This window comes from Enterococcus sp. DA9 (assembly GCF_008000875.1).
Taxonomy (GTDB): Bacteria; Bacillota; Bacilli; order Lactobacillales; family Enterococcaceae; genus Enterococcus_B; species Enterococcus_B lactis.
This window is the reverse complement of record NZ_CP042839.1, coordinates 1,033,357-1,091,027: the sequence shown is the minus strand read 5'-3', so window position 1 is coordinate 1,091,027 and position 57,671 is coordinate 1,033,357. Positions and strand designations below refer to the sequence as shown.

General features: G+C 37.8%; 48 protein-coding genes and 8 pseudogenes (1 of these 56 running past the window's edge). 17 read left to right on the top strand and 39 right to left on the bottom strand.

The window, feature by feature from the left end:
• Both FTX43_RS06140 and FTX43_RS06135 read right to left on the bottom strand, forming a co-directional pair.
• A protein-coding gene (locus tag FTX43_RS06140) for a 6-pyruvoyl-tetrahydropterin synthase-related protein (RefSeq protein WP_002319875.1) crosses the window boundary here: on the bottom strand, positions 1–1,043 show its 5' portion. The gene continues 592 nt to the left of window position 1, outside the view; 1,043 of the gene's 1,635 nt are visible here — the first part of the coding sequence; its start codon is at positions 1,041–1,043; the stop codon falls past the left edge of the window.
• Positions 1,030–2,718 carry a membrane protein gene (locus tag FTX43_RS06135; protein WP_002294724.1) on the bottom strand — a complete coding sequence of 563 codons (1,689 nt, stop codon included), beginning with the start codon at positions 2,716–2,718 and terminating at the stop codon, positions 1,030–1,032. Before FTX43_RS06135 ends, FTX43_RS06140 begins: the two co-directional genes overlap by 14 nt.
• A gap of 145 nt (positions 2,719–2,863) precedes the next feature.
• Here FTX43_RS06135 and FTX43_RS06130 point away from each other — a divergent pair, with 145 nt between their 5' ends.
• On the top strand, positions 2,864–4,501 hold the full coding sequence (locus FTX43_RS06130; RefSeq protein WP_002297448.1) for a membrane protein: 1,638 nt from the start codon (positions 2,864–2,866) through the stop codon (positions 4,499–4,501).
• A gap of 144 nt (positions 4,502–4,645) precedes the next feature.
• On the opposite strand, the gene truA is transcribed toward FTX43_RS06130, so the two are convergent.
• The 7 genes and pseudogenes from truA to FTX43_RS06095 all read right to left on the bottom strand — a co-directional run bounded on the left by truA (position 4,646) and on the right by FTX43_RS06095 (position 11,352).
• Positions 4,646–5,386, bottom strand: a complete 741-nt coding sequence (truA, locus tag FTX43_RS06125; RefSeq protein WP_002294728.1) for a tRNA pseudouridine(38-40) synthase TruA — start codon at positions 5,384–5,386, stop codon at positions 4,646–4,648.
• A 189-nt stretch (positions 5,387–5,575) separates the two neighbouring features.
• Positions 5,576–6,211, bottom strand: a complete 636-nt coding sequence (locus FTX43_RS06120; protein WP_047929418.1) for a DUF998 domain-containing protein — start codon at positions 6,209–6,211, stop codon at positions 5,576–5,578.
• 151 nt (positions 6,212–6,362) lie between these two features.
• Positions 6,363–7,583, bottom strand: a complete 1,221-nt coding sequence (sstT, locus tag FTX43_RS06115) for a serine/threonine transporter SstT (RefSeq protein ID WP_261801560.1) — start codon at positions 7,581–7,583, stop codon at positions 6,363–6,365.
• A 335-nt stretch (positions 7,584–7,918) separates the two neighbouring features.
• Positions 7,919–8,295, bottom strand: a pseudogene (locus FTX43_RS15505) (DUF4767 domain-containing protein).
• 562 nt (positions 8,296–8,857) lie between these two features.
• Positions 8,858–9,400, bottom strand: a complete 543-nt coding sequence (locus FTX43_RS06105) for a ferritin-like domain-containing protein (protein ID WP_147606858.1) — start codon at positions 9,398–9,400, stop codon at positions 8,858–8,860.
• Positions 9,401–9,404: 4 nt separating this feature from the next.
• Positions 9,405–9,632: a heavy-metal-associated domain-containing protein gene (locus FTX43_RS06100; RefSeq protein WP_002310613.1), complete on the bottom strand. Its 228-nt coding sequence runs from the start codon at positions 9,630–9,632 to the stop codon at positions 9,405–9,407.
• Between the two features lie 71 nt (positions 9,633–9,703).
• Positions 9,704–11,352, bottom strand: a pseudogene (locus FTX43_RS06095) (heavy metal translocating P-type ATPase).
• A 440-nt stretch (positions 11,353–11,792) separates the two neighbouring features.
• Here FTX43_RS06095 and FTX43_RS06090 point away from each other — a divergent pair.
• Positions 11,793–12,209 (top strand): PRD domain-containing protein, encoded by a 417-nt coding sequence (locus FTX43_RS06090; protein WP_002310610.1) that lies wholly within the window; start codon positions 11,793–11,795, stop codon positions 12,207–12,209.
• 195 nt (positions 12,210–12,404) lie between these two features.
• Here the strand turns inward: FTX43_RS06090 and FTX43_RS15165 are convergent.
• Positions 12,405–13,880, bottom strand: a pseudogene (locus FTX43_RS15165) (alpha-glucosidase).
• Positions 13,870–15,825, bottom strand: a complete 1,956-nt coding sequence (locus FTX43_RS06080) for a sucrose-specific PTS transporter subunit IIBC (protein ID WP_002335153.1) — start codon at positions 15,823–15,825, stop codon at positions 13,870–13,872. The pseudogene FTX43_RS15165 and the gene FTX43_RS06080 overlap by 11 nt, the downstream one beginning before the upstream one ends.
• Positions 15,826–16,052: 227 nt before the next feature.
• On the opposite strand from FTX43_RS06080, the gene FTX43_RS06075 reads away from it, so the two are divergent.
• From FTX43_RS06075 to FTX43_RS06065, 3 genes are read left to right on the top strand one after another with little or no spacing between them, the layout of a single operon-like run.
• Positions 16,053–17,531: a sucrose-6-phosphate hydrolase gene (locus tag FTX43_RS06075; protein WP_002344646.1), complete on the top strand. Its 1,479-nt coding sequence runs from the start codon at positions 16,053–16,055 to the stop codon at positions 17,529–17,531.
• Positions 17,532–17,543: 12 nt separating this feature from the next.
• Positions 17,544–18,527, top strand: a complete 984-nt coding sequence (locus FTX43_RS06070) for a LacI family DNA-binding transcriptional regulator (RefSeq protein ID WP_002310605.1) — start codon at positions 17,544–17,546, stop codon at positions 18,525–18,527.
• Positions 18,528–18,548: 21 nt separating this feature from the next.
• Complete coding sequence (locus FTX43_RS06065) at positions 18,549–19,430, top strand: ROK family protein (RefSeq protein ID WP_147606857.1); 882 nt, start codon at positions 18,549–18,551, stop codon at positions 19,428–19,430.
• A gap of 751 nt (positions 19,431–20,181) precedes the next feature.
• On the opposite strand, the gene FTX43_RS06060 is transcribed toward FTX43_RS06065, so the two are convergent.
• The 5 genes and pseudogenes from FTX43_RS06060 to FTX43_RS06040 form a co-directional block, all read right to left on the bottom strand.
• Positions 20,182–20,745, bottom strand: coding sequence for a restriction endonuclease subunit S (locus tag FTX43_RS06060; protein WP_002308020.1), 564 nt, complete (start codon positions 20,743–20,745; stop codon positions 20,182–20,184).
• Between the two features lie 14 nt (positions 20,746–20,759).
• The gene (locus FTX43_RS06055) at positions 20,760–21,803 is read right to left on the bottom strand and encodes a hypothetical protein (protein WP_002292292.1); all 1,044 of its coding nucleotides are present in this window, start codon (positions 21,801–21,803) and stop codon (positions 20,760–20,762) included.
• 147 nt (positions 21,804–21,950) lie between these two features.
• Positions 21,951–22,355 (bottom strand): organic hydroperoxide resistance protein, encoded by a 405-nt coding sequence (locus FTX43_RS06050; protein ID WP_002292291.1) that lies wholly within the window; start codon positions 22,353–22,355, stop codon positions 21,951–21,953.
• Positions 22,356–22,554: 199 nt separating this feature from the next.
• On the bottom strand, positions 22,555–22,803 hold the full coding sequence (locus tag FTX43_RS06045; RefSeq protein WP_002292290.1) for a GlsB/YeaQ/YmgE family stress response membrane protein: 249 nt from the start codon (positions 22,801–22,803) through the stop codon (positions 22,555–22,557).
• A 633-nt stretch (positions 22,804–23,436) separates the two neighbouring features.
• Positions 23,437–24,383 (bottom strand): annotated as a pseudogene (locus tag FTX43_RS06040) (magnesium transporter CorA family protein).
• 191 nt (positions 24,384–24,574) lie between these two features.
• Here FTX43_RS06040 and FTX43_RS06035 point away from each other — a divergent pair.
• Both FTX43_RS06035 and FTX43_RS06030 read left to right on the top strand, forming a co-directional pair.
• Positions 24,575–25,402, top strand: coding sequence for a manganese catalase family protein (locus FTX43_RS06035; protein WP_002316032.1), 828 nt, complete (start codon positions 24,575–24,577; stop codon positions 25,400–25,402).
• Positions 25,403–25,543: 141 nt separating this feature from the next.
• Positions 25,544–26,383, top strand: coding sequence for an aldo/keto reductase (locus tag FTX43_RS06030; RefSeq protein WP_002301441.1), 840 nt, complete (start codon positions 25,544–25,546; stop codon positions 26,381–26,383).
• A gap of 251 nt (positions 26,384–26,634) precedes the next feature.
• Here the strand turns inward: FTX43_RS06030 and FTX43_RS06020 are convergent.
• From FTX43_RS06020 to FTX43_RS06000, 5 genes and pseudogenes are all read right to left on the bottom strand, one after another.
• Positions 26,635–27,372 (bottom strand): annotated as a pseudogene (locus FTX43_RS06020) (sugar isomerase domain-containing protein).
• A 1-nt stretch (position 27,373) separates the two neighbouring features.
• Positions 27,374–28,623: pseudogene (locus FTX43_RS06015) on the bottom strand (PTS ascorbate transporter subunit IIC).
• A 2-nt stretch (positions 28,624–28,625) separates the two neighbouring features.
• On the bottom strand, positions 28,626–28,907 hold the full coding sequence (locus FTX43_RS06010) for a PTS sugar transporter subunit IIB (RefSeq protein WP_002308010.1): 282 nt from the start codon (positions 28,905–28,907) through the stop codon (positions 28,626–28,628).
• A 12-nt stretch (positions 28,908–28,919) separates the two neighbouring features.
• A complete protein-coding gene (locus tag FTX43_RS06005; RefSeq protein ID WP_002336738.1) occupies positions 28,920–29,351 on the bottom strand; it encodes a PTS sugar transporter subunit IIA in 432 nt (143 codons plus the stop codon).
• Positions 29,348–30,985, bottom strand: a pseudogene (locus FTX43_RS06000) (BglG family transcription antiterminator). Before FTX43_RS06000 ends, FTX43_RS06005 begins: the two are co-directional and overlap by 4 nt.
• A gap of 213 nt (positions 30,986–31,198) precedes the next feature.
• Between FTX43_RS06000 and FTX43_RS05990 the strand changes: the two are divergent.
• Both FTX43_RS05990 and FTX43_RS05985 read left to right on the top strand, forming a co-directional pair.
• Positions 31,199–32,092 (top strand): neutral zinc metallopeptidase, encoded by an 894-nt coding sequence (locus FTX43_RS05990; protein WP_002310930.1) that lies wholly within the window; start codon positions 31,199–31,201, stop codon positions 32,090–32,092.
• Between the two features lie 301 nt (positions 32,093–32,393).
• Positions 32,394–32,843: a DIP1984 family protein gene (locus FTX43_RS05985; protein WP_002331389.1), complete on the top strand. Its 450-nt coding sequence runs from the start codon at positions 32,394–32,396 to the stop codon at positions 32,841–32,843.
• A gap of 296 nt (positions 32,844–33,139) precedes the next feature.
• Here the strand turns inward: FTX43_RS05985 and FTX43_RS05980 are convergent, their stop codons facing one another.
• Positions 33,140–34,489: a Spy0128 family protein gene (locus tag FTX43_RS05980; RefSeq protein ID WP_261801559.1), complete on the bottom strand. Its 1,350-nt coding sequence runs from the start codon at positions 34,487–34,489 to the stop codon at positions 33,140–33,142.
• Between the two features lie 5 nt (positions 34,490–34,494).
• Positions 34,495–35,175 carry an IS6-like element ISS1N family transposase gene (locus tag FTX43_RS05975; protein ID WP_002319817.1) on the bottom strand — a complete coding sequence of 227 codons (681 nt, stop codon included), beginning with the start codon at positions 35,173–35,175 and terminating at the stop codon, positions 34,495–34,497.
• 72 nt (positions 35,176–35,247) lie between these two features.
• On the opposite strand from FTX43_RS05975, the pseudogene FTX43_RS05965 reads away from it, so the two are divergent.
• Positions 35,248–35,868 (top strand): annotated as a pseudogene (locus FTX43_RS05965) (hypothetical protein); the annotation flags it as partial.
• Between the two features lie 36 nt (positions 35,869–35,904).
• Here FTX43_RS05965 and FTX43_RS05960 read toward each other — a convergent pair.
• The 9 genes from FTX43_RS05960 to rlmH form a co-directional block, all read right to left on the bottom strand.
• Positions 35,905–36,402, bottom strand: coding sequence for a GNAT family N-acetyltransferase (locus FTX43_RS05960; RefSeq protein ID WP_002314489.1), 498 nt, complete (start codon positions 36,400–36,402; stop codon positions 35,905–35,907).
• A 55-nt stretch (positions 36,403–36,457) separates the two neighbouring features.
• Entirely contained in the window at positions 36,458–37,366 is a 909-nt protein-coding gene (locus tag FTX43_RS05955) for an IS982-like element ISEfm1 family transposase (RefSeq protein WP_002343056.1), read from the bottom strand.
• A 719-nt stretch (positions 37,367–38,085) separates the two neighbouring features.
• Entirely contained in the window at positions 38,086–38,877 is a 792-nt protein-coding gene (gene msrA, locus FTX43_RS05950; RefSeq protein ID WP_002296391.1) for a peptide-methionine (S)-S-oxide reductase MsrA, read from the bottom strand.
• 190 nt (positions 38,878–39,067) lie between these two features.
• Positions 39,068–39,694, bottom strand: a complete 627-nt coding sequence (locus tag FTX43_RS05945) for a DUF998 domain-containing protein (protein ID WP_147606851.1) — start codon at positions 39,692–39,694, stop codon at positions 39,068–39,070.
• Positions 39,695–39,969: 275 nt separating this feature from the next.
• A complete protein-coding gene (locus FTX43_RS05940) occupies positions 39,970–41,022 on the bottom strand; it encodes a PTS sugar transporter subunit IIC (protein WP_002291912.1) in 1,053 nt (350 codons plus the stop codon).
• A 12-nt stretch (positions 41,023–41,034) separates the two neighbouring features.
• On the bottom strand, positions 41,035–41,973 hold the full coding sequence (locus FTX43_RS05935; RefSeq protein ID WP_002291914.1) for a 2-dehydropantoate 2-reductase: 939 nt from the start codon (positions 41,971–41,973) through the stop codon (positions 41,035–41,037).
• A 450-nt stretch (positions 41,974–42,423) separates the two neighbouring features.
• Positions 42,424–43,074, bottom strand: a complete 651-nt coding sequence (locus FTX43_RS05930) for a hypothetical protein (RefSeq protein WP_002311759.1) — start codon at positions 43,072–43,074, stop codon at positions 42,424–42,426.
• Between the two features lie 99 nt (positions 43,075–43,173).
• On the bottom strand, positions 43,174–43,683 hold the full coding sequence (locus FTX43_RS05925) for a DUF1456 family protein (protein WP_002294762.1): 510 nt from the start codon (positions 43,681–43,683) through the stop codon (positions 43,174–43,176).
• An 84-nt stretch (positions 43,684–43,767) separates the two neighbouring features.
• Positions 43,768–44,247 carry a 23S rRNA (pseudouridine(1915)-N(3))-methyltransferase RlmH gene (gene rlmH / locus FTX43_RS05920; protein ID WP_002287841.1) on the bottom strand — a complete coding sequence of 160 codons (480 nt, stop codon included), beginning with the start codon at positions 44,245–44,247 and terminating at the stop codon, positions 43,768–43,770.
• A 427-nt stretch (positions 44,248–44,674) separates the two neighbouring features.
• On the opposite strand from rlmH, the gene FTX43_RS05915 reads away from it, so the two are divergent.
• Positions 44,675–45,964, top strand: coding sequence for a S1C family serine protease (locus FTX43_RS05915; RefSeq protein WP_002290101.1), 1,290 nt, complete (start codon positions 44,675–44,677; stop codon positions 45,962–45,964).
• Between the two features lie 38 nt (positions 45,965–46,002).
• Here the strand turns inward: FTX43_RS05915 and ytpR are convergent, their stop codons facing one another.
• The 4 genes from ytpR to pepA form a co-directional block, all read right to left on the bottom strand.
• The gene (ytpR, locus tag FTX43_RS05910; protein WP_002313997.1) at positions 46,003–46,608 is read right to left on the bottom strand and encodes a YtpR family tRNA-binding protein; all 606 of its coding nucleotides are present in this window, start codon (positions 46,606–46,608) and stop codon (positions 46,003–46,005) included.
• Between the two features lie 195 nt (positions 46,609–46,803).
• Entirely contained in the window at positions 46,804–47,268 is a 465-nt protein-coding gene (locus FTX43_RS05900) for a universal stress protein (protein WP_002292633.1), read from the bottom strand.
• Positions 47,269–47,289: 21 nt separating this feature from the next.
• Complete coding sequence (locus FTX43_RS05895) at positions 47,290–47,610, bottom strand: thioredoxin family protein (RefSeq protein WP_002292632.1); 321 nt, start codon at positions 47,608–47,610, stop codon at positions 47,290–47,292.
• A gap of 142 nt (positions 47,611–47,752) precedes the next feature.
• Positions 47,753–48,832, bottom strand: coding sequence for a glutamyl aminopeptidase (gene pepA / locus FTX43_RS05890; protein WP_002294156.1), 1,080 nt, complete (start codon positions 48,830–48,832; stop codon positions 47,753–47,755).
• A gap of 199 nt (positions 48,833–49,031) precedes the next feature.
• Between pepA and FTX43_RS05885 the strand changes: the two genes are divergently transcribed.
• Together FTX43_RS05885 and FTX43_RS05880 are read left to right on the top strand one after the other, a co-directional pair.
• A complete protein-coding gene (locus tag FTX43_RS05885) occupies positions 49,032–49,382 on the top strand; it encodes a PepSY domain-containing protein (RefSeq protein WP_002309710.1) in 351 nt (116 codons plus the stop codon).
• Between the two features lie 222 nt (positions 49,383–49,604).
• Positions 49,605–50,552 carry a glycosyltransferase family 2 protein gene (locus FTX43_RS05880; protein WP_002289860.1) on the top strand — a complete coding sequence of 316 codons (948 nt, stop codon included), beginning with the start codon at positions 49,605–49,607 and terminating at the stop codon, positions 50,550–50,552.
• A 56-nt stretch (positions 50,553–50,608) separates the two neighbouring features.
• Here the strand turns inward: FTX43_RS05880 and pepV are convergent, their stop codons facing one another.
• On the bottom strand, positions 50,609–52,027 hold the full coding sequence (pepV, locus tag FTX43_RS05875; protein WP_002294157.1) for a dipeptidase PepV: 1,419 nt from the start codon (positions 52,025–52,027) through the stop codon (positions 50,609–50,611).
• A gap of 148 nt (positions 52,028–52,175) precedes the next feature.
• Here pepV and FTX43_RS05870 point away from each other — a divergent pair, with 148 nt between their 5' ends.
• The 4 genes from FTX43_RS05870 (at position 52,176) to FTX43_RS05860 (ending at position 54,529) form a co-directional block, all read left to right on the top strand.
• Positions 52,176–53,021, top strand: coding sequence for an NAD(P)H-hydrate dehydratase (locus tag FTX43_RS05870; protein WP_002319484.1), 846 nt, complete (start codon positions 52,176–52,178; stop codon positions 53,019–53,021).
• Between the two features lie 3 nt (positions 53,022–53,024).
• A complete protein-coding gene (locus tag FTX43_RS05865) occupies positions 53,025–53,465 on the top strand; it encodes a thioesterase family protein (protein ID WP_002344702.1) in 441 nt (146 codons plus the stop codon).
• 76 nt (positions 53,466–53,541) lie between these two features.
• Positions 53,542–53,709, top strand: a complete 168-nt coding sequence (locus tag FTX43_RS14870) for a hypothetical protein (RefSeq protein ID WP_002292624.1) — start codon at positions 53,542–53,544, stop codon at positions 53,707–53,709.
• Between the two features lie 133 nt (positions 53,710–53,842).
• Positions 53,843–54,529, top strand: a complete 687-nt coding sequence (locus FTX43_RS05860; RefSeq protein WP_002344703.1) for a GntR family transcriptional regulator — start codon at positions 53,843–53,845, stop codon at positions 54,527–54,529.
• A gap of 335 nt (positions 54,530–54,864) precedes the next feature.
• Here the strand turns inward: FTX43_RS05860 and FTX43_RS05855 are convergent, their stop codons facing one another.
• Positions 54,865–55,554: a hypothetical protein gene (locus FTX43_RS05855; RefSeq protein ID WP_002344704.1), complete on the bottom strand. Its 690-nt coding sequence runs from the start codon at positions 55,552–55,554 to the stop codon at positions 54,865–54,867.
• A complete protein-coding gene (locus FTX43_RS05850) occupies positions 55,529–57,658 on the bottom strand; it encodes a hydantoinase/oxoprolinase family protein (protein WP_147606849.1) in 2,130 nt (709 codons plus the stop codon). The genes FTX43_RS05855 and FTX43_RS05850 overlap by 26 nt, the downstream gene beginning before the upstream one ends.
• Positions 57,659–57,671: the final 13 nt, after the last annotated feature.

The following is a 57,671-nucleotide window of genomic DNA, read 5'->3' as shown; positions in this document are numbered from 1 at the left end:
ATTATTTGCAAACTTAAGATCCGCCAAGGAAATTGTAACAATTTGGCTGGCGTATTTTGCAGAAGATACCATGGCACCAAACTAGTTGTAGCTAGCCAAGTCAAACACGTACCATAATAAATCTTTTTTTCTATGTTTGTTAATTTTTTAAATAAAATCAGGGGAATACATAAAGATAACAGACCAACTAGTCCCATTGAGTAAGTAGTTAAGTCGTTGTTCATAGCTTCAGTCAGACTATCGAACACATTAGATGCATGAGCATATAAATTTGTCACGCTAGGTTTGTTGATTTTTTGGTAGAGCATTTGTTCAAACATCGGATACCAAAAAGCACTCGTCAGAACCAATGTCATTCCTGCCGCACTAAATAATTTTTTAAATATAGCAATAAAATCTGCATTCTTGAAACCTTTAGAAACCAAACGAATAAAAATAAAAATGATAATTAATGCTGTACTCATTAATGTTGATAGTACATGGCTGTACACTAGCAAACTCATACTCAATGCTAGCTTTACAGACGGATACTTTTCTTCTTTTCCAGAGATGATTTGATAAGCATAAAATAATACAGGGATAACAAGTGTTATTGCGATAGCTTCGGCAATTGCGGAACGATAGTAGATGTCTACTGTCCGATAAGCAGAGAAAATATAGAGACAACTAAATAAAAATGCCGCTTTTTTTTGTTTTAAAAACCGCTCGCCATAATGATAAGCTACGAGTGTTGTGCACAAGTTCAATAACCAAACGTAAATAATATAGCTTACAATCAAATTTTTTGTCATCCAATATAACATTACAGCTGGAAAAAAAGTCAGAAAGGGATAAAAATAATTTACACCATATCCAGTATAATTGAATGTCTCATAATTAATCGGACTGGTAAAAATAGTCGATAGCCCCTTGATTCGAGATAAGTGAAAAGAAAGATCTCCAGTGGTATAAATACTCTGTGTATTTTTGAAAAAGATGAAAGAATATATACTACTAACTATAATTAATCCACTCAATATTACTACTTTTTTATTTATTTTCATTCTTCTTGTTTATCTCCTTTTTAGTCACATATCGAGAATCTTTCAACTTATTAGGTGCAAATCGTTTAAAACTTGAATACACCACTAAACAATAAGTCAGAATACTAATCCATAAAGCCATGAGAGCAGTTGGAGTATATTTTGTTGTAATTTCTATCTTATTTTCTCCAGCATTTACATCCACATTCACTAAGCCATGTTTTTTATAAGAGTCATTTACGACTTTACCGTTTACTTTTACCTGTGTACCTAAATAAGCATATACTGGTACTGTCACTTTTTGCTTTTTGTTGCTTGCCACTGTGTAAGTAATGTTATTATCTGCAGCTTTATACTTCCCTTTTTCCCACGATTCTCCTACTTTTACTTCATGTTTTTCTAAGTGAGGCCTTTCTTTTATCGCTTCTGTTGGGGCGTAATCGTATAATCCTCCCATATCTGATGTTGTATAACGTGGGAGTGTTTCTTCATTGATAACAATATGACCGTGTTTTGATTGGATAACTTTTGCGTAATTTTCTTTTGCTGCTATAGACGTGACGAGTAGAAACACCACAGTAGCGCCAATGATTAACCATGAATATTTTTTATTCATAGTCTTTTTCATAAAAACAAGCGTTATGATCATTGAAGAAAAAAAGATTTGGATACCTAAGATACGCCAAGGAAACTGGAGCAAGCTTATCGGTGTTTTTTGAAACAAAAACCATGGAAATAAATTAGTTACGCATACCCATGTAGAAACTACGCCAACATAGATGATTTTTTCTTTTTTCTCCATTTCTTTCAGTATGAATAAAGGAAAAATCAACGCAACCAATCCTAATAACCCCATAGTGTATGTTGTAATATCGTTATTTAACGCTTGAATGATACTATCTGAAATAGAAAGTGCTTCTAGCTGCAAATCTGTTTTGAAGGGACTGTGTATTTCTTGATAATTCATCTGCTGCAACATAGGATACCAAAAATAGCTAGTTAATGCACAAGTCAAAAAAACAGCCTTTACTAAATTCACGACCACAAATTTTATATCGTTTTTTATTTGCTTGCTTAAAAACAAACGAACTATAATCATACAAGCAATCAATGCACTACACAATAGTGTAGTTAAGACATGAGTATACACAAGTAGACTTATACTGACAGATAAAGCGATGACTTTTTTTTCTCTATTGAATATCAATCCATAAGCATAATATAAAACAGCTGGGATAATCGTAAGAGCGATTGCTTCTGCAATTGCGGATCGATAATAGATATCAACTGTTCGATAAGTTGCAAAAGTATATAAACAACTAAATAAAAAAGCAGCATCTATCTTTTTAAAAAACTTTTCTCCATAATAAAAACTAATCAGAATCGTACAAATATTTAATAACCAAATATATAGAACATAACTTAATATTAAGTTATTTGAAATTCCATAAAAAACGACTGCAGGAATTATTGTAAGAAAAGGATAAAAATAGTTCAGTCCATCTCCATAATTGTTAAATGTTGTATAGTTGATTGGCCCTTCAAAAATAGAAGATAACCCTTTGATTCGTGAAAGATGAAAAGATAAATCACCTGTTGTATAAATTTCTTGGGCATTTCTCATAAAATTTACTGAATATAAAGTACTAAGTAAGATAAGAACTACTAAAAGAAATGCTTTTTTACTTATTTTCATAGATTTGTTGTTCTCCTTTTTTAATTCTATTTTCAGTATACTAGAATTGTCTTTTTTTAATAAGCTTTGCGTTAAATTTTTCATAGCACTAGTATGATATACTAGAAAAGAATCAATTTTTATTACTTTTAAATAGGAGAAAAAAATGAAAAAAAACAAAAACCAAATAATAGATATCATTTTTATGTTATTTCTAAGTTTTGCTTACGTCATCCCTCTATTCATGTCTAAGGGAATCTATCATAGTGTCAATCAGGATACTTACTTTCATTTATCTCGAATCATAGGACTAGATAATGTATGGAGTTCTCCAGTAAACTTCAATAACTTCGATCATCATGGAACAATGATGAATATTTTTTATCCATGGCTTACTCTTTATCCAGCTTTTTTATTTTATAAAATGATGGGAAATCTTGTTTTAGGTTATAATATCTACTATTTTTTTATCACTTTTTTAACAATGGTCGTTTCTTATTTTTCTATGAAACAAATAAAAAACAATCGTTATATTTCGCTGTTATTTTCGATTATTTATACATTTTCCGCCTATCGTGCCATTGACATATTCCATCGTGCTTCATTGGGAGAAGCTGTCGCTTTAACATTTTTGCCTTTGATACTAATGGGGTGTTACGAAATTTATATTAGAGATTACCAAAAATGGTACTGGTTGTCTATTGGCATGACGCTAGTAGTGTATACTCATTTACTTTCTGTCGCTATGGTTTCTGTATTTATTGGAGGAACGTTGTTTCTTTCTTTTTATTTTTGGGACCAAAAAATCGCTAGACTCTTAAGTCTTTTAAAAGCTACCGCCCTCACCTTTTTTTTAAGTGCGGGATTCTTAATTCCTTTTATTCAACAATCTAGAGCACAAGAATTGAAAGTCCCACTGGGAAAAGAATTAAGTGGTATGGCTCCTAGTGATATGCTGACACATATTTTAAATAATAACTATAACAACTATACTATTGGATTATTCTTATTTCTCGGATTGATTGGTGCTTTTATTTTTATAAAAAAATTAACTGCTGATGATTTATTTATTTTCTTTCTTGGTGTATTTGTTCTTTTTTGTTCAACCAATTTATTTCCTTGGCAACTTTTTAACCATACACCAGTTAAGAGTCTACAATTTGTCTGGCGGTTAAATGGTTTTTCTTCTTTATTTATAGCCTATACGATGAGTATAGTGATCTATTATATTTTTTCTACTAAAAATAATTCATGGAAAATAATGGTCTTTACGTTTCTTGCACTAATATTGCATCTCTCAGGAGTAAGCAATTCTATCCATGCTAACAAAGATTCATTAACACTTATAGCACCTGAAGACGCTGTTGCTATAGCTGAAAATTACAATCATACTGATTATGCAAACAAAGAGTCAATCTATCATCCTGATATGATTAATAATGATCAATATTTACTAGGTAACCAGGAAATAAATCCAACAACTCATTTTATGAGTAACAAACTTACAATTGAATTAGATAATTCGAATAATAAAAATACTGTCTTGACGACACCTATTTATCGTTATAAAGGGCAAGTGGCTTCTATTAATGGCAAACTAGTACAAACAAAATTATCTAAGTTTGGCACAACTGAATTAACTATTCCTCCAGGTATAAATAAAGTCGTTATTACTTATCAGTACACAAAACTAGCAATTGCTTCAAGATATTTATCTATCGTTACTTTGATTTTATTTTTACTTTATCGATTTACTTTTTCTAAACAAAAACAACCGAGAAGAGAAGTACAACATTCTCACTAGATTTTTATTTAAGAAAGACTTTTTAGCTGTACACATAAACAGGCTAAAAAGTCTTTTTTTATATTTCTTTAATTTGCTTCATACATTATTTAACATCGATATTTATACTGTGAAACATGCGTTTCATCCATTATCAAAGTATTTTTATCGATAATAAACTTCATCCAAAAACAGACCTTGTGCAGGGACGGTTTCTCCTGCATGTTGCCGCACTTTGCTTTCAAATATTTCATCGATTGTTTCTATCGGCATGGCACCTGTGCCGATTTCTAGTAATGTCCCCATGATAATCCGCACCATTTTATATAAGAATCCGTCTCCGACAAAAGTAAAATGAAGCATTTCTCCCTTTCGTTCGATAGATAATTCATCAATCGTACGCACTGTGGATTTTTTTGATTTTTTCAATGCAGAAAAACCAATGAAATCATGTGTACCCACTAATTTTTCGCAAGCTGCATTCAGCTTGTCCATATCCAACTCTTGAGGGAAATAAAAGCTGTGGTTTCGCTCAAATGCTGAAGGAATCACGTTGTTCCAAACATAATAGCTGTATTTTTTGCCCACCGCATTATATCTTGAATGGAAGCGCTCAGGCATTTCTTCGATTCTTTTGATGACAATATCCCGCGGAAGGTAACGATTCATAAAGTCGATCATTTCTGCCAGTCCAATTTCTGTGTTTGTTTTGAAATTTGCTACTTGTCCTCGCGCATGGGTGCCAGCATCTGTTCTTCCTGATCCAATAATTTCTATCTCTTCATTTGTCATCTGATGCAATACTTTTTCAATTTTTCCTTGAATGGTTTTATCGTCATCTCCAAGTCTTTGCCATCCTGAATATCTTTTTCCGTCATATTCGATTGTCAACTTGATGTTTCTCATATTTTAGTGGCTCCTCTGTCTTCCATTTGGTCTTCTCTCTACCTTTTTAAGATTGTAGCACAAAATATAGCTCCTTGCTTCTCTAAGACAGAAGCTCTACAAGAAAATTATGGAACTATATTTCAGAAAAACAAAAAAACAGCCAACGGACGAAATGTCCGCTGACTGTTCAATTTGACGACTCAAGTTTTACTGTTTGAGATGCAAGATACTCAACCAGGCAATGGGCACATAATTAAAGAAAAAACTGATTCTTTGGCAAAATCCTATTTTATTCAGTAATGGCCAAGAATTTATAGAAGGGATTCTTGCCAGACCATAAATCGCCGCAAAAAGCAAACTGATCACAGACAGTCCAAGGTATAAGTGGCTTACGTCCAGTTGCTCATTTTTTCGATAGATCAAGAAAAGAAGAACTGGAAACAATAAAAAACCACTATAACCTAAACCTGATCCGATATTATGAACCCATGTCGAGACATTCCACGAAGATTCATGAGTATTGATACTGAACAAACCTGTAAAAATACAATCACCTATACCATAGAAACCGATAGATGCTGTAACTAAGGTAGCTAACACACGAGATATACTTGCAAATGCAGCATACAACGCAGGCAATGACAGGATGAAAAAAATCCCTGAAACCACTGACCAAATAAGAAACGCCTTTCTTACAGGACTGGAAACCTCTCCAAATACACTGATCACACTCTTCATTTGATCTAATTCAGGATAATACAATCCTAATACGTACGGAGTCAAAAAATCACTCAACACGCCTAATAGTAAAAAGAAAAAACCAAATTTACGTAAAAAATCCATGATGCGCCTCCAATAACAATTACCTATGCTTTTAATTGTTATTATAAACGACTTTATCTCGATTTAACAGGAACCTCTATTCTACAGGAACATCTATATAACTCATTAAAAATTTGAATCGTCTTAAGGTTCATCCCTAAATATCTAATGTTCAATGTTCATTTAATCCGTCTAATCGATCTTTCAATTTGATTTTTTCTCCACTTCTTTTACGCGCGCCTAATTCTCCTATTGCAGTAAACAACAGATCACTTGACGAATTTAAGGCAGTTTCCATTGAATCTTGGATAACACCGATAATAAATCCGATACCGACGATTTGCATCGCAACATCATTAGAGATACCAAACAAACTACTTGCTAGTGGAATCAATAACAGTGAACCGCCCGCAACACCTGAAGCCCCACAAGCAGCTAAAGCAGACAAAATACATAAAAGGACTTTCAAAACAAACGGTGCTTCAATCCCTAAGGAATGTACAGCCGTCAATGACATCACGGAAATGGTAATCGCAGCACCGCCCATATTGATCGTAGCACCTAATGGGATTGATATGGAATAAGACTCTTTCGTCAATTTCAATTTTTCAGCCAGCATCATGTTTATCGGAATATTTGCGGCAGAACTTCGGGTAAAGAAAGCTGGAAGCGCGCTTTCTTTCAAACAAAAGAGAATCAATGGATAGGGGTTTTCTTTAATAAACAAAAACGTGAGGAACGGGTACACAACTAATGCGACAAACAGCATCGTGCCGATCAACACAAGTAAAAGCTGCAGATACTCTGCCAATCCAGCGATTCCAGTCGTGGCAATCGATTGATAAACCAATCCTAAAATCCCTATCGGAGCGAATGCAATAATCACTTGTACGACTTGTGATAATGCTACAGATATTTGGTCCACCAATTCTTTTGTCGATTCTGAACGTGATCGAAAAGCTAGACCTAACAACACAGCCCAGAATAAGACACCAAGATAATTCGCATCAATAAGCGATTGAACAGGATTTTGTGTGACATTTGTCAACATCGTAGATAAAACACTTTCCAAATTTTGCGGTGCTTGTTCAGATACTGTTTCTTGTAAAGTAATAGGAACAGTAAAAATTGAACTTATAATCGCTGCTACAAGTGCCGAAAGCAATGTTCCTACTAAATATAAGACTAAAATAGGCTTCACAAATGTCTTATTTCCTATTTTATGTTTGGCAATTGAAGCCATCGTCAAGAAAAAAACTAAAAGAGGCGCAATTGCTTTCAAGCAACTGACAAACAACGTCCCCAATATTGAAATAAATGTCCATGTGGGGAAAAAGATACCCAACAATATTCCGACTAAAATACCAACAACAATACGTTGAACTAACGACATATCCAAAAACTTCTCTAACAAATGACCACCCTTTCACAATTTTAACAATCATTGTATCATTTTATCTAAAGAAACTAAAGGTGTAATTTTCTAAAAATTCTAACAATACAATTGGCAATTCATGCTCTTGCAACATTCAGTTTTAGTATTGGAGGGTTTATTCAATCTCTAAAGAAGTCGAGAGAAAACTATTTATCGTTATTATTAAAGTTATCCAAGTAAAACGTAATTAAGATGAAGGATGAAACTGGAAGTTTCATCCTTCATCTTAATTCTTAGACATAGCAATCAATTAATATTTTCCACTGAGTCTCTTCTTTCTCTCACTAATTTACTTACCCATAAACGATTTGATTAAAGCCATTTTTCAATTCATTATTCGCTGTCTCGTTGAAGTAAAGATAATTATCGGGATTCCCCTGATTTTGTTGTGTCACCAATACTTTGGCTGATTTTGCTGAAATCCAAATAGATAGACGTGCTTTTTCAGATATGGTTCTGTCTCTGCATCGGAATAGACGGCTGTAATTTGATAATCTGCTTGACCTGTCCCACTTTCTGACCATTCTGCAGAAGCAGGCACTCCACCAATAGCCATCTTCCACTCCCCATTCAAAATAGCTTGAGGGACTTTAAGACCATATAAGTCCACACTCATTTGATTCGTATAACTTTTGTATTGTTGCCCCATTGTTTGGCCCCATGTGGTCATAAATGCCTCTAATTGTGCGGCTTTGTCTGCATTCCACAGTGTTTGTTCAACTTGTTCGCTGCTTTCTGAAGAGGAAGATGAAGCCTCTAAAGAAGAACTTGAAGTAAATGTTTGAGTCGTTTCAGTCGTTTTGGAAGACTCTGACGAAGTAGAGGTATCTGCTGTTTCTGTACTTGTTGCAGTTGACTTGCTCTCTGTGCTAGTTGTTGTAATAGTTGCAATTGTTTCTTTTGTTGATTCTTTTCTTGGTTCATTCCCGTTGGTACAACCAGCTAACAAAAAAGCTAGGCCCATTGTTAATAAAATCCTCTTTTTCAATTAAAAAAACTCCTTTCGATTACTCCCCCACTTCTTTATTCTATCAAATAAGCAATGTGATTTTATTGATTTTTTGTATTTTCTCATCCATCTTTTAAACCATTTAAAAACTAAGAAGCACCCGCTGATGTCTTATAGACAACATCAGCGGGTGCTTCTTTTTATTTTATTTTTAAGACAAAACGTTGTGTTTTTTTCCTGTTTTTCTCACACTTTATATTTGTATTTGAAGAAACATAGACTTTTAGTCATCATCGTCTTCTTCATCCAAATCTTGTCGGAGAGTTTTTCCTTGGAGTCTTTGTACTTGGTAGATGATTTCTTTATGGAAACTTAAAAGTTCAACAAGCAATTGTTGCAAGCCATACTTTTCTTCTTTTTCAGCTAACTTGATTGCCCGTGTGATAAAGACATTTTGGAAATCGAAATCTTTTGCAAAGTTTTCTAACATTGTTGAGGCTGGTAAATATTTGTTTTGACCATGTTCGTAAATTTTTCCATAACGCATGACTTCTTCTAAAGTAGACGGAACGATTTCATTCTCAATCACTAACTCATGAGAGATTTTATTGAACCATCTCGCTTCTTGATCAGCATATTCCGAAAAAAGGGTACTTAATTCTTGCGAAGATGTACCCAAAACATACAATTGTGCTTGGATCAATTTCATTTCTTCTAATTTAAAATTTGCTAATACATGTCCCACCATGGCGCCAGCAGTTGGTTTATGATGGTCGATATCTGCTTGTTTTGTTTCTTGAGCAAATTTTTCTTCCACTATATTCATTGATTTACGCCTCTTTTACTTTTGTTGATTGGACTTCATAACCTAATTTTTCCACAACTGCAGCTAATTGTTCAGGGTGGACTTCATCTGGATCAAAGTTTGCTTTGATTTTGCTCGCATTAAACAAAACTTTCGTATTGCTTACCCCAGGCTGTTGAGAAACCGCATGTTCGATTTTTTGCATACAGCTTGGACAAGTTAGTGTATCTAATTGCATAATCATTTTTTTCATCGTAGTTCTTCCTTCCTTTTTCTTGATAGTCTTATTCTAGATTACAGCTTCCATAAAAAAATTGATTCTTATCAAGTTTTACGATTTTTTTCTTTGCTTTCGTGTCCAAAATACAATAAACGCATTGCGTTAAAGATAACGATCAAGATACTAGCTTCGTGAACGAACATCCCACTAGCCATGTAAATAAATCCGGCAAATAAGCCGATGAGTAAAAATGAGACGACACCAATGGCAATCACTACATTTTCACGGGTATTCAAAACAGTTTTCTTAGCCAAACGGTAGGCATGAACCAACGATCCAAAACTAGATTGCATCAAGACAACGTCACTCGTTTCGATAGCGACATCCGTTCCTGATCCCATAGCAATCCCGATATCAGCCGCAGCCAAAGAGGGAGAATCATTGATTCCATCTCCAATGAAAGCAACGCGCAATCCTTCTTCTTGGTATTTTTCACAAATTGAACCTTTTCATCTGGTAATAATTCAGCATGGACTTCATCAATGCCTAACATATCAGCAACATAATCGGCAGTCATCTGATTATCACCTGTCAGCATCACTAACTGTTTTGCTCCTGCTTGTTTCAACTTAGCTAATTGTTCAGCGACTTCTGGTCGAATCACATCTGACACACCAATGATTTGAGTGATTTTTTTGTCGATTGCTACAATAATGACTGAGCTGCCTGTTTGTTGTAATTGATGTAAATCTTGTACTTGCTTTGGTGTAAGAGAAAGTTTGTGAGCGGCAATCAATTTGGTGTTGCCCGCACAAACTGCATGACCATCAATCTCAGCTGTGATTCCTTGTCCCTTGATCGTCTGATTATCTTTGACTGCTAATTGTTGAAAATCAAGGACTTTCTCCTGAGCATAATGGATCACGGCGCGCCCCAGAGGATGATCGGATAACGTTTCTAATCGAGCCACTAAAGCTAAGCTGTCCCCTTCATCCTTTGTATAGTTCTTGATAGTGGATACAGCAGTAGTTCCTTTGGTCAATGTACCGGTTTTATCAAAGACAAAAGTATCGATTTTGGAAAAAGTATCCATTGCTTCACCGCCTTTGACTAAGATGCCCCGTTTCGCTCCATTACCGATTCCTGCTACATTCGAAACAGGCGCACCAATGACTAAAGCGCCAGGACAACCAAGAACCAAAACAGTGATGGCTAAACGAAAATCACGACTGATCAGACCAACAAGCAATGCCATAAGTAAAACGGTTGGAGTATAATACTGAGAAAATCGATCAATGAATTTTTCCGCATGTGATTTGGTATCTTGTGCTTCTTCTACTAATTCGATAATTTTGGCAAAGGTCGTATCATCTCCGACCTTAGTTGCTTCAATCGTCACGTAGCCATCTGCTAAAATCGTTCCAGAAAATACGTCATCTCCACTGATTTTGACGACTTGTCGTGATTCACCCGTCACTGCGGCTTCATCCGCATACCCTTTCCCGTCAATGACTCGGCCGTCCACAGGAATAGCTCCACCAGTTTTTACTAAGACGATATCGCCTTCTTCCACGTCATCGATTTCCACTTCTTCAGTCGTTCCATCTTCTTGGACAACGCTGGCAGTCGATGGGGCCATCTCGGTCAAATCCTTGATTGATTCCCGCGTTTTGGTCAATGTTTTTTGTTCCAGATAACTACCAAACAAAAACAAGAATGTAACGATAGCTGACTCCTTGTATTCTCCGATCATAAAGGCACCAAGCACAGCAATAGTAACGAGTAAATCAATTGAGATAACTTTGACTTTTACTGCCTGATACGCATAGATCATAATAGGTATGACCGCAATAATAGAAGCTATGGCTAGAGCAATGTTATAGAACAAGACAAATCCAGTAAATTTTCCGATAAAACCAAAAATAATCAACACAGCTGATAAGGCGGTGATATGATTTCGATGCTCTTGGATCCACTTTTGAAATTTCATCTTTCTCCCTCTTTTCCTTTTCGTTCTTACGAGACTAAGTATAGATACTTATCCATCATAAAAAATTGACCACTATCAAGTTTAGTCAAAAAGGTGGTTTTCTTTTGGTATACTGAATTCCTACAGTCGTTAAACGATCATATAGAAAAAGGAAGCGCCGAGACGCTTCCTTAGGTAGTTCTATTTTTTTATTCAAAGATAAGATGCTTTGTCATCTTACGACTGAAGAACAACAATCAAAAAAGGGCAGCAGCCACTCATTCACAAGAAATATCGTTTTTGATATGGGAATTGAAGCAGTGGACAAATATCTCTACTTATTAGCTGGGAATAAGATCCAAAAAAGCTTAATGGATTTCATCCAAGAATTGGAATGTACTTTCCACAAAAAATTCACTCATTCCATTCTTTTAAAACTTTTGATTCATACAGCGTGTTTAATTGAGCGTACATTGATAAACGGTCATGAACTTAAAATTATATCAGAAGATGACACAAGACCTTCTCATGAAACAATTTTTCATGTAAAAAAGGCCTTCAAAAATATTGAAACAGAATTTGGGATCACTGTTTCTTATGATGAATGTTTCTTTATCTATGATATTATCGCATCTAAATAATCTTTTTTTATGTAAATGAGTATTTTTTTAACTTATTGTTTAAGAGTGATAATATTCCATCCTAACAATTAAAGGGAGACAATTAAAAGTTTGTCCCCCTTTTTGCTGACTAAATTGTTTTCTATAAACAAATCGAATAACTGTTTCATTGAACTATCTACCTCATAACAAAGATTCATCTATAGAAAAAAACACTTAATAGATCAGCGCGCTAAAAGCTTCATATGGGAGTAAATTGTTAGTAATTTTCTTTTTGTAATTTTGGATCAAGAATTGTTTGACACGATACTTACCGATTGGAAAAGTAGTCTTTTGATCAGAAAAATTAACTACAACTAGTATTTTTTGGTTTTTTAAACTGCGTAGATATGCTAAAACATTCGGTTCCTCTGTCTCAATGACTTGATATTTTCCATAGACAATCACAGGTAATTCTTTGCGCAATTCGATCAGTTTTTGATACGTATAAAACAAGGAATTTTGAGCAGCTAATGCTGCTTCTACATTGATCTCTTCTGTATTCCCCACTGGCAACCAAGGAGTTCCTTCTGTAAATCCACCATTTTTGTGATTGTTCCATTGCATCGGAGGGCGAGCATTATCTCGCCCCTTCGAGTTGATTGATTGGATCAACTCTTCCTTCGAATAGCCTTTTTTTTATACGTTCTGCATACATTCTTTGGCTTTCAATATCATCTACCTCATCAATATTCTTTACTGGATAATTGATCATGCCGATCTCTTCTCCTTGATAGATATAAGGTGTACCTTGCATAAAATGGAGGTATATCGCTAGCATTTTTCCACTGATTGTTCGATATTCTTGATCGTCCCCCCAGCGAGAAATGATTCGTGGGAGATCATGATTATTCCAAAATAAAGAATTCCAATCACAACCATCTAATTCAATCTGCCATTTAGAAAAAGTCCGATGTAATTCCTGTGGATCTAAATCCTTTAGATCCCATTTTCGTTTGCCATTCTGTTTGTCTAGATTAATATGCTCGAATTGAAAGACCATTGATAATTCTTTGCGTTCTTCTTTTGAATACAGCTGCGCAATCTTGGGCGTTGCCCCCCAAGTCTCTCCCACTGTCACTACATCATAATGACCAAATGTTTTTTGGTACATTTCTTGCAATAAATCATGTAAAAGAGGACCATTTTTAGTAATAGATTGTTCCGGCTGCTTTTTCGAATGCAAGTGCAGATAATATTGATTCACTTCGGGCACATAGGTCCATGCTGAACCGCCGAAGTTCGACTCTAATCCATTCGGTTCTTTACGCCAAACATAATAGTCGTGATAGGGACTGGTAACACTTTTTTTGCCGATTGAAACCATGGATGTCTGTCTGACGTATGATTGATAACAAGATCCATGATGACTCTTATTCCCCTTTGTCGTGCTTCTTTTATCAGTAAATCCATATCTGCCATCGTTCCATATTCTGCGCCTATTTTTCTGTAGTCACTGATATCATAGCCATTATCATCATTAGGTGATTCATAAACCGGGCTTAACCATATCGCATTGATTCCCAGTTTTTATAGATAATCTAACCTTGAAAGAATACCAGGAATATCTCCAATGCCATCTCCATTTGTATCTTGAAAACTTCGAGGATAGATTTGATAGATTACTGCATTTTTCCACCATTTATTTTTCATCTGTTTCACTCACTATCAGAATATCTTCACCACTTTTGACCGTGTTTTTTTCAAGAATTTTTACATTAGCATATGCAGAGGAATTAGTGACAATTTCCATAATTGTATCGTCGTACCCTTCTTCTTTAAGCAATTTACGATCAAATGTACCGAGAATATCCCCTTTTTTCACTAATTCACCATATTGTCGCTGTGTCGTGAATCCGGCCCCTTTTAGATTCACTGTATCAATACCGATATGGATCAGTACTTCCGCTCCTTTCTCTGTTTTCAAGCCATATGCATGTTTAGATTCGTGGACAACTGTCAATATACCATCTGCTGGAGCATGGACTACCCCGTCATCTGGTTTGACTGCTATACCTCTTCCCATCATTTCAGTGGAAAAAACTGGATCTTTTACCTTCGTTAAAGGGAGAATCTTCCCGCTGACTGATGCAGCTAAAACTTCATCTTGCGGTTTCCTAGTCGTTTTAGGAGCTGAACTGATTGACTCAGCTGCTTCTGTTCCTTTTGATTCACCATCTGCTAGAAGTTCCATATGTTTTTTTCCATAGAAGTAAGTGCTTAAAAAACCGATCATTATACTGATAACAATTCCGATCATGAATGAAGGAATCGAACGAGGTGCAATGGAAATAAAACCAATGATGCTTGCCGGTCCCATCGCAACTGCTAATACGTGGAACAAGCCGATAAAGAATGAAGCAATTCCTGCAGCAATCATTCCACAAATAAACGGAAATTTCAGTTTCAAATTCACACCGAATATCGCTGGCTCAGTAATCCCCAACATAGCGGAAACACCTGCAGTGGTAGCTAGACTCTTTTGCTTTTTATTTTTTGTCAGCAGCATAATCGCCAAAGCAGCCGCTCCTTGCGCTACATTTGCCATTGAGGCAACTGGAAAGATAAAAGAGCCACCCGTTCTGGCAACATCTGCTAGTAAAGTAGTCTCGATTGCTGGAAAGCTTTGATGTAATCCGGTAATGACTATCGGCGAATAGAAGAGACCAAAGACACCTAAGCCGAAAGCTCCAGTAGTACTGTATAACCAGCTTAATCCATCAGCTAAGCCGTCTCCGACAGTACGCATCACCGGCCCTACTACTGTAAAAGTTAAAAAACCAGTAATAATAATAGCTAGCATTGGAGTAAATGTGTAGTCGAAAGCATTAGCCAACCGTTTATGGAAGAATTTTTCTAAAGTAGCTAAAATCCAAGAAACTGCAAGGACTGGAAGAACAGATCCTTGATAACCGGCTTGTGCCACATTCATTCCAAAAATATTCCAATAAGGCATCGATCCTTCTGCAATAGCATTCGTCACACTGTATCCATTCACTAAATCCGGCATGACCATCGCCATCCCCATTGCTGCTCCAAGATACGGATTGCCTCCAAAACGTCGAGTTGCTGAAAAACCTACCAAAATCGGCAAAAAAGCAAACGGCGCTGAAGCAAGTAAATTAATGATGCCAGCAAAATCTTTCACTGATGGATACAACTCAACCACTGACTGAGGACCAAACAAATCCTGTGCCGTCAAAACATTATTCAGAGCCATCAACAGTCCACCCGCAACCAATGCAGGGACAATCGGAACGAAGATATCTGACAACACCTTGATAAAGGACATGACAGGATTATTCTTCTTATTCGATGCTACCGCTTTCAAAACGTCAGTTGAAGCTTCCTTTACGCCGGTGATCTTAACGAATTCATCATATACGTTATTCACATCACCTGCTCCGATAATGATCTGAAATTGATCATTTGCTTCAAAAGTTCCTTTCACACTTTCATTATCATCCAGAGCCTTCTGGTCTACTTTGTCTGAATCTTTTAAGACAAGCCGTAAACGTGTTGCACAATGAGCAGCTGCTTGTACATTGTCTTCTCCAAGCGCTTTGCTGATTTCTTCAGCTACTTTTTTGTAATCCATTTCATTTCCTCCTAATCCAAAATTATTGAAGCAGTAACTATAAATTTTTCTTAAGCACAATATGCCATGATTTAAAACAATTGTCAATCGATTATCAAATCTTAAATAAAATAATTTTTTATATATAAAAAATAGCATTTATAAGCTACTTTATTTTGATATTCGTTTGACATTTCATCAGGAAAAATATATTATAACGTCAAGAATACGTTTACAAGGAGTTTGTCATGAAACTTAAAGAAAATTGGTCACGAACGGATCGTTATCGTCCATATAAAGAATGGTCTGAAGAACATTTGCATTCCTTAGAGAAAAAAATCAATTCTTCCCATTGGCGCTTAGGCTACCATATACAACCAGTTACTGGTTTATTGAACGATCCGAATGGTTTTTCCTATTTCGACGGGAAATGGCAGCTATTTTATCAAGCATATCCGATGGGGTCTGTTCATGGTCTGAAATCTTGGTACCATCTCTCCTCAGTTAATCTGATAGATTGGAAAAACGATGGCCTCAAACTGATTCCGGATAATTCATTTGACAGTCACGGTGTGTACTCAGGTTCAGCTTTGCCGATTGATAATCAACTGTTCCTTGCATATACCGGAAATGTGCGTGATTCGAATTGGGGACGTCATTCCTTCCAGTTAGGGGCATGGATGGACAAAAATGGTAATATCACTAAGATACCGACTCCTTTGATCAGCTCCCCACCTCCGGGATATACACAAGAAATCCGTGATCCTCAGCTGATTGCTTATGATGACGGTTACTTGCTCATTGTCGGAGCACAAACTGAACAAAAACAAGGAAGTATCCTAACTTATTACAGTAAAGATCTTCAAAATTGGCAGTTTTTAGGAACTTTGGGTTTTACAGAGGAAGAAATGGGTTTTATGATCGAGTGTCCAAATCTATTATTTGTGAACGGCAAAGCACTACTGGTCTTCTGCCCACAAGGTTTATCTCACGAGATCCACTCATACAGTAATATTTACCCGAATACTTACGTGATCGGTCAAACATTTGATTTTGAAAAAAATGAGCTTTCCGACCCTACTCACATAAAAAATATAGATGAAGGATTTGACATTTACGCGACGCATTGTTTCAGTGATGAAAATGGACGAACCTTGGCAATCAGTTGGATTGGGTTGCCTGAAATCAGCTATCCAACTGACGAAGAAGGATGGGCACACTGCTTGAGCATCGTAAAAGAACTTACTATTGAAAAAGAGCAGCTCTATCAACGACCGGTGAAAGAAACAGCGCAGTTGCGAAAAGGAAAACCTTATCACTTTAGCGGTTTGGAAACCACTATTGACGCGGAAATAAATCAATATGAACTCCAGTTAGAATTCGATTACTCACAGAAAGGTACTATTTTATTGTTTGCAGATGAACAACAAAAACACGGTTTAACACTATCCTTTGATACGATACATGGTAAAATGAGTATGGATCGCAGCCATGCCGGCAAATCTTTCGCTGAAAATTTTGGAACTGTACGTGAATTCTCAATTGAAAAGAAACCGCTGAAATTACAAATATTTGTTGATTGTTCCGTTGTAGAGGTGTTTGTAAATGATGGACAGCAAACAGCGACTGCCCGTGTCTTTCCGACAGATGATCAAACGGGCTTGTATATAAAAAGTGACAGGGAATTTAAAGGGAAATTATGGCATCTGCGGAATATGAACAAATAAAGGATGAAGAAAATGGCTGTTAAATTGACAGATGTGGCAAAAAAAGCAGGAGTCTCTCCTACTACTGTCTCGAGAGTGATAAATAATTATGGTTCTTTAAGTCAAAAAACAATCGATAAAGTGAATCAAGCAATGAAAGAACTCAATTATCAGCCGAATTCGTTAGCCCGTTCACTTCAAGGAAAAAACACTCAATTGATCGGCTTGATTTTCCCAACAGTTGCTAATCCGTTTTTTGGCGAATTAGTCGAACAGTTGGAAAGTAAATTATTTGATTTAGGCTATCGTTCGATCTTATGTGACAGTGCTAATAATAAAGAAAAAGAACGAAATTATCTCAACATGTTAGCAGCAAATAAAGTGGACGGCATCATCGCCGGCGCTCATAATCTCGGGATACAGGAGTACGAAAATATTGAGTTGCCAATCGTCTCTTTTGACCGCTATCTGGCAGACGGAACACCAATCGTCAGCAGTGATAATTTCCGAGGCGGTTATCTCGCGACAGAAAATCTCTATCTAAAAGGAGCTCGTAAAATCGCTATTTTGACGGGCTCGCAAGAATCCAACTCCCCCACAAATGACCGAATGAACGGCTATTTGAAATTTATGGATGAGCAGCAGCTAGAACCACAGATTTTTCAATTCCATTCAACTGCTCGTTCCACTGCTTTAAAAAATTTAGAAATTAAACGGATTTTGCAAAATGAAGAGATTGACAGTATTTTTTGCACAGATGATCTTACAGCTGTATTGGCATACAATCTGTGTCAAGAGCTCGATATCCGCATCCCTGAGCAATTGAAAATCATTGGATATGACGGAACAAAATTTATCCAGAATTATTTTCCGCATCTGTCTACTATCGCTCAACCAATAACGGATATTGCCGACATCCTTGTAGACTTGCTACTGCAAAGAATCCAAGATGCTGAAAAACCACTGGAATCACATTACGTTTTACCAGTAAAGCTGATTCAAGGTAAAACGACTTAACTGCAAAGGAGCAAATGTTTTATGTTATATGGAGCAATTGAAGCTGGCGGAACAAAATTTGTCTGCGCAGTAGGTACGAAAGATTTAGAAGTAATTGAAAGAATACAAATCCCTACAACCACGCCGATAGAAACGATGAATAACGTTATTGATTTCTTCAAAAAACACCAAGAACAACTGGCAGCGATTGGAATAGGTTCTTTTGGACCGATTGATATTCATCCCAATTCAGCAACATACGGATATATCACCTCTACGCCAAAAAAAGCTTGGCAGAATTTTGATTTTATCGGTTATTTAAATAAAAATTTAAAAGAACTACCGATTGTCTTTACCACCGATGTCAATGCAGCTGCTTACGGAGAATATGTCGCGGGGAATGGAAAAGGGCGTTCCACTATTGTTTACTACACGATTGGAACAGGTATTGGTGGCGGTGCCTTGCAAAATGGCATTTTTGTAGAAGGTTTCAGCCACCCTGAAATGGGACATATGCTTGTGCGCCGACACCCTGTGGATACCTTTAAAGGTGTTTGTCCTTATCATAGCGATTGCCTGGAAGGAATGGCTTCTGGACCTGCAATCGAACAAAGAACAGGCATGAAAGGTCAAGAGTTGTCTGCCGCTGATCCTTCTTGGGAATTAGAAGCTTATTACATCGCTCAATGTGTCTATAACACAACTCTTCTATTTTCACCTGATGTCATCATCTTTGGCGGAGGTGTAATGAAACAAGCACATCTGAGAGAACGAGTCCAAGAAGCTTTGGTTGGTTTGATGAATCACTATGTAGACTACCCAGCATTCGAAAACTATGTATTACCTCCAAAATTAGGAGATGATGCTGGAATCATTGGGTGTTTAGCTTTAGCATTAGAAAAATCAGAAAAAGATATCTTCTAATAAAATAAGCACGTTGTCACAACAATCTCATCAATAAAAAGACGAAGAATCCACTTGACGCGATTTCTTCGTCTTTTTATTTACTATTAACTTATGTTCTCCAATCGGCCTTTCAACCCGGTATCCTCACCTATTTTTCTTGCCCTTAACTCTCTGTTTCCTGTACTTAACAGAGTAGAGGTGTCGTGGAATTCTTTTGTTAACTTCAAATTATGATCTTCTACAAGTTCCTACAATCTAATCTTGGTTGTTTTTTTATTCAACTTGCAACGCTAGCAAGTTCCAGTTGTTTATCTTTTCCAATTAATTTTTGTGATATTTAAACTTCGCCCTGACAGCTTTTCAAAATATAGAAAAGAACACATCCTTATGTCTATTATGCAACAGCTCAATTTATTTAATGTATGTTAATGATTTTGTGGAATGTCTCCTTGGACATGCTATTTCTACTATTTAATGATCAATCACTTGACCTACTAGTAAGTAGAGAGCATGTCCGAACACATTACAAAAATATCATCACTTATGATACGGAGCTGCGTATCATGAGTGAATGATATTAGGAAAACTTCATAAAATAAATCTTTTATACATTTCCACTTCTAGATGGTCATTCATGTTAGAAGAATCAAACTATTTTTTTACTGTCGTAATAATATTAAAACACTAGAACAAATCAATTAAATTCCATAAAATATAAATAATAGACCTAGCATCATCTGGTATAAAATGGATGCTAGGTCCGTTATATTTACTCAAAATTGATTCTACGAATAGATCTTCTTATCATTTCTATTTTAGTAGTCATGCGTTGTTGTTCTTCTAAAGGTGGTAATGGTATAAGTAGTTTAGATAAATTTGTACCATTTACATTTGGTTGCCCAGTTCCGTAAGAAATTTTTTCTAATAACTTCCAATATAATGGCGAGTCTAAGAAGCAGTCTACGTATTCTGATAATAATTTCTCAACTAACCTAATTCGAATCAAGTAAGAAGCAAAAACAGATTCCTCACTTATTTCCTTAACCAAGAAACTTTTTCCCATAGTTCCTCCTGTCCTTGCTATCAAAATGTCATTTTCTTCCAATCTTAAATCAACTAGTTTAGAATTACTAATATCACAGTAAGGCACACTGGACCAATTTACACGTCCCTCTTGTATATCTGTGATTCTCAAAAACTTAACATTGCCTTGTTTTTTCGCCGAATCTGTATAGCCATATTGAATCTTAGTAGAAATACTTCCTAAATAAACCCATAGTCGAACATCGCTAGATGATTTTTCTTGTCGTTCTTCATGAACAACAGTGATCATCTTGAGTTGTCCGACTATTTTTTAGTTGCAGCAATCTTTTTGGGACGCTTATTTGCATGAAGCAACGTTGCTAAGTCTAGTAATAAAACATTGGCTAACACAGGATTGGCTTTCTCGCGATACGCTGCGGCGCCACTTTCAAACAATACTGCTAGACGATCTTCTACAACAACGATTTGTTCCAAATACGGTGGAAATTTGATTCGTTTTAGGATCCGGCTAGGAGAGTCCCGCTCGGACACTAAGAGTTCCGAGGTATAAGGACCATAAGAACGACTGGCTAAGAGATAATGGCCATAAAAAGCCACACCTTGAATCTTATCAGATGTTTTTCTGCTCATTGTCACGGTTGGTTGGATTTTGTCTTTGCGGCGAATTGCTGTTTTCATTTCAGCTATCGTCGGCAATAGATAGAAAGTCAACTGTCCTTCACCTTTTAGTGTGAAGTTGCCAGATACCAGTTGATCATTGTTTTGAGTCAAATACGATGCTTGTGGAATCTCTGAGAGATCAGTTGTCAGCCAATAAGCGATTGGCTGTCCCGTCTCTTCAGATGTATCTGCTAAGATATCGATCAAACGTAAAGCGGCTACTCGTCCAGTAGCAGATCCTGTGATTGTCAACCATAAAAGTTCCCGTTTTGTATCATATACTAAGCCCCCTACATGTGGCCGTTTAGGTAAAATCAGCAGTTTGATCGGCTGTCCTGTTTCTCTATCCAGTACATGAATAATAGAATGATGCTGATGGTCATAGCAGTAGGCAGAAATAAACACAAAATCTTGAGAAAAAGCCAACCCTTGCGGCGTCATCCATTGACAAACCTCATTTTCGCCGGTTTCCGGCACCACCATTCTTGTTTCTGTTAATCCAGGAATGTTATATTGTTTTGCTTCAGCCTTTTCCCAAGCTGCTTGAACAATAGGATACCGTTTTAACTTTTTTTCAATATCCTGATGTATCCGTTGCTGCTTCCAATGCTTAAACTTTAGGACATAGTAAACAAGGAGGCCAATGACCAGCAACACTAAAATCATTATTGCTACCCGCTGTGTCATTTTTTTGCCTCCTTGTTCTATTCGATCAATCGTACATATACCGCTATTAATTACCGTAACTACATGTTTCTTTTACTAGCGTTTCTTTTACTAGCGTTTCTTTATAGGATCTTTCATAATCTCATTTATAGTAACATTAAGAATCCCTTATTCTACTATAGTCACTTCCACATCAATATTGCCTCTTGTTGCTTTAGAGTATGGGCAAAATGCGTGGGCTTCTTCTGCGATTTTCTCTGCTTGGTCCTTCTCAAGTCCTGGCAAAGAAACTTCTAAAACAACCCCGATTTGGTAGCCCCCATCTTCTAATTGAAATAAAGATACCCGTGCTTTGACTTCAGAATCAGACTCAAGATTATTTTCTTCCAGCATGTGTTGAACCGCGCCGTTGAAGCAAGATGCGTATCCAGCCGCAAAAAGTTGTTCCGGATTTGTCCCTTCACTATGGATTCCTGGGCGGTCGATCTTCATGTGCATACTTCCGTTTGGTGCCTCAACCTCGCCATCACGGCCTCCACGATTGATCATTGCTGTTTCGTACATTTTTTTCATTGAGATCATCCTTTCTTTCGTCGTTCTATATTAAGTGTAACGAGTATTTTTTAATCTGACAAAGGTAATGCTTGCATTCGGCGACATCAGTTAGACAACATCGATGATCAGTGATAGAAGCAGTTTATCTATACAAAAAAAGAAGCAGCGAAAAGCTGCTCCTTAAGATAATAGGTAAAATTGCTGATATATTTGACGATTAACCTCTTGAACGTCCCAAGAAAAATGATACTACAGCAACAACGATGATCGCACCAATGATAGAAGGAATCAAAGCCATTCCTGCTAATTGAGGACCCCAGCTACCTAACAATGCTTGTCCAATTGCTGAACCAACTAAACCTGCAACGATGTTAGCTATCCATCCCATTGATCCACCTTTATTTGTAATTGCTCCGGCAATCAAACCGATAATAGCTCCTACGATTAATACCCATAACCAATGCATAATTTTCTCTTTCTTTCTGTGAAATATTTATTACACATATTATGTTACGCTTCTTCTTAAAAATACACAAAAATTTTGCTCTTAAAAAAACAAAAAAATTTAAAACGTTGTTATATTAAGGATAAGTCAACTTTTTTAGAATCGTTAACACTCACTGCAAGAGGTCAAAAAAACTGCCGCAGCTCTTTGAAAGCGTTTCGATCAGCAAAAAGTTATTTTCTGATAAAGGGTACCTAGACTATGTACGATTTTCTTTCATTGTCTGCTTTCAACCGTCATCTTCCCTATGAATAAAAGCAATCAAAGAAACCTGATTGTCGTACACACCTCATTCACTACATCCTTCTGATGAAACATCAAAACAATTGGCATTCCTTTGATTCTGCCTTTTGTATTTGAAACCTGCTTCCCCTCACTATGTAAAAGGATTATGAGAAAAAGCAACGATAGAAGTGAGCGTATGCAATAGCGAGTAAAGTAAAATATAAATTGTTCGGATTGTACCCCGGCCTTTCTTCTTAATATTTTTCATTTCTCGCTTCTCCCCTCTGCTTATTGGACAGTCTTCGCGATTGTGAAGTCACGAAAAAAAGCAACTTTGCCCAGCGTTCAATGCTAGACAAAGTTGCTTTTTTATTTTGTTTTTGAAAAGTCTTTCTTTGAAAGATAGACAGCAGTAAGGATGCCTACTAAGACAGCTAACCCAAAAACTAGAATCGTTCCTATCGTGTTATCCTTCCCAGGCAGTCCGCCAGTGTTGATCCCCCAAAGTCCAGCAATCAATGATGGCACTGCAACCACTAATGCTGCTGAATCTAAATATTTCATCAAATGGTTCAAATTATTGTCCATCATATCCGAGAATAGACCACCGATGGTTTCCAATAAATCGCGATAGATCGTGACAAGCTTGTTGGCAAATTTCTGTCGCAGTTTAATGTCGTAAACTAACGATTCATTATCTAATTTGTCTAAAAACTCTTTTCGTTCCATCAAGTGATTCACTGTAAGATTCTGATCTTTCAACGTGTGATCCAAATAAACCATATCTCGTTCTGTGTCTGCCAGATTAAATAGTTCATTATTTTCGGTTGTTTTACGGGCAGCCGCATCCAATTGGTCGATTTGCTTTTTAATCTCTTTCAACCCATTGATATAGTGGGTATAGATCATTAATGTGGCAAAAGCAATGATATCCTCAAAATGTCGAAGCTCACTTCCATGTTTCTCGATCAATCGCTCAACGAGATTCGATTCTCTAGAGACATAGGTGATCATCAATCCTTTGGAAAGAATAAATGTGACAGGTTCAAGGCGTTTTTCAATGCGTTCTTGATGATTTGAAGAAAGATCGATCAATGTATAAAGAAACGGATTGTTTAATTTAGTGTCTCGTAAATGTTCTAATCGAGAAACTTCCTCTGGTTCATCGGAGCCAATAAAAATATCTTCCGGTAAATCAAAAAGTGTCAGCAGCTCTTTTTTTCTTCTTCATTTCCATGTTTGACTACCAACCAATTATAGTCTTCTTCGGATGATTCTCTGATTTGGTTCTTTTCGATTTTATAGTACGAATACATTTTGCCTCTCTCCTTTAACTCCTTCACTTCTCTTCAACTATCTAATGGTGACTGCTTTTTGTCAAGAAAAAGCGCTATTTCAACGGTTTTTATTAATACGGAAATAAAGCAAGCGTTTGATCAGACCATTCTAAATAAACGTGAGAGAATATTTTTGGGCCCAATAAAAATCATTTTAGAGGAGGACAACTATGTTTCTACATCAGAAAGAACTACAGTTCGAAGCAAAACCAGACAAACCAAATCCATTAATTGCGAAGTATCTTCAAGAATTGATCGGTGGCCAGTATGGCGAAATGAGTGTAGCAATGCAGTATCTCTTCCAAGGTTGGAGCTGCCGTGGAGAAGAAAAGTACAAAGATATGTTGATGGACATTGCGACAGAAGAAATTGTACACGTTGAAATGCTTGCTACAATGGTTGCTCGTTTATTAGAAGGTGCACCGGTAGAAGATCAAGAAGCCGCAATGAAAAAAGACCCAGCAATTGGCGCAATTATCTCTGGAATGAATCCACAACATGCGATCGTTGCTGGCTTAGGACCACGTCCAGCTGACAGTGTCGGTAATCCATGGAGTGGCGCTTATATCATTGCCAGCGGTAATTTACTGGCAGACTTCCGTGCCAATTTAAATGCAGAATCACAAGGACGATTACAAGTCGCTCGAATCTATGAAATGATTAATGACCGTGGAGTTAAAGACCTCTTATCCGTGCTATTAGCTCGGGACAGCTATCACCAAAACCTTTGGGCACAAGCTGTCAAAGAACTTGAAGAAAAAGAGGGTACAATCTTAGTACCGAGCACTTTCCCTCGTAATGAAGAACGGTTAGACATCGCCTATGACTTTTACAATTTCTCTGAAGGAGATCAAAGTAAAGAAGGCTCTTGGGCAAAAGGAAAAGCACTTGATGGTGAAGGTGAATACCAATGGCTTTCTACACCTAAAGTTGAAGGCAAAGCGCCAAAACTAGATCCTGTCACACCAAAAATGTATGGCACGCCACCTGAAAAATAAATTGATCGAAACGAATAAAAAGAGCAATGATTCCATTCACAAGAAATCATTGCTCTTTTCTTGTCTTATTGAGCAAGTTGGTTACCTTAAAGCTAAAAAAGCGTTAGAGTAGAATGTATAAGAAAAAGGAGGAATCATTATATGAAAGCACCTTTACTTACACTAAATGACGGCAATATGCGCCCAGCCGTGGGCATCGGTACCTATCAAATTCGCGGTGGCGAAGGCTTAAGCCAGTTGCAAGCAGCGATTGCAGATGGCTATCGTTTGATTGATTCGTCAACGAACTATGACAATGAAGGAATCGTCGGTAAAGCGATTCGCCGATCCGGTGTCCCTCGTTCTGAGTTTTATATCACCTCAAAATTACCAGGAAAATATCATGGATATGATGATGCACTGACCAGTATTCAAGAATCGCTGGCGCGCATGGGATTAGATTACTTTGACGCCTTTTTGATCCACTGGCCACTGCCTAAACGCGGCAAGTACATTGAAGCGTGGCAGGCGTTAGTGACTGCGCAAAAATTAGGTTTGATTCGTTCTATTGGTGTATCTAACTTTGAACCTGAACATTTAGATGCCATTATTGAGGCAACTGGTGTCACACCAGCCATCAATCAAATCGAGATCCATCCTTACTGGGTCCAAGAACAAATGGTAGCAGAAAACAGAAAACGTGGGATCATTACTGAAGCATGGAGTCCATTAGGTCGCGGCAGCGCGGCGCTCAAAGAATCCATCATCACTGATCTAGCAAATAAATATCAAAAATCTGCGGGTCAAGTCATCTTACGCTGGCACGTCGATCGCGGGATTCTACCACTACCAAAATCCCGAAACCTGAGCCATCAGCGAGAAAACTTAGCTATTTTTGACTTTGAATTGACTGAAGAAGAAATCAATGCAATCAATCGCTTGAACAAAGAAGATGGACGTATTGAAGGTCAAGATCCGAATGAATATGAAGAATTTGAGTAAAGTGAGACAGCATAAAGCTCCTGAGGGATTTCATAGGCTCACATCAATTATAGGAATTGGAGTGGTCACAAAAAAAGAACTGCGAGATGACTTGCCCCAATTGAATTCCTTAGATCTACTAGCAGCAAGGCTCTACTGAAGTCTTGCTGCTATTTTATGAGAAGTAAAAACTTCTGACACGATCAGTTTTCATTTGGATTATGCTTTTTTCACAGTTCTTTTTCTGAGTTAAAACTTCTGTACAATCATCGTTACAACTGATAATGAATGGCTTCTTTGTATTGTTCAAACAATGATTGGTTCAATTCATCGCCGCCATCCATATTTGCGAAATAAAAGATGGGCGGATAATCGATTCCTGCTTGTTTCAATTGTTGGCAAACTTCGACGATAATGGTATTAAGAATCGTAGCGCCAATCACCGTTGAAGTAGGCCCCACTTTTTGATCCATCCCCTTAATCTGACAACCTGCATCACCAATTTCCCCATGATTATCGATTACAAGATCAGCGACTTCAAACAGACGAAGACCCGAAGAATGCCGGCTAGTGACTGATTGCGAATACGTTTTGTTTGTTAAAGCGATAATTTTGACGCCTTTTTCTTTTGCCGCTAGTGCTAAATCGATTATGACGGGATTACGACCTGAAACTGAGTGTAAAATCAGCACGTCTCCTTCTTTGAACAGTTGGATTTCCGCTAATGCGGTGCCGTAGCCTTCTAGTCGTTCCATTTTGCTAGTAAAGGTGATGGGACTGCGATCCGACATCAGTTCTCGCCCAAAGATCGCATTGATCGTCATCATCCCTCCCGCGCGATAATACATTTCTTCTGCCAAGATCCCCGCATGACTAACCCCAAAAATATAAATCGAATGCTTTTCTAGATTTGCTGTAGTCAAGAGACGAATTGCCTCATCGATTGCATGCTGTTCCTTTTTTTCAACGGTTTATAGTAATGCATGAATTTTATCAACATATTGATACATATTAAATTCCCCAAAATAGACTGCCGAGACCACGACCAATGATTCCCCAAAGTGATAAGTCATTGCCACCAAAGATCAGAATCCAGTTTTGAATCGTTGTGCTGAATAGAACGGCAGATACACCAACTAACAAGTCCATCACAAATGATGCGGCAATGGTACCAATGACTGCGCCACGCAAGCCGCCTTGTCCTTCTCCAATAACTGCTGCGCCGCCACATTCAAAGAAACTGGTGATAACTAATGGTACGATCAAGATTCCAAAAACATTCGTCGTATTGACAATGATCACAAGGATCGTTGAGGTGATCATAGCTACGATAAAGCCAATAATCACGGCATTCGGACGATAATTGAATAGGATCGGTACATCAAAAGCTGGTTTGGCTCCAGGGACGACTTTTTCGGCAATCCCTTGGAAAGCTGGAATAATTTGGTTGATCAATAGGCGGACCTCATAAAGCATGATCAAGAGTCCTGCGCCAAAGTTCAAGCCTGCTTGAACAGCAAACATGACCAGATTCCCACCTTCTGGGACAAGAACTGGTGCGATAATTCCTACAACAATATTCATCAAAAACATCACCAAGGCACCTGTAATGGAAATCTCACGGAAAAAGGACAGGTTTTCTGGCACTTTTAAATCTTCTGTCGATTTTTCTTTGTTTCCTACTCGTTTTGCCACGAAGCCGGACACCATCGATAAGATCCCTGTAGGATGTCCAATCAAGAACGAATCATCGCCAGTGGCATCCCACACATATTTCCGCATGATCCAAGGCATAAATGACCAATAACAAGCAGATAAAACAGCTCCTAAAATCAATAATGGAATCCCCGACATTCCACCTTCAACCCCACCAGCAACGATCACAAATGGGAACCACCATAACATATGACCCGTCAAGAAAATCGTCTTAACTGGTGTAAAACGAGCAATCAATAAGTGCAATATCAATCCAAAAACATGGCTAACCCAACAGTTCCCCCGTATTCTGCTGTGAAGGTCACATCAGAAAGGCCATCGGCTACTTGAACCCCCAACTGTGTCTGAACCGCTGTGTTGATTGGTGCGATCGTTCCCGTCAGCATATTGACCCCTGCGGTCAATGCTACCATCCCAAAGACTGCTGTCAACGAGCCTTTCACCACTTCGGCAAAAGTTTTTCGTTGCACGATCAACCCGATCATTGCAATCAGTCCGAGCAATACTGGCGGATTCTTTAAAATATGATCTGTGACAAAACTCATGATTATCCCTCTCTTTCAGCTAAAAACTTTTCCATTTGCATTTTGACTTCAGCGACATCCATATATTTTTTGATGGGATAGACAGGTGCTTTGACGGAAGCTTGCAAATCATTCAATAATTCGTGGCTTGTAAAATAAACATCTGCAGGAGTGGCTTTTGCAGTAGACAAATCCATATTCTCAGCAGTCGCCTTCAGCCCCAGCTCCTTAATCACCTTATCGATCGTCATCTTTAACACCATTGAACTTCCAACACCAAATCCACACACAGCTAAAATTTTCATCTTCTTTTCCTCCTATTGGAATAATTGGCAAATCTGTTCTTTGTCACCATTCAGAATAAGTTGGTACTTTTCCTGATCCATAAACACTTCCATGATTTCCTGTAAACTTTCCAAATGACTTTGACTGTCTTTTGCAGCTAAAACAAGGAAAATACGGACCGGCTTGCCAGCTAAATCGATTTCGTTTTTAGTCACTAGCAAACTCATCCCTTGATGAAAGACACCTTCCCCCGGACGAGCATGCATCAATGCAAAGTAATCAGCCAATACCATATACGGGCCGTTCTCCTCAACGCTATGGATCATATTAGTGACATATTGTTGATCGATGGCTTTTTCATTTAATAGCGGCTGACTCGCCAATTGAACTGCTTCTTGCCAAGTGAGGATTTGATTCGTGGTCTCGATATGATCCTCAGGCAGTAATTTTTTTAAATTGATCATGATTTTACCTCCAACATTTTTGAAATGAACCATTCTTTGTCTTCGATCCCTTGCATGATCAACTTCATGACAGGTTCTACTTCTTGGGCCTCATCTTCTCGTATCATTAGTAACACGATGATATCGACTTTTTGGTTGTCCCAATCAACAGGACGATCCAAAATCAATACAGAAAAGGTCGTTTTTGAAACAAACTCAGGATTGCCATGAGGTATGGCAAAACCGTTATCTAAATAGGTCGACTGCAATGCTTCTCGTTCTAAAACGGAACGCTGAAAGTCCGTACGCTGATTTTCCGACGAAAAGTCATTTTGACTGATCAGAAAATCCAGTGCTTGTTCTTTGGTCTCAAATCGTTCAAAATAAATCTTCGGTGCAATCAACATCCGTGTATCTTGCAGGATTTTCACCTTATCCGCAATCGGTTCATTATCAATAATCAAATCGATATAGTGATTCATGATCCGCTTCATGTCTCGATTGGTCACCATCGGCGAGATGCGGACGACTGGTTTGGAAACATCAGGTAAATCGATCGTGGAAATAATGAAATCGATGGCAGAAATATCCATCTCTTTGAACTTAGCGACAGAAGCGGTTTCAATACTATCGACATTAGGCAATATTCGACGAATCTTGGTAGAAATAAATGAACTGGTGCCAACACCGTTCGGACAAACAAAGACGATTTTATTCAATTGCCGCATCCGTTCTACTGCAGCTTGAAAGTGAATCGAAACAAACCCGATTTCATCCTCAGATATTCCAATATGGTAGGCCTTTAGAAAGTCGTTCAAAGAGAACCAAACGACCCCATACAACGCCGGATAATGCTGTTTGATCTCATCTAGCAATGGATTGACTACAGTAGTTTGGGCCTCAATGCGTAAAAACAGCTGGTACAAATGAATCGTCAAATCTTCTTCTAAGCGACTATCCTGTGTCAAATCGATCTGGATGCCTTCACTGACTTTCTGAATCAGATTTCTGACTTTCCCTCGAAAAGAGAACGGAATCGATTCGTTCTTCATAAAAAAACGTAAGCCACTACCTACAATGAGATAGGTTAGGTACTGAACTTCTTTCGATGAAAAATGGTAGATTTCTTGTTCTTCAATTTCTTTCAACAATTCATAAATCAACGGATACTTGTCAAATTCCAAAAACAATTTTCCAAATTGGCGCTCCTCTTCTATATCCAACTGATTTGCCTGATTCGAGCGCTCGACAATCAGCAAGATCGAAACAACGATGCTTTGGATGTAGCTTTCTGGGATCTCCATTTGCTTTTCGGTGATCGAATGGCGAAAAGCCGCATTTATCTTTTCAAATAATGACACATTTGTCAGTACAGAAAGGTTCTCCCCATGCTCCATAGTAAGGAGAATGAATCGCTTCAACATTCGTTAGATTTGTGACTCGCTTCCTTGAAAATAAGTGCCTGAATTATCAAAACGCAACAGTAAATTTTCTTTGACAAACAGTGTTTTTAGATAAGCGATATCCTTGGCGATACTGCTCCTAGAAACATAATACTCATCAGAAAGTTGCTGGTAACTCAAGTGCTCCTCATTGATCAGCCGCTTAAAAATTTGCATGCGTCGGTCTTCGATCAAAGAATAATTGTTTTTCATTTGCTCACCCTCTACCTTTATTCTAGTGATACCTTAACAAATATGAAGACCAATTGTTAGATTAAAAAATGATTAAAAGGTGTGCACACCCTTTCCCTTGATAGCAATATCGGTCGTTTGTTCCGCAAAATCGCTTCAAGCAAGCCAAACTTTTCTCATCTTCCTCGTTTTCTCTTATAATAAATGTAAACAGTCAAATGAGGAGGAAACAAAATGAAATGGCGTGGGGGTAGACAAAGTTCCAATGTGGAAGACCGCTCTGGTCGTTCCGCAGGTTCAGGAGGAAAAATAATGGCCGGCGGTGGTATCGGTACGATTGTTATCGCAGTCCTCTTTTTTCTATTCAGTGGAGGTGATTTAAACTCCGTCACAGATATTTTGGGAGGCGGACAAGCCGCTAATTATCAAACAGAAAATGTGGCTTCAGACGAGTATACAGAGGAAAAAGAATTCTCCGCTGTCGTCTTCGGCCATTTGGAAGATTATTGGAATGGTGTTTTTGAAGCAGAACAGACTACGTATCAAGTTCCTAAACTGGTTTTATTTACAGGAAGTGTTCAATCGGCTTGTGGGAATGCAACTTCTCAAGTTGGTCCCTTTTATTGCCCTGCCGATCAAAATGTTTATCTGGATGTCAGCTTTGCAACAGAACTTTCTCAAAAGTATGGGGCCAGCGGAGATTTTGCTATGGCCTATGTCATTGCTCATGAAGTTGGTCATCACGTACAAAACGAACTTGGTATTACACAGCAACTCGATAAGATCCGCCAACAGGTTTCTGAAAAAGAATACAATCAATATAGTGTTCGTTTGGAACTACAAGCGGATTATTTAGCCGGTACATTTGCCAAGTATCTACAAGGAAAAACTTATAACGGCCAACCGATTTTAGAAGCTGATGATATCGAAGAGGCTATCACAGCTGCTAATGCCATCGGTGATGATACGTTACAAAAGGAATACCAAGGATATGTCGTACCAGATAGTTTTACTCATGGGACTTCAAAACAACGAGTTGAATGGTTCAACCGGGGGTTCAAATATGGTGATTTGGAGCATGGAGACACCTTCAATGAAAAAAACCTTGATTTGGTCTACGGATCATAACAAAAACGTTCCTTTTTAGTCACTCTTTTTTCACATTTGGGCGGTATAGTTTATTCATACCAACAAACCCTAACTTTTTCATTTTACTCCTTGCCTGCCAGTCCCCGCTGGCAGGCCCTTTTTTTTCATGGTGCTATTTTAGTTTTTTTTAACCTTTCCTCGTTTTTCAAGTCAAACAGTTTTTAGAATTTTCAATCTTTTCAATAATGGCTTCGAGACTTTTTGGAGGGCAAATACTTGCCAGCTTAGTGTTTTTTTTCTAAGATAAAGAAAAGAAACCTTGCTCGAAAGGATGAAATCAATGAAACTTGCTGAAGCATTATTACTACGAAGAGATCTTGAATCCAAACTCACTCTGTTACGAGAAGAGATTGCCAGTAGTGCCGTGATCCAAGAAGGCGATACGTTAGACCGCAGCATCGACGACTTACTGCTGGATTATGAAACAACAAACCAAGAATTTGCCCAGTTGGTCATTGCAATCAATCAGCGAAATGCGGTCGCCAAAATCGGTGAACAAGAAACGATTGCTGCTGCATTAGAGAAACGGGAAGCTTTAAGGCGTTCGCATGCGATGCTAACGGCAACATTGGAAGCAGCCAAGGTTGCTCCACGGATGGGACGTAATGAGATTCGTATGATCCGAACGATCGATACCAAGCAAATCACCGACCGTTTGAATCAAACCGCAAAAGCCTTACGTGAATTAGACGGGCAGATTCAACAAACAAATTGGCTTGTTGATTTATAAAACAGCTGGGTGGGAGTCAAAAGTGAGCACAAAGCAGGTACAGGCTTATATGTACACCAATGGGGTCTGGCAGGGACCAGTTTAATGACTGCTGTTCAGTTACAAGCGTACAACTTATATTTTTCAATTAACGACCACGTGCTGGTTTGACAAGGTGGGTGCCTCTGTTTATCTTTTGTTACTCAAAAGGTAAACAGAGGTTTTTTTTCAACAAGACCTCTTTCAAAAGCAAAAGACCCCCTGATCCGTTTCCAACATAGGAAACCAGATCAAGGAATCTTTGATCGTTTAGCTAGTTACTTTCTTTTCTGTCTGCGATATACCACTACCACAATGCCTACTAGTAACAAGCCTACTAACATCCAGCTGACTTGATACGTTTCACCGGTTTTTGGCAGTTCGTTTTTCTTCGTCGGTGTTTTTGTATTCTGATTTTTTGTTGGATCAGGAGCTTTTTCTGGCGTGTAGCGGTTAGTAAAGGTTGGCTCGCTACCATAATCTGCTTTCGCTTCCAATGTTCCGTTTTGATCTTCGACATTTACGGTCACTGGAATCTCTGCGTCATCATAAGTGATTGTACTGTCTTGTCCGGCTTTTTCCCGGATCGTATAGTTGTACTCACCGGCTTTGTCGTACGGAATCGCATCAAAGTAAATTTTTCCGCTACCATCGTTGGTTTGACTTTGAATCACTTGTCCCTCTTGATCGACTAATTCAAAAGTAAATTCTCCTGCGACTAGTGAACGGCCAGTCAAGACTTTCTCAGCTTCCAACACTACACTGCCAGCTTTTGGCGTATAGGTGTTAGTAAAGATCGCGTTACCTTCATAAATTGCTGTTGCTTCTAACTGTCCGTCGTTATTTTTCACCTCTACTGTAACATTGGTGATTGAATCATCATAGCTAATCGTAGCGTCATGTCCTTGTACTTCATAAATTTTATATCGATAGGTTCCTTCTTTTTGATAAGTAATTTCAGCAAAAAGAATATTATTTGCCTTGTTCGTCTTTTCTTGAAGGATTTTATTTTCTTCATCTGCCAAAACAAAAGTGAATTCCCCGTCTTCGATCTGTCGGCCTTCCAAAGCTTTCGTAGCCGTTAAAGCTAGGCTAGTTTCGATAATTTCCCTTGTATTAGCTAGTTCAAAGACATAATCGACTTCCTCGCTCGAGATCGTAAACGTATATTCTTTTTCATCCCGCTCATATCCATCTGGTGCTTTCGTTTCTTGGATTTTATAATCTCCATATCGTAGCCCATCTAAGCGGTCAAATTCGCTAGTTCCTTGAATCAACTTATTATTTCTGACAACAAGTTCGGAGAAAACAACTTCGTAATTTCCTTCGGCATTTTTACGACTGAGTTGAAAATGTGCCTCTTTGTTGATCCCAGCTTCCTTATCCCCTTCTCTGTCATATTTCTTGATTGTCAACGAGCCATTTGTTCCCGTTGAAGTACCGCTACCGTTGGTAGATTTGACGATTACGTCTTTTGTTACTTGATGGATTTCCGTCTGACTTCCGTAAAGAGACACATCATTTGAAACAACTTCATTATTTCGAATGCCAGGATCAAGTTTCGTTTGATAAACGATGAGGTTCTGTTGCGAAGTTTGAAAATCAAACGCGCCCTCTCTGAACTCCAAATATCTTAGGCTGTTATTCCCATTAATACCTTGATTTCAGTAGACACCGAAAAGCCGAAGAGCGTTCCATTTCTTCGGTTCTTTTTATATATTCCTCGAATGGTCTCCATGCCCTTAATCGTGGAAGAGGCTGTACGGAGACTTTGATAAAATTTATTTCGTCGTTTAATAGGTCGATGGTCTTGTTCTATTAAATTGTTAAGATACTTCACAGTTCGGTGCTCTGTCTTAGTATATAAACCCACACTCTGTAACTTTCTAAAGGCGGAGCCAAGAGAAGGCGCTTTATCGGTCACAATTGCTTTCGGCTCACCAAACTGTTTATGGAGTCGTTTTAAGAAAGCATAGGCTGCTTGCGTATCCCGTTTCTTTCGTAACCAGATATCTAAGGTTAAGCCGTCCGCATCAATTGCACGATAAAGATAATGCCAACGTCCTTTAATTTTGATATAGGTTTCGTCCATTTTCCATGAATAGAAGGATTGTCTATTTTTCTTCTTCCAAAGATAATAGAGGACTTTGCTGTACTCTTGCACCCAACGATAAATCGTAGTATGACAAACATTTATTCCACGATCATATAACAATTCCTGAACTTCACGATAGCTTAGATTGTAACGCAGGTAGTAACCAACAGCGACAATAATGACGTCTTTTTTGAATTGTTTGCCTTTAAAATGATTCATTACTCTGTCCTCTCTGTCTTTTTTCTCAATTTTACACTAAAATAGATTTTTTGGAAAACTTTGCAACAGAACCAAATGTACAGTCAAACAATCGATAGCTTAAATAAGCGTTTTGGCAATCGTGTTTTAAAAGGCATCAAAATCGGTTACATCGCTTCTGAAAAGGATCGGATCATCGACTATTTAGCCGATAAAGATTACGATTTAAAATTACTCAGTGTGCATCATAATGGTCAATTTGATTATTTAGATGACGAAGTCAAAGATATGGATCCTGCTATTGTGATTCCTCAGTATTTTGCACAACTTTCAGAAGCACTAGTTGTTATAGAAGCAGATGTCTTTGCTCATTTTGACTATGGTTTTCGGGTATTTGGTCTATCCGTTGCTGAATTTAAACAATATGAAGCGCAGTTTTTACCGATTCTAGATCAAGTAATCAAAAATAAATTGGCATTCGAATTAAATGCTAAGAGCGCTTACTTGTATGACAATTTAGCGTTATATGAATATGTCATCGATTTATATCTTTCACGTGGTGGTACCTTGTTTAGTGTTGGATCAGATGGGCATTACCTTGAACATTTCCGTTTCCATTTCGATGATCTTTTTGCTCTGTTAAAAGCAAAAGGTGTGACGGAATTAGCGATTTATCAAAAAGGAAAGCGAATTATGGTTCCATTACCAGTCTAAAAAAACGTCCTCAGCATCAAAAGTGAGGACGTTTTTTTAGATTTCTTTTTCTAAAATCGGACAAATACGATCTTGTTTTCCTAAAGGAAAATGTTTGATCCCGATTTTTTTAAATCCATGACGTTCATAAAAACGAATACCTGCATGATTTTTTTCATAAACAGTCAAACGTAAATAACGTTTTTGTTTCGTTTTAGCATAACGATTCGCTTCATCGAGTAACCGTTGCCCTAACCCTTTGTTTTGATAATCTTTGAGCAGATAGAGCCGTTGAATCTCTATAGCATCTTTTTCATCATTGACTTTCATATAACCAATGAGTATTTGATGATCCTTAATACCAATAAATTTACTGGTTGACTGTGCCAATTCTACTGCCAATATTTCAGTTGTCAATTGTGTCTGTAAATATCCTTGCATATCAAGTGGATCTGCGCCATCGATAAACGATTCATAAAAACTGATAACACTTACAACTTGTAAAGCATCTAGATCATCATAATCTAAATACGCTAGTGTGATTTGATTGTTCATCTAACTCCTCCTTTTGACATAGTATACTATAAATCACCCGTGGTGCTAGTTAATTTTAATATCCTAAAGAATATCTCAAAGTTCCTTCAAAACGTCGTTGTGCTCGACTTAATAGAACACTGTAAGCCAGTAATATGCTTTCAAATCTACTCTCTAGCCCTTTAACAGAACGTGAGTTGAAATTTTGACAACCTAATTTTTCTAAGGAAGAACAAACAGTCTCAACTGTTTTTCTTTGTTTTCCAAGTAAGCTGTGGTCTAGTTTTTCTGATTTATCCATGTTTTTACGTGGCGGAACGGATATAGTAATGCCCTTAAGGGCAAGCTTTTCATGGATTTTATGGCTAATATATCCTTTGTCCCCTAGGATATTGGGAAGATTCGCTTCTTCCGATAAAGTCTCTAACACTTTCACGTCATGGACACCTGGATTCGTGATTGAGTAAGTAATCGGAAAGCCAGTCTTAGTAACGATCATATGAATTTTAAGACCATAAAAATAAGATTTTTTTGTTGAGTTATAGCCAACTTTGGCTATTTGATTCAATAGTTTTGCTTGTCTATTTCTAACTGGTTTACATAATGGACTAGGAAAACTATCTATAATTCCGACTAGTTCACCTTTGGTGAGCTTCTTGATGAAAAAGTATCGAATAATCTTGATAGTGTAAGCTAAGTTTGAACTTAAGCGAGTGAATCGACTCCTACTAGGAAAGTCACCATTAGGAAATAAGACGGAACAAACCGCTCTATACGTGGCTCTTTGGCTAGTATAGCCATTAATTATGCCCCATATAACACAAGCAATAATCACTGTATCGCGTTGCTTCAGTTGATCAGTATTTCTTCGGTTTTTAATCTTATCTGGTACACAATTGTGGTATATGTTAGAAACAGTTCTCATAATTTCCTTGAATGTTATAAAAGTATCTGTATAATGTTCAGTATATTTTGATGAACGCATATGTAGTCCTCATTTCTTGGGAGTTTTGAGACTACTATATGCGTTTTTTTGTTGATTTACCAACATGTTTAGACATTTTCCTCTAGGAAAAAATTAACTAGCACCACGGGTTTTATAGTTATTGTTTGCGCTTTTATACGGAATTTAGTTCATCATTAATGTGGAATTCGATTAGGTGTCTATTAATTATCAAGATGATTCTCTACAAAATTCCATAGAAAAATCAAGATTCTACAATTCGAATTCTCTTTCACATGGAAATAAAGGCTAGTAAAAAAACAGGAGTTGTGACAAAAGACTTGTCATACCTCCTGTTTCCTTGCGACTTGAAGCTGAATGCTTTGCGCCACAACCTTTTCCTCGGTGTTCCCAAAGCAACTCCTCGAAATAATTCATAACTGTCCAAAAATATGAAAAGCTATTTTTGTCAATTGCTCATTATTCTGTCGGAGCTGAACGCTTTGCGCCACAACCTTTTCCTCGGCGTTCTCAAAGCAACTCCTCGAAATAATTCATAACTGTCCAAAAATATGAAAAGCTATTTTTGTCAATTGCTCATTATTTTGTCGGAGCTGAACGCTTTGCGCCACAACCTTTTCCTCGGTGTTCTCAAAGCAACTCCTCGAAATAATTCATAACTGTCCAAAAATATGAAAAGCTATTTTTGTCAGTTGCTCATTATTTTGTCGGAGCTGAACGCTTTGCGCCACAACCTTCCTCTATCTATGTCGCTGAAAAAATAAATGAAGCTGATGCGAATGCTTGATCTTTTTATATCTTTTAGGTTGCTTCTGATAAAATTGTTGATGATGATTTTCAGCTGGCCAAAAAGTCTTTGCTTGGCGGATCTCTGTAACGATAGGACGGCTAAATCGGTTAGATTGAATCAGTTGTTCTCTTGATTTTTCAGCCAATTGCCTTTGCTTTTCATTAACAACAAATAGAATTGAACGATATTGTTTCCCCCGATCTTGAAATTGACCAAAGGCATCTGTAGGGTCTGAAATTTGCCAATAAATCTCCAACAGCTCTTCATAGGTTATTTGACGTGTATCAAATATGATCTCAACAGCTTCAACATGCCCAGTATATCCACCACTGACTTGATCGTAATTTGGTTTTTTGGTCTCTCCACCTGTATAACCAGATAACACTGAGATTACACCTGGTTTTGTTTCAAAAGGCTCAACCATACACCAGAAACAGCCACCGGCAAAAATCGCCCGTTCTTGGTATAAGGGTGAAGTTATCTTATGTTTGGCATAATCATAAGCCTTTGCACTCGCTGACTCCCCTGTGATTCTTAAATAAAAATCCATCGCATCTGGTGTCAAATTATCTCGTAGTGCTAGCGGACGCAAGTTGACCTCTAGTTTTTCTATCACCTGCTTTATCGACATTTTTGCTAGGTCTTCTTTTGCCTCTTCAAATTGTGTTCTTTCCCATTCTCTTGTATTTCGATTTAAAATAATATTATAAAGGTCTATTTCCATCTGCTCCACATCTAACATGAAGTCACCCTCTTTCAAGTTTTCTTCTTATTCATTCAAAAAATGACTACCTGAAATTTAGCACAACGCATAACAAGTTAAGACTAACTTGCTTTTCGCTCTCCTCATCTCTATTCTTAGTCGAACACATCCACACGAATGGTTACCCATAGAGAAATTCTTTTACTTAATCAGCTTCACACTGCTTTTTCTACTTTCGTAGTTGAAAAAAACTTAAACAAATCATCGGCAAATAGTTAAAGAAAAAACTTAAGCGTTGAAAGAAGCCCAATTGCTTAAAGAAGGCAAACTGACTAATCGACGGAATCCGTGCTAATCCGTAAAGACCTGCAATTAGTAAACTAATAACTGTTAAAACAAGATAAAAATGGCTAAGCGTACCTTGACCACTTTGACGATAAAGCAGAACAAGTAACAATGGGAAAAGTAGAAAGCCTGCATAGCCTAGCCCAGAACCTATATTATGGATCCAAGTCGATAGATTCCAAGAGCTTTCATTCGTATTGATACTGAATAACCCAGTAAAAATACAATCACCTATCCCATATAAACCAACTGTTGCAACAGCAAGTATTGCAAGTGTTTTTGATGTTCCAATAAATAGGTGATACAACGCAGGCAACGAAAGAACAAAAAAAAGTCCAGATACAACTGACCAGACCAAGAAAGCACGTCTGACTGGACTATCTACGTCACCAAACACACTAATTACGGTAGTCATTTGATTCAGTTTGGGATAAAAAAGGCCAAGGATATACGGTGTCGATAAATCACTAATCTCACCTAATAATAAAAAATAAAAACCATATTTTTGCAAAAAAAATCATTTTCTTCCCCTACTTTTTAGTGATTATTCGATACATCCAACAATCAAATTTTTTCTCATTTTAACACATATTTTTATTCTAGTTGCCTTTTGAACAATCAATAACATAAAGGTGAGTTTCTTCTACATTTTAAAAAATCGAATGGCACTGAAGAGTTCAGTTGTCAGCATCAATCTCCTACTCAAAAAGGCAAAAAAACGTAAGTCAGATGTTGTTGACATCTCACTTACGCATCCATTGATTGAAAATTTCTTAGTAAAATCTACTAGCCTAAAAATTTGAAGACTTCTTCTCGATCATACAGTTTAAATACTTTCTCGCATAAAAATTGAGTAATTAGTGCCGCAAAAACAGGGATGACTAACCAACAAAGAACAACAAGAAAGCCATTTAGCCCTGCATCTAAAGAAGCCAACGGACCAACAAGTCCGACCACGCCGAAACCAGCAGAAGCAGGCGTACCTGAAATAGAAAATAGAGCGACAGGAATAGCTGTAATCACTGCACTAACTAAACAAGGAATAAGAATCACAGGTTTTCTAAATAGATTAGGCATCATCATCTTCATAGCGCCTAAAGCAATCGCAATTGTCACACCTGACTTATTAACCTTCCAAGAGTTCACTACTAAAACAAAAGTGGTTGCAGCTACGCCCATCGCAGCCGCACCAGCAGAAACACCATCTAGTTGGATTGCCATTCCGATTGCTACTGTTGAAATAGGAGAGATAATCAAAAAGGCAAAGGAACAACCAATCAAGATAGACATTAACAGCGGTTGTAAGGTAGTGAAGTTATTAATCAATGATCCAATTGCAGAAGTAATTGCTGTTACAAAAGGGAATAAATAAAAACCAAGTAAACCTGCACCTACACCTACAACAATCGGTGTTAACACAATCGACACTGACCCAAAACTATTTCCAATCAGTAAAATCAGCCCGACAGCAATCGATGCTGTCAGCATCGTATTAATAATATCGCCTGTACCAGCACCAACGTAAACACCCGTTTCACCCAAATCAGGTGTGAATTTGACTACACCAGAACCAACAAAAGAAGCTCCGGCTACAACCATCATTCTCATCGGATCAAATCCAAATTGTAAGGCAATCAAACCACCAATGATCAAAGGTGTTGCTAGTTGAAAAATAACTGCTAACTGTGCGATCGTTACCGCAAAGGGATACGCACTAAAATATTTTAAAATGGCACCTAATACTGCATTAGGAATCAATCCAATAATGATTCCTGTTGCTGTACCAGCGAGGACTTTATTCAGAAAAATTTTCGGTGATATTTTTTGTGAAGTTTCCATTCAATCTCTCCTTTATTTTACGTTCAAACTATCTTCTTTTGCATGGACAAGCTCAGTCAAGAAATCACAATAAGGCGTCGCAACACCATATTTCTTCCCTTTTCTAGAAATTGCGCCATTGATATAATCGATTTCTGTTAATCGATGGTTCTTAATCAAGTCTTGATACATTGAAGGATAATGTAACCCAATTGTTTCCGGGTCAAAACAAGATTCACAATGTGCAATGACTTCTGGGACATCTAGTTCAATCTTCTCTACTGCTGCTACTTTGGCAAACTCATTGACAATCGTCGCCACCATTTTATGAGCAGTCGATGTTTTTCCTAGCTCAGCCATATTAACGTCTAAGATTGTGCATAGTCCGTTCATTGTTCCGTTCACACATGCTTTGCGATAAATAGAATAGTGAATATTGTCAGAAAAATGAGCATTTAATCCTGATTCAGACAATTTGTCTGCTAATTTTTTTGCAGCTGCTTCTTTTCCATCACCTAAATTTTGTAATTCTACTGAACCACTTCCAAATAATTTGACCTGACCAGGACCTTCAAGACCTGCCGTCCACATGGTATTTCCAATATAGATATTTTCCATTGGTACAAATTTCTCAATAATATCTTCATGCCCGATACCATTTAATAGACATAAGACCTCTGTATCTTTTTTGATTAATGATTGGATATCCTGCAGCATTTTTTCCAGCTGCATCGCTTTGGTAAATAGAATAATCAGATCAACTTGATCTTCTTTTTCTACTTCGGATTGAAGAACGATTGGTAGTTTTGCTTCTACCTCTTTACCATTAAAATTTGCTTGTAATCCATGTTCTTTGATTTGTTGGACATGTTCTGCCCAGCCATCGATTAATAATACTTCGTTCCCACTTTGGTGAAGCATTAACCCAAAGCGACTTCCCATTGCGCCAGCGCCTGCAATTGCTATTTTCATTGATTCTTCCTCCTTTTTCTTTCTATTATATTCATTTGAGAATCATTTCACAACCTTGTTTTGTTATTCTTCTCTTATTTATCATGTTTATATGCACCATTCAAGTTATTTTATCAGCAAATCAATAAAAACTGGAATAGAATCCCAATTTCATCGTAAGAGAAACTAGACTAGCAATAAGAAAATAGAAACATTCATAGAAAAAACCTCACTCCTCTGATTATAAAAGAGGGGGCATTAACCTCGTGTATACTAAAACCTTCCATTCATTCGATGGATGATTTTCTTTTTGTGAAAAAATATTCATTGTAGTACGATGTTGCGCAACACAGACGGATGGTATTGCTTATTATTTATTAAAATCGAACAATACACTTATTTAAAAACTTCTTTCCCAGATTTTCTTCCATTTTTACAGTTATAACTAGTATTATCATGAAAAATAGCCTTTTATTGTCTATGGGAATAATAATTTAAAATTGGTACTTTTTTATTAATTAGTTCATCGCCCAATAATCTCTCCAGTTTCTTAGCATCTCCTGACTCAACCGGAATTATCCAAGCCCAGTCCAAATAATTTTTTAAAATCTCATCATATTTTGCAAATATTTCATTGCCATATTCCGTCCTTAAAATTATATTTTCAGTGCCAGACAAGTGATTTGTATTGAGTTGATAAAAAAGATCTCCATCTAAAAAAATATCATTAGAAGAAGATTTACCCACAGTAATGACCATTCCATCAGCTCTATGTGTTACATACAAATAATTGTATGACCTCATTTCACCTAATGAATCAATTATTTCTTGCCCTTTAGCTCTAATATATTGATCTCTATTACCTATCTCACTCTTATTTAACAAAAGTTTTTTCATGTCAAATTTAATCGGCTGTTTTATTTTTGTAAATTCGCTTCTACTACTAATCCAATCCGAGATTAATTTTTCAACATGTCCCAGAGTAAACTCTGATTTATTCGCTAAATACTTTTTTTGTTGTATTAAAGACATCTTTCCCCAAAGCTCAAAATTGAGCCTACATCGATTCTCTATCTCTTCAAAAAGCATCTTATCTTCATCATTCTTATATTCATCATTCATAAAACCAATCCAGCTCCTCGATTAAGATAATATTTTAATCTCATACAAAAACTAGCTCTCATCAAAACAACCATTGTTTTGATTTCTCATGAAATTTCTTTATACTTTTCTCCGATTATAAATTCCTAACCCCTTGAGAAAATTACGCATATATTTATCTCCGCAAGGCTTAAAATTTCGTTGGCCTTCTTTTCTCAAAAATGCCCCGATTTCGCCTTTTGATGGATAGATTTCTGCCTCAGCAAAAACTTCTAAAATATCATCAGTGGTCATAGACAAGGCGATTTTTAATTTTTTTAGCAACACATTGTTGATATATTTGATTTCCTTGCTTTTTTGCGGCGTGTCTACTATCGGCTTATCTTTTTGCGGACCACGCGCCAAGAGAATCAGGCCATTTAGGAATGCGTCAAAAACTTGGTTGTTGATGGTTTTTTCATACACATTATTTTCTGCATTATCTTTGTTCTTATCCTGTACTTTGGTCAGTACCGCCTGAGCTTCTTCTTTAGTCAGTGGTACACCGCCTAGCTCAAAAGCTTTAATCAAATCCGTATCTTTCAAATCAATCGCATAACGCAATCGCAATAACCTATCATTGTTATTCATTTGTTCCTCCGAAGTATTTAGTCTTTACTTTCTTACGTACTTTTTGTCTTGCTAAGATTTTTAGGATCAATGATAAAAACCGCATCACTTATGATACGGAGCCCCCGCGTTGATCCGGAAGGCACGGTAGATTTGCTCGACGAGGATCAGGCGCATCAATTGATGTGGATACGTCATTTTGCCAAAAGAGATCTGAGCATTGCTTCTTTTCATGACGGCTTCGCTGAGTCCTAAAGAACCGCCGATAACAAAAACAAGGTGGCTTTTTCCTTGGATACCTAATTGGTCGATTTGTTTAGCAAAAGATTCGCTTGTGGGATTTTTCCCTTCAATTGCTAAGGCATAGACGTATTCTTGTTCTTTGATTTTCGCTAAGATCCGTTCTCCTTCTTTTTCTTTTACTTGTCTCATTTGCGCTTCGCTTAAATTCTCCGGGGCTTTTTCGTCAGGAACTTCGATCAATTCGATTTTCGCATAGGCATTCAGCCGTTTGACATACTCATTGATACCTTGGATCAAGTATTTTTCTTTTAATTTTCCTACTGAAATAATTTTGATATTCATGTTTTCTCTCCTTTGATCTTCACGCTCACTTTGTTTATTATAATCAATTTTTTCGTCTATATGTTTATTTTTACTATTTTTGTTAAAAAGATTTCCCCAACAGTTATGCACAACATCCACAGGTTTATCCACAGAAAACAGCGTTGTTTTACCTTATTTCATCACATTCATTAGGCAAACATACGTTTTATAAGAATTTATCCACTTTATACACAGGCTGTGGATATGTTTTATCCCTTATTTTTCCAATCCTATCCGCGTAGTTTTACACAATATCTGTGGAAAAAGAAAATCAAATATTTTCATCTGAAAACAATGATTTTTCCTAAAGTTTTTCATAAAAAGTTCAAAGTCTCAAAGTAGACTAAAGTCAACAAATAAGACTATACTAACAGTAGATAAATGAATGTAATTGGAGGAGGAACACATGGATAGAAAAAATGTGACACCAAAGATGAAAAAAAATAAAAATAATAGCCTCTGGCGTAAGTTGGGTCTGGGGCTTGTTGGAGGGATCGTTGGAGGACTACTGACAGCTGGCATTTTTTATGCAGCGATGGGCACTGGCAACAATAGTTCTACTGCTACAAGCGGCAATCAAAATTCTGCCGGTGAAACAGTTGTGGAAAATGTCAAAGTCAATGTAGATTCTGATATCACCAAAGCGGTAGATAAAGTTCAAGACGCTGTCGTTTCTGTTATCAACTTACAAAGTCAAAACCAATCAAGCGGTTTTGGCGGATTATTCGGGCAGCAAGAAGAAAGTAGCAGCTCAGATGATAGTAATTTGGAAGCTTATAGTGAAGGAAGCGGCGTAATCTACAAAAAAGACGGGAATACTGCTTATGTAGTCACAAACAATCACGTAGTAGATGGACAGCAAGGTTTGGAAGTCATGATGAAAGACGGTACGAAGGTAAAAGCTGAATTAGTTGGAACAGATGCCTATTCAGATTTAGCGGTGTTGAAGATCAATTCAGACAAAGTCGAAACGGTTGCCTCTTTTGGGGACTCAAGTGCTTTGAAGGTTGGTGAACCTGCGATTGCGATTGGTTCCCCATTAGGATCTGAATATGCGAATTCTGTCACTTCAGGAATCATTTCTTCCTTGAACCGACAAGTAACAAGTACGAATGAATCGAACGAAACAGTCAATATCAATGCGATCCAAACAGATGCAGCGATCAACCCGGGAAATTCTGGTGGTCCTTTAGTGAATATCGAAGGACAAGTTATCGGTATCAACTCAAGTAAGATCGCAAGTACTTCTGAATCGACTTCTAATGTAAGCGTAGAAGGAATGGGATTTGCCATCCCAAGTAACGATGTAGTGAATATCATCAACCAACTGGAAAAAGACGGAAAAGTGACACGTCCAGCTCTAGGTATCACAATGGTCGACTTATCTGCCGTTTCTACTCAGCAACAAGAACAAATCTTGAAGATTCCTTCATCTGTAACTAACGGTGTCATCGTGACAAATGTCCAAACAGCTACACCGGCAGAAAAAGCTGGGTTGAAACAATACGACGTCATTACTAAGATCGATGACAAAGAAGTTTCTTCTGGTGTAGAACTTCAATCTGCTTTGTATAAGAAAAAAGTGGGAGATTCTGTCAAAATCACTTACTATGAAGGCTCGAAAGAAAAAACAACTACTGTTGAATTGACGATCGATCAATCGGCATTAAAACAAAATCAAAATAGTGAAAATTAATAAAAAAGAGGTTGTGACAAAGACTTGTCACAACCTCTTTATTTTGGAAATACTTCTCCGACTACGGCATCCTCAGGCAATACTAAGATTCCTTTTTTTTCTGGAGCATTTGGCAAATGCAATTCACGAGCAGAACAAATCATTCCATAGCTGGCTACCCCTCGCAAAGTTCCTGGCCAGATCATCATTCCATCTGGCATCATGGCTCCTGGTTTTGCAACGACAACTTTTTGTCCAGCTTCGATATTTGGTGCACCGCAAACAATTTGCAATACTGTCCCATTGTCCACTTCTGTCTCAGTAATCGATAAATGGTCAGAGTCAGGATGCGGGACGCATGTTTTTACATACCCGACAACGATCTTCGGTTCATGATCAGCTTCAAGCTGTTCTTCGAATCCTGCTTCTTTAATCAATCGATTCAATTTCGCTAATTCTTCATCTGTTAAGCTTACTTGGCCGTTCCCTTCAATTGTTAGATGATCGGAGATATGGAAAAAGTTCCAAGCAACAACTTGACCTTGTTCATCTTTGATCCGAGCAACATTCCATTTACGTTCGACAGTGTTTTCTGTTCCTTTATCGTCGGCTATGATAACCATCAAAGTGTCTCCGACGTGTGCTTTGTTATAAGCAAAAATCATGTTCTTTCCTCCATTATCCTTTGCTGAGATTTATCTTAACAAAAAATTGCATTCACTGCATGAGATTTTTTTCATGCTTTATTTCCGAAGAAGCTTCTTCTGGAACACCATTTATTCGTAACAAGGGACTGTGACAAGACTTTTGTCACAGTCCCTTTACTGTTTGATTAAAAAGGTTATACAAGTTCCACTTGCTTAATTACTTGGCTGTTCTTCTTCGTCAGAAACGATCAAGACATCACAAGGTGAATGACGTATGACGTAGCTGGCTACACTTCCTGTCATAAAGCGTTCGACTGCATTTAGTCCAGACTGCCCAACCATGATTAGATCGATTGCATATTTTTTTGGCAATTTGACTGCCATGGATTCACGAACAGAGCCGTATGCAATAATTCCTTCTATATTTGTGTAATCAACAGATTTTCCATATTCTTTACATTCTTCGATCATTTGCTTGGCTGTTTCAGTTTGCTGATCGACTAGATTTTGATCAATAGGAGCATAGCCCATAAAATTATAAAATTGCTGATCGATTACGTTTGCTACATATACTTTCCCATTATTACGGCGAGCCACTTCTACCGCTTTTTTGAAAGCAGCAAGTGCTTGTTCACTACCGTCAATACCTACTAAAATGTTCTTATATTCTTGATTCATCTTGACCCCTCCTAACAGATGTCAGCCTTTTATTACACTTTCTAGGAACGATTCGATTTCCTGTTTTGTTTTACGATCTTTATTCACTAGACGACCTAATTCTTTTCCGTCTTGGATCACGACAAAACTTGGGATACCAAAAATGTTCCATTCAGCGGCTACATCTATGTACTTGTCACGGTCTACTTCAATAAATTGCCAATCAGAAAAGTCATTTTCGATTTCAGGCATTTGCGGTTTGATAAAACGGCAGTCTCCGCACCAGCCGGCAGTAAAGAAAAATACACTTTTTCCAGTTTCTACGTAGCCTGCTAATTCTTCTAAACTATTTGGGATAATCATTCTTTTTCCTCTACTTTCTGTTTATGTATTTTTCAATTAAATTATACACCTTTCTTTCGAACTAACAAACATTGATCCTCTTTTTATAAAAAAAATCTGACAAAAGGTTGCTTTTGCCAGATTTTATAGTTTCACTATCGCGTTATTTCCCGTATACGATTGTGTTCACTGTTGATTTATCTAAACCTTTCAATGTTTGAATCAACATTTCTCGTGCAGCTTCAAAATCGCGAATACTGAACATCGTTTGATGCGTATGGATATAACGTCCCACTACGCCAATCACTGTACTTGGGATTCCTTCATTTTGTGTATGAGCAGCACCTGCATCTGTACCGCCTTTTGAAACAAAGTATTGATAAGGGATGTTGTTTGTTTCAGCGATATCTAGCAAGTACTCACGCAAACGAGGAAGCATGATCAAACCTGGATCTTGGATACGCATCAATGTACCTTCTCCTAAATGTCCGAATGTGCCATTTTTCGTCACTGTGTCATCTGCTGCAGAGCAGTCTACTGCAAAGAACAGATCTGGCTTGAATTTATTGACAGAAGCTTTAGAACCACGCAAGCCTACTTCTTCTTGGACATTCGCGCCTGCAATCAATGTATGACCTAATGTTTCATTTTGTAACGCTTCTAAAGCTTCTAATACCATTGTACAGCCATAGCGGTTGTCCCACGATTTGCTGATGATATTCTTCCCGTTGGCTGTTTTGATCGTTTCAGCGTAAGGAACGATTGTGTCTCCTGGAAGAACACCGTAACTCATTGCCTCTTCTCTTGATTCAAACCCAGCATCGAACAAAATATCTGTTACTTCTACTGATTTTTGTCCGCTTGTTCCTCGTAATAAATGTGGGGGAACGGAAGAAGAAATACATGGATAATTCTTACCAGTAGAGGTTTTAAGTGTAAAACGTTGAGCAGAAACAACGTAAGGGTTCCATCCGCCTAGAGGTACGACTTTAAAAAGCCCGTTTTCTTGGATTTGTGTCAGCATGAAGCCGACTTCATCCATATGTGCTGCGACCATTACACGAGGTGCATCCGCTTCTTCATGGTGGCGCAGCCCAAAAATGCCGCCCAAACCATCTAACTGTAACTCATCTACCAACGGTTCCATATGACTTTCCATATAAGCGCGAACGTCTTGTTCAAAACCGCTTGTTCCTTGTAATTCTGTTAACTCTTTGATTCGTTGAAATGTTTTTTCTTCCATATGCTATTCGTCTAAATTTCAGACTAAACTCCTCTCAGACTTATATTGATCTGCGGATAAAATATGATTTTTTCTGCAGACCGATCGTATTTATTATAGCTTATTTTTCCTGGTAGCGGTTATTTATTTCAAAGAAATTATGAGAGTGTGGTAAAATAAGCACAAGGAGTAGCAAGTGAGAAGAAGGAGGTATATCCACATGTATGAAGAAAGCGAATTAAGCTATTTTAAAGGCGGGTTAGCCGTTGGGATCGGTCTAGGATTATTGAGTGGGGTAGCTTCAACGATTTGGTATCATCGCAAAAAAGTGTTATCAGCAGACCAAGTGCTTGAAAATATCAAAACATCTTTTTTAAAAGAAGGCGCAATCGAAGGTGCTTGGATCTCTTTTGAAAAAGAACCTATTCGGAAATTCGCCGTTCGGTCGAGTGCTTATCGGGGTGGGCTTTCCCGGATAGAAGATGGCGAAACTGTTTATTATGAATTTTTAGCAGATGCTCATACAGGAACCGTATTAGACATTTCAAGAAAAAAGGGCGCAATAGATTAATACGTCAAAAAAATGAAATAACGAATACGCACCCACTATCTAAAAGAGAGGTATCATGTCCTTCTTTTGTAGTGGGTGGTTTTTTAGATAGAGCTTTCCAAACATATATTCCAGTATTTTCTTTTTAAATAAATGATATTTAGCGGGAAAAACTAGCATTTCCTTTGATTATGAGGTATTTTTAATTTAGCTTTTGTTTTCTATAGTTAAGGAGAGTGAAAAATGGAACAACAAGAAAAAATTGCTGTTCTGATTCCTTGTTACAATGAGGAAGCAACAATTTCAACAGTCATTGCAGACTTTAAACGAGAATTACCAGAAGCAGATATTTATGTCTATGATAATAATTCGACCGATCGAACATACGAATTGGCCGTTCAAGGTGGAGCAATCGTAAAAAAAGAACCTCGTCAAGGAAAAGGAAATGTGATCCGCCAAATGTTCTTTGATATCGATGCCGACTATTATTTAATGGTAGATGGCGATGATACTTATCCTGCAGAAGCTGTACATGGTTTGCTCGAGAAATTACGTTCTGGTGAAGCAGATATGGTCATTGGTGATCGCCTATCAAATGGAACCTACTTTGATGAGAATAAGAGACCTTTCCACGATTTTGGAAATAACCTTGTTAGAAATACAATTACTAGAATGTATAAAACAAAAATTCTTGATGTCATGACCGGCTATCGAGGATTCAATCGTATCTTTGTCAAAAGTTTTCCTATTATGAGTTCTGGTTTTCAAATCGAAACGGAATTGACGATCCATGCTTTAGATAAAAAATTCAAGTTCGTTGAGATCCCAATCGATTATCGTGATCGTCCTGAAGGCAGCGAATCAAAATTGAATACATTCTCTGACGGATTCAAAGTGATCATGATGATTATTAAAATGTTTAAAGATTATAAGCCTTTGCTTTTCTTTGGGATTTGGACCATCTTCTTCTTTTTATTTGGATTGGTCACGGGGATTCCTGTGATTCGCGAATATATGCTGACAAGCTTTATTACACGCATCCCTTCTGCGATTTTAAGTACTGGATTGATGACTTTAGCACTTCTTTCATTAGTAACAGGGTTGATTTTGGATACAGTCGTCACGAACGCTAAGAAAGAATATGAATTGAATCTATATCATGTTTATCATGAATACCACAGTAGAAAGTAAAAAAAGGATCAAGACTGCAAAAATAATTTGCAATTCTTGATCCTCTTTTTAATTAATTATTTTGCCAAACGATAGATGGCATCTGCATAGATTGCTGTTGCTCTGAACAAGTCATCAAGACTCATAAATTCGTTTGCTTGGTGCATTGTATCAGTATATCCTGGGAACATCGCTCCATAAGCAACGCCACGTTTCAACAAACGTCCGTAAGTTCCGCCACCGATGATTTGTTCGTAGCCTTTTTCTCCAGTGTGGTCTTCATAGACTTGCAATAATGTAGCCACCAATGGATCATCCATTGGTACGTAATGTGGTTCCATTACGCGAGCACCTCGAGTAACTGTTGCGCCTTCTTGCCCCACTGTTTGTTCGATGTCACTTTGCAATCCGTCTACTGTTACACCTTTTGGAAAACGGAAATTCATATTGATGAAGTTCGCTTCCTCTGTACCATTTTCTTCAAAAGCAAATAGTCCAGCATTCATTGTCAATTTGCCCATTTTTTCATCTTCATAAGCGACTCCTAGTTTTTCTCCATAAAAATCTTCATGGACATAAGCAGCTGCTACATGGATAAATTGTTTAGCAGATCCTAGGAATTCATAGTTATCTAAGAACAATGCCAAGAAAGAACCTGCATTGATACCAGATTGTGGGCTTGCACCATGTGCGCCTTTACCAACTAATTCGATTTTTACATACGTATTGTCCGCTTCAATCGTTCCGCTTACTGGATTTGCTTCGATGAATTGGTAAAATGCTTCTTCCATCGCGATAGCTGCATCTGCACTTGGTACTTGAAGTGCTGCAGTTGCTGTTCCTGGCACCATATTTTCGCGAAGTCCGGAAACAAAAGATTTCAAGACATAATCTCCTGCATTGTCGCCTTTGAAGCGTAAAGCTAAAGAAACATTTCCTTTTTCACCATTGATGATTGGGAATTCAGCATCTGGTGAGAAACCAAAATCTGGTTCTTCTTCATGTTCGAAATAATAAGCCATATCGCCCCAGCCGCTTTCTTCATCGCTGCCGACTACGAAGCGAACTTTTTTTGATAGTTTCAAGTCAAGTTCTTTAATGATCTTCATCGCATAGTAAGCTGCCATACTTGGACCTTTGTCATCGCTTGATCCGCGTGCAAAGATCTTTCCATCCTTGATTACTGGTTCATAAGGATCTGTGTCCCAGCCATCTCCTGCAGGAACGACATCCATGTGTCCAAATATCCCTAGCGTTTCGTCTCCTTCGCCAAGATCAATATGCCCTGCATAGTTATCGACATTTTTTACTTTAAATCCATCACGTTCGCCATAAGCTAACATATGTTTCAATGCGTCGCGAGGTCCAGGTCCAAATGGTGCATCTGGTGTTACTTTTGAGTCATCGCGCTCGCTGTTGACACGTAAAAGATTTTTCAAGTCTTCAAGCAAGTCTTCTTTACGTGCTTCTACTTCTTTTTGCCAATCAATTGTCATAAAGTTAATCCTCCACTTATTTAAGTCTTCGTGTTCATGATACCACAAATTACAGAAAAAAATAGTTCAAAAAATCTGACAATTCCTTTTCTTATCTGTTTTTCTCTAAAAAAAATATACGCTATAATGAGTAAAAGGAGGTTTTTCGATGCTGATAAACGAACAACTAGTGAAAAGAGTCATCACACCTCGTCCAAAAATTTCACATAAAGGAACATTTGGACGTATCGTTTTGATTGGCGGCAATGAACAATATGGCGGAGCAATCATTATGAGTGCTTTAGCTGCCGTACACAGTGGAGCGGGTCTCACGACTGTAGTAACTGATGAAAAAAATCGGAGTGCTCTTCACAGTCATCTGCCAGAAGCAATGATTGTAGATTGGACGGATACTGACCAGTTTCTTTCCGTAATAAAGCAAGCAGATGTACTCTTGATTGGTCCCGGATTGGGTACTTCTTCTAAGAGTTTGGAACGTTTCAAACAAGTACTAGAAAACCAATCAAAAGAACAATGGCTGGTGATTGATGGCTCTGCTTTAAGTTTACTTGCTGCTAATCATCTTTTGCTACCCTATCCCGAACAAACTGTACTTACACCTCATCAAATGGAGTGGCAACGGTTGAGTTCTCTACCGATACAAGAACAACGGGATAAAGAAAACAAAAAGAAGCAACAGGAAATCGGTGCTGTGCTCGTTTTGAAAAGTCATGAGACAAAAATTTATGGTCACCAGCACTTCTACACCAATCCTTTAGGTTCTGCTGCTATGGCAACAGGCGGCATGGGTGACACTTTAGCTGGGATGATCACAGGATTTTTAGCCCAGTTTCCTCAAAATGACCAAACGATTGCAGCAGCTGTTTATCTTCATAGTTTCATTGGAGACCAGCTGGCAAAAGAACAATATATTGTTTTGCCGACACAAATCAGCGAAGCACTTCCGAAATGGATGAATTATTTTTGTAAAAAATCAATGGAAAACGAGGCATGAGTCATGGAGAAATTTACAGGTTATGTGCGAGAACCTTTTTATTATGAAACAGATCAAATGGGGATTATTCATCACAGCAATTATATCCGCTGGTTTGAAGAGGCTCGGGTAGCCTTATTGGTATATCTAGGGTTTCCCTATAAAAAAATCGAAGAATCTGGGATCATCATCCCCGTTCTGGAAGTAAATTGCAGCTATAAAGAAATGATCCATTACGGAGAAAAAGTGAGCATCCATCCAACTATCCAAAAGTATACGGGGACACGGTTGGATTTTAGCTACGAAATTGTGGGAACTGAAGACAAAAAATTAAAAACTACTGGCAGTAGTAAACACTGTTTTTTACTTTCTGATTCGCAGCGATTAGTGAAGCTGAGCAAAGTCAATCCGGAGTTAGATCAGTTATTCCAAGCATACGCTTCTTTGGATGATGTAAATTCTTAATAAAGACCGTCTAAGCATTTTTCTTGTATTGTGTCGAGTAGTTCGTATAATGAAAGGAAAAAAGCAGGTGATCCCCATGTATGTCGTTAAAGTAATGCACGGTTACATCGATAAAACTGGCTGTCGCACTCGGGAAAAAAACTTAGACAATCTGCTCATTTTCAAAGACAAAAAAGAATCCGAAGCTTTTGCTAAAAGAATTGGCGGTCGTGTCAAACCGATCCAAGAGGTACGACCAGATTGATTCAGTATTTCTTTTCGAGGCTCTAATAGGCATGCCTATCAGGGCTTTTTTTGCAGACTGTGTTTTTATGCCCACACGATTTGTAAGCGATTTATGTTATAATAGATTATATCTGCATAGAAAGGAAGGTTAAATGGTTATCAATAATTTGCAACAGCAAGCTTATGAATCTATACGTAAACAAATCATTTATTCCGAGTTAGCACCTGGAAGTAAAATCTCCGATAAAGTGTTAGAAGAACAACTAGCTATCGGGCGTACACCGATTCGAGAAGCACTGATCCAACTGCGCAATCAAGAGCTTGTAAAAACCATTCCACAGTCCGGCACTTATGTTTCAAAAATCGATATCCGATCTGCTTCATTAGCCCGTTATACGCGGGAAAAGTTGGAAAAACCGATCCTGCAAGAATGCAGTGCGAAAATGACCAAGCAAGATCAAGCTAAACTAGAAAAAATACTAGAACAAACCGATCAGGCAGTGATCGCTCAAAATAAAAAAGCTTTTTTTGATTTGGATACTGATTTTCACCGAACTTGTTATGAAATTGCTGGAAAACGAGAAATTTGGGATTGGCTAGAAAGTTATAGTACGCACTTGAACCGTTTCAGATGGTTACGTTTGACGATTTCAGAATTAGACTGGGGTCGAGTATTAGATGAACATCAGACAATGCTTCAATCAATGATTGATCATAACTTTGATGAAGTCGGATTTCTTTGCACGATGCATTTACATATGATTATCGAGGAGCAAGAATACGTGATTCATAATTACCCCGATTATTTTGAAGATATTCAGGAAAGACCCATCAAATAAAGGGACTGTGACAAAAATCGTGTCACAGTCCCTTTCAGTGTTCTCCTGCCAACTCCTCAGTCACAAGGAGCAATTTCCAAAAACAGATTCTCATGTTTATTGAATATTGTGACTTGTGACTCATAGTCAAACGGCAGGCTCACGACCTCTTTCTTAAACAGTGTTCAATCAGCTGACCCTCGGTATTAGCTCAAACGCTGATTTCACAACCTCTTATACACGGTGTTCCAGAAGTAGCTTCTTTGAAATAAGCCGAAATGTCACAAAAATTTAAGAAGCAATTTTCGTAAATTCCTTCTTATTTCTTGAAGCTGACCACTTCTGTCACAACCTCTTTATTTGTGAGCGAAATCATACTCCGCACATCTTTTTTCTATTTCTTTTATTTCTTCTAAAATCCCTTGGCTACGCGTTTCATTATATGGCCAAAGCAAGACTGCCTCTAATACATAAGGCGAAAAACGGCTTTGATTCATCTCTTTTGAAAAACTCATCGCTGCTATCTCGCTCAATGCACGAATGGTTGATTGGTGTGTATAAAAAGGCAGCCGCCATAGCACAATTTTTTCGTTTTGCGTATAAATTCCCTTAACAGAAGCTTCAATGTGGTGAAATAGTTCATGTCCAATAATCAAAGCTTGCGCTGTTTCTTTAGAGATCGAAGTAAGTCCTGAACATTTTAATTTTTCTAACGGCTCCGTCATCAATCGGATCCCTTCATCTTCTGCATAAGTTGCAAAAGTGATTCGTTCGTTTATTTGCTCTGATTCACAAGGAACGATTGGAATAGCCATTTGTTCACAAATTTCTCCTACATCGGCAAAAGGGTACTTTTTTTGGATGCTACATGCCGTTTCGATACCACAATCGATTGATTGTTGTATGAGGATTTTCTGCTTGGACAAAGGAATCTTTTTCCAAAACAAATCTCGCTGAAACTGATAGAATCCCCAAATTTCTTCGGGGATCTGTTGTAATTTGTTTAGTAACTCTTCTAACTTATGTTTGTTTGATATTTCCGGCAACGACGATCACTTCTTCCTCTGGTTCCATAGTAGATACTTCCAGATCCATCAAAAGCTGTAGTTGTTCCAGATCCGTCGCTGTAAAATCAGAGACTCTTGCTCCTAAACAGAGATAAAATTCTGGTCGGGCGATCAACTCCGTTTGATAAACTGCCATATCTTCCCAAAGTTGTTCGACTGCTGCCATATAATTGGCTGCAGTTGTTTTCAGACAAGAAGCATGTCCACGTTGGACCTTGATAAATCCTTTTTGGTCGATGATCCGAAGACTTCCAGCATTTTTTGAACGATGCTGTTCGCCGCATACATAAAAGAAAGGTGTATTTTCCAATAAGCAAACTTCATTTTTATTTAATCGCATATCCTCTGCAGCAAGCTCTAGTGCTTCTTCTGTTGTGATCTCCTTGGTTAGATCGGTTGCTTTCACTTCCGTAGAACCAGTAGCGATAGCCGTTACTTTTGAAGTCTGTGGATCGATTTCTACGTGGACTTCGATCGATTCTGGCGTAGCACCTGATTCAATCGCCTTATTCATCGCTTCATTTTTCAATGATCGGATATCTTCTTTACTTGGTGAAGGAATGATACGTTCTACAACATCTCGGACCATTGCAAGTGCCACACCAATAGAAGAGATCACTTCAGCATTTTCAGGGATGGAATATTTCACACCCATTTTATTGCTGAAGTAAGTAATCAAAGAGGCAGCGCCGCCCCCTACACCTACAAGAGAAATCTGATCTTTCTCCAAATGATACTTGTCTGCCAATTCTAAAATCACTGGTTCAATCTTAGCATAGGATTTTTCCATGATCTGCTCTGCGATGTCTTCAACCGTCGTATGACAATAGTCTGCTAATGCCTGTATGGCTTTTCGTGCAGATGGGACATTTCCATAAGAAAAATGTTCTTCTTGCACTAATCCAAGGACATTGGCTGCACATGTATTTGTAATAGTCACTTCTTCTCCGTCTTCCATCACTACCTTGACGTAATCAGCAGGGTCTCCTTCTTTAGGAGAGAAAAATTCAACCTTAGGACCTTTGATTTTTTCTGTCTCCGTAAATACTGCATAATCTAAACCGGCAATATGTGCAGAACGTGGACCGACATCGATGATTCCTGACTGATTGGCCCGTACCATCGAACCGCCTGCCACACCTAGAACCCGAACATCTAATGAAGAGATATATGTTGGGTGGCCACCTACAATTGAATAATCGATTGCTGGACGTCCATTTTTAATGACCCCGATATTGGTTGTTGTTCCGCCTACTTCAAAATAAACCCCATTAGACGCTCTCAAGTACATCAAAGAGCCCATGACTGATGCTGCTGGACCGGAAAGCATGGTTAAAACAGGTCGTTTTTTCATTTCATTGATTTCCATTACCCCGCCGTCTCCGCGCATGATCATCAAAGAGACATTGACTCCTGCTTCTCGTACGGAGTCTTCTGTCGATGTTGCCGTATCTAGCATTTTGGGTAAAATAGACGCATTGATCGCTGCTGTCCGAGTTCTTCTTGTCAATCCATATAATTTTGTGATATCAGAAGCCATCGTTGTAGGAATCGATTTTACCGATGCTGCTTCATAAACGACCCGTTCTGGCTCCCCATTATCTACTCCAAATGCCATAGAAGAAACCAAAACTTCCGCTCTTTCTCTTTCTAGAGAAGAAATCGTTTCTGAAACACGGTCTACATTTAAGTGTTTGACAGGTAAGAATGCATTGACGATCTCTATTTTTTTCTTATTCCCTAAATCGATATCGTTCAATCTAGTTTGTCGTTTTGCTAAAAAGCCTTCTAATCCCCCTTTTGCCATACCGATTACACCGACTTTTGCTACGTCCCCTTCAATCAGCGCATTCGTCGCTTGCGTAGTAGAATGTGCAACAAAAACAACGTCTTCTGGACTAATATTATTTTCCCGCAAACAATTTTGAAAAGATTGAACGACTCCTGCAGCTACCCCACGAACATCATCGTGGGTCGTTTTCACTGGAGACTTTCCGATGATTTCATGTGTCGCATTATCAATTGCCACTGCTTTCGTATGCGTACCACCGACATCAATTCCCATTCGCACAAAACGTTTCATTTTCTTTTCCTCC

Coding starts and splice junctions, on each gene's coding strand:
- FTX43_RS06135 (WP_002294724.1), bottom strand. CDS start 2,718: ATGAAAATAAGTAAAAAAGCATTTCTTTTAGTAGTTCTTATCTTACTT.
- FTX43_RS06130 (WP_002297448.1), top strand. CDS start 2,864: ATGAAAAAAAACAAAAACCAAATAATAGATATCATTTTTATGTTATTT.
- truA (WP_002294728.1), bottom strand. CDS start 5,386: ATGAGAAACATCAAGTTGACAATCGAATATGACGGAAAAAGATATTCA.
- FTX43_RS06120 (WP_047929418.1), bottom strand. CDS start 6,211: ATGGATTTTTTACGTAAATTTGGTTTTTTCTTTTTACTATTAGGCGTG.
- sstT (WP_261801560.1), bottom strand. CDS start 7,583: ATGTCGTTAGTTCAACGTATTGTTGTTGGTATTTTAGTCGGAATATTG.
- FTX43_RS06105 (WP_147606858.1), bottom strand. CDS start 9,400: ATGAATATAGTGGAAGAAAAATTTGCTCAAGAAACAAAACAAGCAGAT.
- FTX43_RS06100 (WP_002310613.1), bottom strand. CDS start 9,632: ATGAAAAAAATGATTATGCAATTAGATACACTAACTTGTCCAAGCTGT.
- FTX43_RS06090 (WP_002310610.1), top strand. CDS start 11,793: ATGCTTTGTCATCTTACGACTGAAGAACAACAATCAAAAAAGGGCAGC.
- FTX43_RS06080 (WP_002335153.1), bottom strand. CDS start 15,825: ATGGATTACAAAAAAGTAGCTGAAGAAATCAGCAAAGCGCTTGGAGAA.
- FTX43_RS06075 (WP_002344646.1), top strand. CDS start 16,053: ATGAAACTTAAAGAAAATTGGTCACGAACGGATCGTTATCGTCCATAT.
- FTX43_RS06070 (WP_002310605.1), top strand. CDS start 17,544: ATGGCTGTTAAATTGACAGATGTGGCAAAAAAAGCAGGAGTCTCTCCT.
- FTX43_RS06065 (WP_147606857.1), top strand. CDS start 18,549: ATGTTATATGGAGCAATTGAAGCTGGCGGAACAAAATTTGTCTGCGCA.
- FTX43_RS06060 (WP_002308020.1), bottom strand. CDS start 20,745: ATGATCACTGTTGTTCATGAAGAACGACAAGAAAAATCATCTAGCGAT.
- FTX43_RS06055 (WP_002292292.1), bottom strand. CDS start 21,803: ATGACACAGCGGGTAGCAATAATGATTTTAGTGTTGCTGGTCATTGGC.
- FTX43_RS06050 (WP_002292291.1), bottom strand. CDS start 22,355: ATGAAAAAAATGTACGAAACAGCAATGATCAATCGTGGAGGCCGTGAT.
- FTX43_RS06045 (WP_002292290.1), bottom strand. CDS start 22,803: ATGCATTGGTTATGGGTATTAATCGTAGGAGCTATTATCGGTTTGATT.
- FTX43_RS06035 (WP_002316032.1), top strand. CDS start 24,575: ATGTTTCTACATCAGAAAGAACTACAGTTCGAAGCAAAACCAGACAAA.
- FTX43_RS06030 (WP_002301441.1), top strand. CDS start 25,544: ATGAAAGCACCTTTACTTACACTAAATGACGGCAATATGCGCCCAGCC.
- FTX43_RS06010 (WP_002308010.1), bottom strand. CDS start 28,907: ATGAAAATTTTAGCTGTGTGTGGATTTGGTGTTGGAAGTTCAATGGTG.
- FTX43_RS06005 (WP_002336738.1), bottom strand. CDS start 29,351: ATGATCAATTTAAAAAAATTACTGCCTGAGGATCATATCGAGACCACG.
- FTX43_RS05990 (WP_002310930.1), top strand. CDS start 31,199: ATGAAATGGCGTGGGGGTAGACAAAGTTCCAATGTGGAAGACCGCTCT.
- FTX43_RS05985 (WP_002331389.1), top strand. CDS start 32,394: ATGAAACTTGCTGAAGCATTATTACTACGAAGAGATCTTGAATCCAAA.
- FTX43_RS05975 (WP_002319817.1), bottom strand. CDS start 35,175: ATGAATCATTTTAAAGGCAAACAATTCAAAAAAGACGTCATTATTGTC.
- FTX43_RS05960 (WP_002314489.1), bottom strand. CDS start 36,402: ATGAACAATCAAATCACACTAGCGTATTTAGATTATGATGATCTAGAT.
- FTX43_RS05955 (WP_002343056.1), bottom strand. CDS start 37,366: ATGCGTTCATCAAAATATACTGAACATTATACAGATACTTTTATAACA.
- msrA (WP_002296391.1), bottom strand. CDS start 38,877: ATGTTAGATGTGGAGCAGATGGAAATAGACCTTTATAATATTATTTTA.
- FTX43_RS05940 (WP_002291912.1), bottom strand. CDS start 41,022: ATGGAAACTTCACAAAAAATATCACCGAAAATTTTTCTGAATAAAGTC.
- FTX43_RS05935 (WP_002291914.1), bottom strand. CDS start 41,973: ATGAAAATAGCAATTGCAGGCGCTGGCGCAATGGGAAGTCGCTTTGGG.
- FTX43_RS05930 (WP_002311759.1), bottom strand. CDS start 43,074: ATGAATGATGAATATAAGAATGATGAAGATAAGATGCTTTTTGAAGAG.
- FTX43_RS05925 (WP_002294762.1), bottom strand. CDS start 43,683: ATGAATAACAATGATAGGTTATTGCGATTGCGTTATGCGATTGATTTG.
- rlmH (WP_002287841.1), bottom strand. CDS start 44,247: ATGAATATCAAAATTATTTCAGTAGGAAAATTAAAAGAAAAATACTTG.
- FTX43_RS05915 (WP_002290101.1), top strand. CDS start 44,675: ATGGATAGAAAAAATGTGACACCAAAGATGAAAAAAAATAAAAATAAT.
- ytpR (WP_002313997.1), bottom strand. CDS start 46,608: ATGATTTTTGCTTATAACAAAGCACACGTCGGAGACACTTTGATGGTT.
- FTX43_RS05900 (WP_002292633.1), bottom strand. CDS start 47,268: ATGAATCAAGAATATAAGAACATTTTAGTAGGTATTGACGGTAGTGAA.
- FTX43_RS05895 (WP_002292632.1), bottom strand. CDS start 47,610: ATGATTATCCCAAATAGTTTAGAAGAATTAGCAGGCTACGTAGAAACT.
- pepA (WP_002294156.1), bottom strand. CDS start 48,832: ATGGAAGAAAAAACATTTCAACGAATCAAAGAGTTAACAGAATTACAA.
- FTX43_RS05885 (WP_002309710.1), top strand. CDS start 49,032: ATGTATGAAGAAAGCGAATTAAGCTATTTTAAAGGCGGGTTAGCCGTT.
- FTX43_RS05880 (WP_002289860.1), top strand. CDS start 49,605: ATGGAACAACAAGAAAAAATTGCTGTTCTGATTCCTTGTTACAATGAG.
- pepV (WP_002294157.1), bottom strand. CDS start 52,027: ATGACAATTGATTGGCAAAAAGAAGTAGAAGCACGTAAAGAAGACTTG.
- FTX43_RS05870 (WP_002319484.1), top strand. CDS start 52,176: ATGCTGATAAACGAACAACTAGTGAAAAGAGTCATCACACCTCGTCCA.
- FTX43_RS05865 (WP_002344702.1), top strand. CDS start 53,025: ATGGAGAAATTTACAGGTTATGTGCGAGAACCTTTTTATTATGAAACA.
- FTX43_RS14870 (WP_002292624.1), top strand. CDS start 53,542: ATGTATGTCGTTAAAGTAATGCACGGTTACATCGATAAAACTGGCTGT.
- FTX43_RS05860 (WP_002344703.1), top strand. CDS start 53,843: ATGGTTATCAATAATTTGCAACAGCAAGCTTATGAATCTATACGTAAA.
- FTX43_RS05850 (WP_147606849.1), bottom strand. CDS start 57,658: ATGAAACGTTTTGTGCGAATGGGAATTGATGTCGGTGGTACGCATACG.